Here is a 57,671-nt window from a genome sequence, read left to right on the forward strand (position 1 = left end):
TAGTGAAAAAATACATTGAAGAACAAAGAATACCAACGTCAGAAAAAAATGCTAAAAAGTCCATGTCATTAAAAAAGAGCTAACTCGCCCTTAAAAGAGCGAGAATGCGCTCTTAGTTTTGTTCAAATGTTAAATCCACAGCTGGAACAGGTGGCAGCCTCACTTGGGGCTGCGCCGCTGAAAGTCTTTTTCAGTATTAGCTTACCGCTGGTGCTGCCCGGGATTCTTATGGGCAGTATTCTGGGCTTTAGCCGCAGTCTGGGTGAATTTGGCGCCACCATTACCTTTGTTGGCAATATCCCGGATGAAACCCGCACCATTCCCATCGCTATTTATACGCTCATTCAACAGCCTGATGGCGAAGCTGCTGCCATGCGTCTGGTGCTGTTATCCACCGGCTTGGCTTTTGCCGCCTTACTGGCCAATTATTTTATTCTGCACAGATATCAACGTAAATTGGGGCAAAACTGATGCTGGATTGTCAGATCGATTATCAGAATGCGCAGTTCAAATTACAGCTGCAGCTGGCCTGTGCAGAGCAGATTGTTGGCATTCTGGGGCCCTCCGGCTCTGGTAAAACCAGCTTTTTGCATCTGCTGGCTGGACTGTTACGGCCGCAACAGGGCCGGATTGTGCTGAATCACCGTTTACTGCTCGATATCCAGCAGCAGGTATTTGTGCCTGTGCATCAACGTAAAATTGCCCTGATTTTTCAGAAAGCCCTGTTATTTCCGCATTTGAATGTTGAGCAGAATTTAAGATATGCAGAAGGTTTACAGCCGCTGGCACAGCGTAAATTTGAGTTTGAGCAGATTGTTGAGCTGTTAGAACTGTCCAGGCTGATTCGACGCAAAGCGCATCAATTATCCGGCGGGGAAGCACAGCGCGTTTCGATTGGCCGGGCTTTATTATCTGCACCGCAGTTATTGCTGCTGGATGAACCCTTAAGCGGACTGGATCAGCAGTTAAAACAGCAGATACTGCCATTTTTAAAACGCATTCAGCGCGAATTGCAGCTGGGCATGATCTATGTGACCCATCATCCGGAAGAATTGCTGGAACTTCAGGCCACGGTGTATCAAATGCAAAAAGTGCAGGGCATCAGCCGTTTACAACGGGACAATGTAGTACCTTTGATTCAGCCGGTTTTTTAAAGTTGGGCAATCTGCTGTTGCAGCTGCTCCATCTGCTCGGTTAACTGTTTCATCATGATTTGCGCAATCCGGGAAAGCTGTCGTTTCGGTGCCACACACAGGGCCAGCGTCAGTGGATATAAACCTTTGTCCTGAACCGGTTTAAAGATGGCTGTTTGATGTTCCAGGAGCGGCAGTGCATCTAAATAACTCATTAGCCCCAGCCCCAAATTCTGCTTTAACAATGACATTAACATGCGAATGTCATTACATTCGATGCGGCTACGCGGACTAAACTGATGGTGCTTATACAGCGCGCTGACATATTCATGAATAATCAGTGGTGCGGCTGGCATTAAATGGGCATAAGGCAAGGTATCGGAAAAATACAGCGGTGTTTGTTCTGCCAGAGGATGCTTAACTGGAATCACAAAACCCAGCGGAATTTCTACAAAAGCCACCACCTCTAAATGCGGATGTGCTTGCGGATTCAGCAGCAGACCAAAATCCAGCTCCGCGGCCTGAATCATCTGCGCGACTTTTTCACTGTCCAGCACATGCACGAGAAAATCAATCCAGGGATAATGCTGGCTCATGTGTTGCATCGACTGCAGCACAAAACTTTCGCTGAGCGCTGAAATTAAGCCAAATTCAATGCTGCCACGATGCAGGCCCTGAATTTCATCAAAACGGATGCGGGTCTGCTGAAATTCTTTGTGCCATTTTAATAGATCGGCATACAGCAACTCTCCGGCCAAAGTCAGCCGTAGCCCATGATTCAGACGTTCAAACAGCGCAATCCCAAGTTCCTGCTCGGCCAGTACAATTTGTCGATGCACGGCAGATACCGAAATAAACAGCTGTTCGGCTGCCTTACGCAAGCTGCCGGTTTGCGCCACCGCAATAAAATATTCTGAAAAACGCGAAAATGGGGTATTCACCATTTAAGACCTGGCCAGCGTGATATCGACAGGTTTTAAAAGAGCAAGATCTGCGCCAGTTCAGGTCAATTTTGACTAAAGTGTTCGAATTTTTAGAACAGATCATCAAAAACATTCTAATAGACAGAAAAAGCAGAAGCTCTTAATTTAAAACAGGAAATTAACAATAAACGACATGAGAAAACCGCGGATTTTCGTTTGTTCTTGACCCTGTATAGCTTAAAAGTGAGCCAGCCTATGAATGCGATTCCTGTAATCAACCTGTTTGCCCAACCCCATGACAGCCGCTTTGATGCCAGTGACTGGCATATTCTGGCGCAGCATTGGTATCCGGTGGCACGAATTCAGGATGTCAGCAGCCAGCCGCAACAGGTGACTTTACTGGATGTGAAAATGGCGCTGTACCGGACAGAAAGCGGTGACATCCAGCTGGTGCGGGATATTTGCCCGCATCGCGGTGTGCCTTTAAGCAAAGGCTGGGTGGAGGGTGATGAAATTGTCTGTCCTTACCATGGGTTGCACTATAACCGGGCCGGCAAATGCACCAAAATTCCGGCCCAGCCCGACCTGACCCAGATTTCGGAGCGTTTTAGCCTGACCACGTTTCCGGTGGTGCTGAAATATGGTCTGGTCTGGACCAGCCTGTTCGGGCGGGATGAACAGGCAGCCAATTTTCCGGTGCTGGATACTTGGGAAGATGCTGAGCATCAATCCATTTTACCACCCAGTGTGGATATTGCCGGTTCTAGCGGCCGTCAGTTAGAAGGTTTTATTGATGTTGCACATTTTGCCTGGGTGCATCATCAGGCCTTTGCCGATCGGAACAATCCGGTGGTACCGAAATATCATACCGAACGCACTGACTATGGTCTGAAAAGTATCTATATTTCCAATGTCAGCAATTATCCGCATGGCATGCAGCATTTAGCACCCGAAGGCTTTTTATGGACGCGTGAGTTTGAGGTTTATCCACCCTTTGCAGCGACCTTGACCATTTATTTTCCGAATGATGGCATCTTGAAAATCTTAAATGCCTGCTGTCCGGTATCGGCCAATCAAACCCGGCTATTTGTGCCTTTAACCCGGAATTTTGATACCACCGGTGACCTGCAAGCGGTTTACGATTTTAATGCGCAGATTTTTGCCGAAGATCGGGACATGGTGGAAAGCCAGAAACCGGAAGAGCTGCCGCTGGATTTAAGCATGGAAGCCCATTTTGAGGCAGATCGCGCATCGGCCTTATACCGCCGGATTCTAGCCGAATGGGGTCTAAGTAAACGCTATATCGTGTAGCAAATTTCATTGAGTTGAAAGCGAGGAATTGAAGGCGAGTTTAGGCAGGATGACTGGCCTGATTGGATTTAAAGGCTTTATCCAGCACATGCCGGTGAATAAAACGCAGCTTGTCTTTTACTGGCTCGGTCAGTTTAAACGGATAGGCATCATCCAGCCCGATACTGCGATTCAGCGCATTCAGATTAAAGGTCAGGGCAATCCAGTTTTCTAGAATATGTTCAATATCCTTGCCGCCAATCGGGCATTCGGTAAAGTACAGATTGGACAGGGTACGGCCGTTACCTTGCACCCGGATTCCGGCAAAATAGGCGGTTTCCAAGGTATCCATCATGTGCAGATAATGCGCCCAGGTTTCAGCCCAGTCTTCCCAGGGATGGGTGGTGGCATAGGTGCTGATATAGCTGTCCTGCCAGTCGGAGGGCGGGCCTTGTTCATAATGGCGTTTGAGCGCCATACCATAATCCTGACGCTCATCACCAAAATAGTAGCGGAATTCATCGACCAGTTCCGGATGGCGGTTTTGCATCACATCAAAATAATAATGGCCGCTTTCATGGCGAAAATGGCCGAGCAGGGTACGGTAGTTTTCTCCCATGGTTACGCGCGTGGTTTCCCGATAAACCACATCGGCTTCAATGGCATTGAGGGTAATCAGACCATTGGCGTGGCCGGTCAGCACCGGTTGGCCTTCCATGGGCATTAAAAATTCATAGCGCAGGCCATAGCGGTCATCTTCAGAACGTTTTGGCCGCGGCATAATATTCATGCGCTGCGCCAGATATAAAAACCGCCGTTTAGCCTGTTCCAGATAACGCCAGTACTGGATATTTTCCGGTTCATCTAAATTGGGGATGGTGTGGGTAAGCTGGCAGGATTCGCAATAGATATTTTCATCATCGACGGGAATCATCCAGTTGCAGACCTGATAGTGGCTATAATTAAAACAGGGCTTAAATTTCTGATTATGATAGCTTTCATTCAGGCTGAGCCATTCATTTTCGCTATCCTTACGAAAGGTGCCCATATCTTTTTCGGAGGCAACAAAGCCAATGGGCGCCTTGCAATATTCACAAAATGAGGCACCAAAAAAAATCTGCTGATGGCATACCGCACATTCAAAATACTTCATTCTTGATCCTCAGCCTGCAGGATACGTCCATTTATCTAAACATAGATTGAGTCAGGAGGGTATTTGAAACCCGCTATAAAATTGTAGCAGATTTACAAAGTTGCCTGATGCGATCAGTCGCTTAGCCTCATTTTGAGTCGAAAAACCAGGTGGATGCAAACCACAAGCATGTGCCTTACAGTCATCGCATTCCGGATTAAAGGGAACATAAAAGCTGCAAATAGACAGAATTGGAGATTTATTCAGCAAAGCCACGGTAAATGGATGAAAAATGGTCGAATATGCGCCATGAAAGGAGTAGATTAAACCTTATTCCCGATCATATTTTTCATACCCGCATGGCCAGTACCTGGATTCTTTTTACCCTGATGGCTGCATTTATGCAGGCCTGGCGCAATGCCTTTCAAAAACAGCTCAGCATGACGGTCGACGTTTATGGCGTCACGCTGGCACGCTTTATTTTTGCCTTGCCGTTTGCGGTCGGTTATTTGAGTTTTTTATATCTGCAGCAGCCTGCCGCAACGCCGGTTCGCTTTAGCGGGAAATTCTGGCTGTATATTGCTGTGGCGGCTTTTTGCCAGATTCTGGCCACCATTCTCATGGTGCAGCTGTTCAAGCAGAAAAACTATGCCATTGGTGTCGGACTGGCCAAAAGCGAGGCGATTCTGGCGGCTTTAATTGGCGTGGCACTACTGGGCGAATATTTAAGTCTGCTGGGCTGGGTTGGTGTCGTATTAGGCGGCGTGGCAGTCTTTTTACTCAGTAAAGGGCCGGCCAATACCAAGCTGTCTGTCAGCACGTTGGCGATTGGGGTGGGCAGTGGTCTCAGTTTTGCCATTACCTCACTGCTGGTGCGTGAAGCGAGTCTGGAACTGGAGAATTTACCCTTTTTACATCGTGCCGGCTGGGTATTATGTTTTGTGATCGGGCTGCAATGTATCAGCATGTTGTTGTATTTGGGGCTATTTAGCCGGCATACCTTACAGGCGATGTGGCAGCGACTGGGACTGACCTTTAAGGTGAGTATTTGCAGTTTTCTGGCCTCCCTTGGCTGGTTTAGTGCCATGAGTATGCAGACTGTGGCCTTGGTCAAAACTTTGGGACAGATTGAAATTCTATTTAGCTTGCTGATTTCTGCCTTTTTCTTTAAGGAAAAACTGGCCCGAACCGATCATCTGGGCTTGGTACTGGTGGTGATTGCCGCGATGCTGGTGATCTCGGCTTAAAGTTGAAGTAGATGGGCAGGGCATCTCAGTAGAATCATCAATCTTTTTAAAAATTGCCTAAAAACAAAAAAAGATAATCTGGAGATTATCTTTTTTTAAATGCTTTCAACCGAGCTGGGTTTAGCGTTGAATAAACGCCTGCACCGCCTGATTAAAGGCTTCTGGCTGTTCAATATTGGAAATATGTGAAGCATTAATTTCAAACAGTTCAGCATTGGCAATGCGTTGTTGCATAAATTCACCATCGGCTACAGTTGTTACCGGGTCTTGCTGACCAGCAACAATGAATACCGGTACCTGAATGTCTTTTAACTGTTCACGTACATCCGCTTTAGCCAAAGCTTCGCAGCAGCTTGCATAACCCTCAGGGCTGCCAGCTCCCAGGTCGTTTGAAAGAGTCGCTACAGTTGCTGCGTTACTTTGGATAAAGGGTTCGGTAAACCAACGACCGGCCGCCGTTGATGCAATAGGGGCCAAACCTTGTTCACGGACCAGTGCGGCACGCTCATTCCAAGCCTGTTCCTGACCAATTTTAGCGGCTGTATTACAGACCACAACATGGCTAAAACGTTCAGGCTTGTTAATTGCCAGCCACTGACCGGTCAAACCACCCATCGAAATCCCACAGAAGGCTGCTTTTTCAATATTTAAATGATCGAGCAGATTCACCACGTCTTGGCCGAGCTGGTCAAGCGTATATGGACCTTGTGGAGCAGAAGATGCGCCGTGACCACGGGTGTCATAGCAAATGACAAAAAAGTCCTGCTGGAAGTGGTCAATTTGCGGTTGCCACATTTTAAAGTTGGTACCTAGCGAGTTAGAAAATACCAGCGCAGGTTTTGTCGCATCACCAAAGGTTTGGTAATTAATTTCAGCATCTTGAGATGTAAATGTTGGCATTGAATCCCTCCCGACCTCCCTTTAAAAAAGGGAGGGGAAATTTAATTTGTTATCGTATCTTTAAACGCGTTCAATAATCAAAGCGATGCCTTGACCGACACCAATACACATTGAGCACAGGCCATATTTGCCGCCAGTGGCTTCCAGCTGGTTCAGGGCCGTGGTGACCAGACGCGCACCTGATGCACCGAGTGGATGACCCAGTGAAATGGCGCCACCATTCGGGTTCACTTTCGCGGCACCATCTTCCAGACCAAGGTCACGGGTACACGCCAGTGCTTGAGCAGCAAAAGCTTCGTTTAGCTCAATCACATCCATCTGCTCTAACGTCAGACCGGTTTGGGCCAACAGTTTTTTAATGGCTGGTGCTGGACCAAAGCCCATAATGCGTGGTTCTACACCGACTACTGTTGCACCAATAATTTTGGCACGTGGTTTTAAACCGTATTCCGCTACCGCTTCATCAGAGGCAATTAATAATGCTGCTGCACCATCGTTAATACCTGAGGCATTACCGGCAGTCACAGTACCATCGGCTTTGACCACAGGTTTTAGCTTGGCCAAACCTTCTAACGTGGTTGATGCACGTGGATGCTCATCGGTATCGACCACAACTGGTTCGCCTTTACGCTGTGGAATCACTACAGGTACGATTTCATTTTTAAAGAAACCTTTGGCTTGTGCGGCAGCGGTACGTTGCTGGCTTTCAAACGCAAACTTGTCCTGATCTTCACGGTTAATGTTGAACTGTTCTGCCACGTTTTCTGCAGTTTGTGGCATGGTTTCAACACCATACATTTCTTTCAGTTTCGGGTTAATGAAGCGCCAGCCCATGGTGGTGTCTTCAATTTTCTGGCTACGGCCATAGGCAGATTCAGATTTACCCATCACAAATGGTGCACGTGACATGCTTTCTACACCACCCGCCACAATCAGATGTGCTTCACCGGCTTTAATGGTACGCGCCGCCATGGCAACCGCATCCAGTGATGAACCACATAAACGGTTTAAAGTTGTTGCAGGCACCTGATGCGGTACGCCAGCTAATAGCGCAGACATACGACCCACGTTACGGTTGTCTTCGCCGGCCTGGTTGGCACAGCCGTAGATCACGTCATCTACTTTTTCCCAGTTAACACTTGGGTTACGCTCCATCAGCGCCTGAATGGGAATGGCACCCAGGTCATCTGTACGTACAGGAGCAAGTCCACCTGCGTAGCGACCGAATGGGGTGCGAATAGCATCAATGATATATGCGTTTTTCATTTTTTCTGTTTCCTAAATTCTTTTTTAATCCCCCTAAATCCCCCTTTAAAAAAGGGGGACTTTTCCTCCCTTGCTTGCGCTGAGTTTTTAAAGCCGTGCTTTAAAACTCGCTCAGGGAGGTTGGGAGGGATTACTTAACCCTGTGTCGCATCAATCAGCTTCGCACCGGTCAGGGATTGCAGCTCTTCAAATGACAGACCGTCAACTTTCTCAATCACTTTCATGCCTTCAGCAGTCACATCAATCACGCACAGGTCGGTATAAATACGATCTACACATTTCAGGCCAGTTGCTGGATAGCTCAGCTCCGCTACAATTTTCGGCTCGCCTTTTTTAGTCACGTGATCGGTAGTGATAAAGACTTTCTTGGCACCAACTGCAAGGTCCATTGCACCACCTACTGCAGGAATTGCATCTGGGGCACCAGTATGCCAGTTGGCCAGGTCACCATTTTCTGCAATCTGGAAGGCACCCAATACGGCGATGTCCAAGTGACCGCCACGCATCATCGCGAAAGAATCTCCATGATGGAAGAAACAGCCACCGGTTAGCATGGTTACATATTCTTTACCGGCATTGATCAGTTCCGGATCTTCTTCACCTGGCGCAGGTTTTGGACCAAAGGCCAATAAACCGTTTTCAGAATGCAGGAATACATCTTTATCTGCAGGCAGGTAGTTTGAAATTTTGGTTGGCAGGCCAATCCCGAGGTTGACATAGGCACCATCTGGAATGTCTTGGGCAACGCGTTCAGCAATCTGGTCACGTGTTAATTTGGTATAGCTCATCGTGTTCTCCTTCACGTATTTATGCTGATTGTTCAGGCTGTTTGGCAGCAACTGACACCACATGTTGTACAAAAATACCCGGAGTGATGATGTGCTCAGGATCAAGCTCACCCAGTTCAACCACTTCAGCGACCTGTGCAATGGTGACATCTGCCGCCATGGCCATAATCGGGCCAAAGTTACGTGCCGATTTACGGTACACCAGGTTGCCCCAACGGTCGCCTTTGTAGGCTTTAATTAAAGCAAAATCGGCTTTAATCGGGTTTTCCAGAACGAATTCTTTGCCTTCGTAATTTAAGGTCGGTTTACCTTCAGCCAGTAAAGTACCAAAGCCAGTTGGGGTGTAGATTGGGCCTAAACCCATACCTGCAGCCTGAATACGGCAAGCCAGGTTACCTTGCGGCACCAGTTCCAGCTCGATTTTGCCAGCACGATACAGTTCATCAAAAATATAAGAGTCAGACTGACGAGGGAACGAGCAGATGATTTTACGTACAGCGCCTGCTTTGAGTAATTTGGCCAAACCGTAGTCGCCATTACCGGCATTGTTATTGACGATGACCAAATCCTTGATGCCCAGTTCAATCAGGCCATCAATCAGTTCAGCAGGCTGACCTGCTGTACCGAAACCACCAATCATGATGGTTGAACCATCTTTAATTTGAGAGAGCACATCTTTTAAAGATGCTGAGCTTTTATCAATCATAGTTGTTTCCTAGTCAAACAAACTTCATTGACCCGTGCTTTTGCTTGGGCTTGAAGGTGAGGTCAGTCCTGATAAACCGGTTCTGCTTAAAATGACATGAGCCAGAATACCCAGACAAATTCCCCAAAAAACTGAGCTGAGACCTAAAAACTGCATACCCGATGCAGTTGCCAGGAAGGTAATAAGTGCTGCGTCACGCTGGTTTTCCTGATGCATAGCGGCATTTAAATTGATGCCAATGGCTCCTAGAAGTGCCAGACCGGCCAATGCTGCCACCAATTCTTTCGGGAGCAGGCTAAACAGCATCACAATGCTGCCGGCAAATAAACCGCCTAAAATGTAGAACAGGCCGTTGGCAATCCCGGCGATATAGCGCTTTTCTTTCAGTTCATGCGCGTCTTTGCCCATGCACAGCGCGGCGGTAATTGAGGCCAGGACAATAGTGATCCCGCCAACACACGCCACCGCCAGCGAAGCGATACTGGTGGTGGTAATAATGGGTTTAGCCGGCGTGTCGTAGCCACTGAGCTTTAAAATGGCCATCCCCGGTAGAAACTGACCAGACAGGCTGACTAAAATCAGCGGTAAGGCCAGGTTAAGGGTCGAGTTCCAGGTCCATTCCGGCGCAATAAACTGCGGCACTGCCAGGCTAAAACTCATTTCGACCGGATTCATGGTGCCGAGCAACAGGCTCAGGCCAATTCCGGTCAATAGTACATACAGCATGGCATAGCGCGGACTAAAACGTTTGGCCAGTAAGAACACCAGCAACATGCCAAATACAATAAACGGCATGTTGTTACTGGCGGTAAACAGACCAAAGCCAAACTGGCACAAAATGCCGGCCATCATGCCTGCTGCAACTGCTTGCGGAATTAAGGCCAGCAATTTGTCGAAATAACCGGTAATCCCAATAATGAAAATCACCACGGCTGAGGTGATGTAGGCTGCAACGGCTTCGTTCAGGGAAATATCAGGAAAGAGGGTGACCAGCAAGGCCGTTCCGGGTGCCGACCAGGCGGTGACCACCGGAACTTTGAATTTAATTGAAAGGAAGATACCGGCAACGGCTGCGCCAATAGAAATGCCCCAAATCCATGAAATCATCATGGCATTGGACACTTGAGCCTGTTGGGCTGCCTGGAAGAAGATGATTAAAGGACCTGCATAGGAAATCAGTACAGCTAAAAATCCTGCAACTGTGGCTGATAAGGACCAGTCTTTTCTTAAGGTATCTAACAGGTGACTCATTGTTTGCCTCCGTGCAAGTCTGGCAATGATCCTGTACAAAAAAGATGATCAGGTTAACCCTGATCACCACCACCTACAGGTACAACCGTACCTGTCATGTACGATGATTCATCAGAAGCAAGGAATAAAATCGCATTCACTTGTTCCTGAATGGTGCCGTAGCGCCCCAAGAAAGTACGATCAATTGTTTGATCTACCACTTCTTGCATCCACGCTTGTTCTGATTCAGAAAGCGGGTTGGCATTACGTGGTACTTTGCGTGGTGGTGCTTCAGTGCCGCCTGTGGCAATTGCATTGACGCGAATACCGTCTTTGGCGTGTTCAAAGGCAAGGGAAGCGGTTAAGCCATTCACACCACCTTTTGAAGCCGAATACGGCACACGGTTAATACCACGTGTTGCAATAGAAGATACGTTTACAATCGTACCTTTTTGATTCTTAATCATTTCTGGCAACACGGCACGGCAGCACCATAGGGTTGGGAACAATGAACGATTCACTTCCTTGATAATTTCTTCTTCAGAAAATTCTTGGAAAGGTTTCATCCAGATTGCACCACCGACGTTGTTGATGAGTACATCTACACGGCCATAGGTATCGAGTGCTTTTGCAACGACAGATTCTGCACCTGCAAAAGTTTCAAGATTGGCTTTTACAGTAACAGCATCGCCACCAAGCTCTTCAATTTCAGCCAACACTTCTTCTACATAAGGAGAAAGGTCAGCCATGACTACTTGTGCGCCTTCGCTAGCCACTTGTAAAGCCACACCGCGACCAATGCCTTGAGCGGCACCAGTCACGATTACAACTTTGTTTTCAAATCTTTTTGAGCGATTCATTGTATTCTCCGACTATGTTTCTAGACTGTCTAACAAACTTAGTTGGCAGAGAATTTTTCAAATAGGAAGCTTGCAGGTTTAACACCTTCTGCATCTAACCAGCCACGTACCGCTTCTACCATTGGCACTGGACCACATAGGTAGATGTCTACATCACCACCGTTGAGCCATTCGTTTTCGATATGGCCAGTCACGTAACCTTTACGCTCGTGTGCAGATTCTGGATTTGCCACAACAGTGCGGTACTCGAACCAAGAGAATTTTTCTTGTAGTTCGTTTAATTTTTCAATTGCAACCAAGTCAAAGTCATTGGTCACACCAAAGACTAAACGTACAGGGTGCTCAGAACCTTTTTCTTCAAGCACTTGCAGCATAGACATAAATGGTGCAATACCCGTACCACCCGCTAACATCACCACAGGGCGTGCTACATTACGTAAGTAGAAGCTACCAAATGGACCCGTAAAGGTCATTTTGTCGCCAGCTTTAGCGTTTTGGCTTAAGAATTCGCTCATTTTGCCGTTTGGTACGTTACGTACCACAAAGCCAGTTAAGCGGTTGCCAGGCTTAGAGCTGAAAGAATACGAACGAGTTTCTGTTGTGCCTGGAATACCCACATTCACATATTGACCTGCAAGGAAGTGAATATCTGGTTGACCTTCATCTAACTGAATATCAAAGGTAATAGTCGAGTCAGATAAGTTTTCAACACGTGCCAATGTACCTTCAAATGCATGAATTTCAGTTTTACATACATCAGAAGTGGCTTGAATTTGGAATACTGCGTCTGAAGTTGGTTTACATTGGCATGCAAGAATATAGCCTTGTTCAGCTTCTTCTGGTGTCAATGCATCTTCAATATAAGTTTCTTCAGGCATGTCATACGAACCTGATTCACAAAACGCACGGCACGTTCCACATGCACCATCACGGCAGTCCAAAGGAATATTGATCTTTTGACGGTAAGCTGCGTCTGACAGTGTTTCCCCATCTGTAACAGAAATAAAACGTGTAACGCCATCTTCAAATTGAAGTGCAACATTGTGGTTTGACATGGCTGAATATCCTATAGAAATCTTTAAAACTTGACCTTTCAGCCAAAATTCCATCTAGCTGAAAGGTTTTTACCTAGCTGTAAATCAATACAGTCTTAGAGGTGATAAATGTCGATTACTTGGTTGATGTAGTCGTTCTTCAGAACCACATACTTGTTCACGATTTTTGGTTCTTCGCCAGAGAAATCGATCACATAACGTGACATGCCGAAGTAGCTGTAGTTGGTTTTGTAACGGAAACTTAAAGTGTTCCAGTTAAAACGCACTGTGACTAAATCACCGTTTTGCTCAACCACTTCAATATTGCTGATGTTGTGGCTGGTACGGGTATCCGGCATGGTGGCAGAAGAGCGTTCAGTTTTAATACGGAACACACGGTCTTCCAAACCTTGACGATCCGGGTAGTAGATCAGTGAAATTTCAGACTGTGGATCTTCAGTCAGTTTGTCATCGTCATCCCAGGCTGGCATCCAGAATTCTGCATTTGGCGCATAGCACTGTAACCAGTCGTCCCATTGCTCATCGTCTAAAAAACGTGCTTCACGGTAGAGGAATTGAGCAATATTTTCTAAAGTAATCGCGCTCATGCGTTTTCTCCTTCAGTTGCAGCAAGCTCTTTCTCGTCAGCAATCGCTTTTTTCATAAGTTTGAGCCAGAATTCGTGTTGAGCAAGGTATAAACCTTCATCTTCAGTTTTAATGCCTGAAAGTTTTGGTTTTAAACCAATTTCGTTAGCCGCATCATCCGGACCTTGGATCCAGTGTTTGGCACCACGGCTCATGTCGTTCCATTCCAGGGCAATACCGGCATAACCCGCTTGACATGCACGGAACTCTTCCAAGTCATCTGGAGTTGCCATACCTGAAGCGTTGAAGAAGTCTTCATACTGACGGATACGACGTGCACGTGCATCAGCGTCTTCACCGACAGGAGCGATACAGTAAATGGTCACTTCAGTTTTGGTTGGAGACAGTGGACGAAGTACACGAATCTGTGAACCGAACTGGTCCATGAAGTAGACGTTTGGATAGATACACAGGTTACGGGAACGCTCGATCATCCATTTCGCCATTGGCGCACCGAATTTCTCGGTATATTCATCTTTTTTGGCAAAGTTTGGACGGTCTTCCGGGTTGGCCCATTGTGTCCAAAGTAGCATGTGACCATTTTCAAAGCCGTAAGAACCACCGCCTTGTTTGCCCCATGAACCTGCACTCATAGCACGAATATTGTCGCCAGCTTCTTTTTCTTTACGTTGTTGAGTGGTTGCAGCATAGTTCCAGTGTACTGCAGACACGTGGTAACCATCGGCACCGTTTTCAGCAGTCAGCTTCCAGTTACCTTCATAGGTATAGGTTGATGAGCCGCGTAATACTTCCAGACCCTGGTCAGACTGACCCACGATCATGTCAATAATTTTGGTGGCTTCGCCAAGATATTCTTCTAGTGGTGGAACATCCGGGTTTAAGCTACCGAACAAGAAACCTTTGTAGTTTTCAAAACGGGCAACTTTTTTCAGGTCGTGTGAACCGTCTTGGTTGAAGCAGTCTGAATAACCCGCATCGGCAGGGTCTTTCACTTTTAACAACTTACCAGAGTTGTTGAAAGTCCAGCCGTGGAAAGGGCAGGTATAAGTCGCTTTGTTACCGCGTTTGTAACGGCAAAGCTGTGCACCACGGTGTGAACAGGCATTGATCATGGCATTCAGTTCACCGTTACGGTTACGTGCAATGATGATCGGCTGGCGGCCCATGTGAGTGGTGTAATAATCGTTGTTATTTGGAATTTGGCTTTCATGTGCCAAGTACACCCAGTTTCCCTCGAAAATATATTTCATTTCAAGGTCAAAAATGGCCTGGTCTGTAAATACTGAACGATGTAGCTTAAATTCACCTGTTTCATAGTTTTCAACAAGTAATTCGTCAATACGATCTAAATGGCTGGTGTTAATTACTGGAATACGAGGCATGTCCGTTCTCCGACTTTCCAAATTTGGGTAAGTCACCGAAATGTCTGGGAGTAGACATTTCGGTTCCCTGTATGATTAAGCGCTTGCGCGGCGGCGTTCAACTTCAGTAGAAGGAGCACCTTCTTTATCTTTCTGAAGAACTACATCAAAACGGATGTATTTGAACGGACCTTTCAAGCCACGACGCGCGATTTCAGCTTCATCAGTCACATCTTCAGCAACGGCTACCAGACCTTCACGTGTACCGAATGCGAAGTCGTCCCATAAGTATTTGTCACCCTCAATGTTGAATTGAGTTGTCAATTTACGGTGACCCGGTGCAGAGATGAAGTAGTGCACGTGAGCTGGACGTTGACCGTGACGAGAGATTTGGTTCAATACACCTTGAAGTGGACCTTCAGGGTTTAAGCCATAACCTACAGGCATAGTTGTTTGAGCAACATATTGACCTTTTTCGTCAGCTAAGATTGAGCGACGTAGGTTGAAGTGGCTTTGTGACTTATCAAAGAATGAATAGTTACCGTGGCTGTTTGCATGCCATACTTCAACTTTAGCACCAGGAATGATGTTGCCGTCAGTGTCAGTTACTGTACCTTCAATGATTAAAGTCGGGATTTTGCCTTCTTCAGAACCATCGTCCATACGAGCAAAACCAGTAGATTCAGGCGCACCTGCAACATACAATGGACCTTCAATTGTACGTGGCGTACCACCAGTCAAGCCTGCTTTCGCGTCAGCTTCGTCAGCACGTAAGTCTAGGAAGTGTTCAAGACCTACAGCAGAACCCATCAATGCAAACTCATCAGCTTTTGCAATATCAATGATAGTTTCAATACCTTTCCAAACTTCTGATTGGCTTAAATCTAAGTCTTCAATCGCTTGGAATAAATCTGTAACTAAACGAACAAGTACCTGTTGTACACGTGCATTTACTGGACCTTCTGAAGTGTCCACGTTACAAGCTTTAACTACATTTTCAATGGTTTGACGATCCATACAATTACTCCTTGAATGTATGTATATAGTTGTCGTGGCTGCCTGAATGCTTGTTTGGCTGGCTGATCTGGCTGGCCACAATCCTTGTTTATTTACCCTTTGGACTTCTAAAGTCGCTACCCCGATAGCGGCTTTAAATTCTTAAAATACCGATATGAACTGTGAATCAGGTGTCATCATCACGGACAGAAGATGGGTGGCGGTTAAGCGCCATCACTTCAATATTCATGTATGGATACAACGGCAGACCTTGCAGCAGGTTGTGCAGTTCTTCGTTGCTTTCAACATCAAAAATACTGATGTTTGAATACTGGCCTGTAATGCGCCAGATATGACGCCATTTACCTTGGCGCTGTAATTCCTGCGAATATGCCTTTTCAACGGCTTTAATTTCATTAGCGCGTTCAGCTGGCATATCGAGTGGAATATTGACATCCATGCGTACGTGAAAAAGCATGTCTAGCTCCTTTATTGACGACGTAAGCGGTCAAGCTTGTCTTCATCCAGTTCAATACCTAAACCGGCAGTGGTTGGTAACACCAATTCAAAGTTTTGATATTGCAATGGTGTTTTTAAAATTTCTTCCGTCAGTAGCAATGGACCAAACAGTTCGGTGCCGTAAGCCAGGCTTTCAAAAGTCGAGAACACATGCGCTGAAGCAATGGTTCCCACCGGGCCTTCCAGCATGGTGCCGCCGTACAGGTCGATATTGGCCAGCTTGGCAATTTTGCCAACCTCACATCCTTCGATTAGACCACCAGATTGTGCAACTTTCACTGCGAAAACTGATGCGCCATTGTTACGGGCAATCTGGTAAGCGCTGTTTGGACCCATTAACGATTCGTCTGCCATAATGGCAATATCGAAACGGCGGGTGAGGCGACGCATCGCATCGAGGTTTTCAATGTCGCATGGTTGTTCAATCAGGTCAACACCGCCATCTTGCAGCAGCTGAATACCTTTAATGGCTTCAAGCTCTGACCAGGCACGGTTGACGTCAACACGAATAGAAACGTCTTTGCCTAATGCTTTTTTGATTGCCAGCACGTGTTCAACATCTTCTTCAACCGGACGAGAGCCGATTTTCAGCTTGAACACATTGTGACGTTTGATTTCAATCATCTTCTGCGCTTCAGCGATGTCTTTTTCAGTATTGCCTGAAGCCAATACCCAAAGCACAGGAACGCTGTCACGTAAACGGCCACCAAGAATTTCACTCAGTGGTAAACCGAGGCGCTGTGCCTGAATGTCCAGTAAAGCAGTCTGGATGGCACATTTGGCAAAACGGTTGCCGTTAATATTCTTTTTCAGGGCGCGCATGGTTTGTGCAAAGTTCAAACCTGCCAATGTTTTTAGTAAAGGTGCGAAGTAAGTATCAATATTGGTTTTTACGCTTTCTGGGCTTTCTTCACCGTAGCCTAATCCACCAATTGTGGTTGCTTCGCCCCAGCCCACAAAACCATCGTCTGTGGAGATCTTTACCAATACCAGGGTTTGCGTCTGCATTGTCGCCACCGCCATTTTGTGTGGACGAATGGTCGGAATCTCGACAAGCATGGTTTCAATGGATTTATACATCACTTTACTCTTCGCAATCTTGCGTTGTGCATCTGATGTGATATACCTTAAAAGAATAGAAACGCACTGTCGAAGATCATTTTGGCATTTTATTATATTCTAAAGGTATGGAAAGGGTATGGAACTTAGACATCTCAGATACTTTGTTGCTGTGGTAGAAGAACAGAGTTTTACCAAAGCAGCTGAAAAACTGTTTATTGCGCAACCACCTTTAAGCCGTCAGATCCAAAATCTGGAAAGTGAGCTTGGAATTCAGCTATTTGAGCGCGGTAGCCGCCCATTACAGACCACTCCGGCAGGCCAATTTTTCTATCAGCATGCCGTAAAACTTTTGTCTAATGCGGAAGAGATCAAAACCATGACCAAGCGGGTGGGAATGGTCGAGAAAACCGTGACCATTGGTTTTGTGGGCTCTTTACTTTATGGTTTACTCCCCAGAATAGTCTATTTATTCCGCCAACAACATCCTAATTTAAAGATAGAACTGGTTGAAATGACCACCACCAACCAGATTCAGGCCTTAAAGGAAGGTCGTATAGATGTCGGATTTGGTCGTTTACGCATTTCCGATCCGGCCATTCGACGTATTTTATTACGTGAAGAACCGCTCATGGTGGCAGTGCATGACAGTCATCTATTTGCAACAAAGCGGCAGGGTATATACCTTTCAGATATTGTCGAAGAAAATATTTTTCTCTATCCAAACCATCCCAAACCGAATTTTTCGACCCAGGTGCGCGGACTGTTTTCCGAATACAGTCTGGAGCCACGCAGTTTAAAAGAAGTGCGTGAAATTCAGCTGGCTTTGGGGCTGGTGGCTGCTGGTGAAGGCATGTGCATAGTCCCGGAAAGCGCGCGTACCATACAGTTGCCGCATTTGAACTATATTCCTTTACTCGATGATGCTGCTAAAAGCCCGATTTTCCTGGCGATTCGCAGTATGGATGAAAGCGAAGATATCCGCTCGCTGTTTGACAGTATTTATCAGGTCTATGATCTGGAAGCGATTAAATATGATCGTACTGTAATTTAAGGGCGTTGAAGTTTAGCTCTTTCCATCCTTTATAAAGATAAAGTTGCAACAGGTCTGAACGGCGCGCTTTTGTTCAGACCTTTTTTTATGTTTCACAGTTTACAAATAAACTTTAATTTATATTTCCTACATAAAGATAGATTGTTTAAAACATAAACAATTGTTTATCAAACTAATTTTTTCGCCTAACTTTTTAGGTATGAATATATATGCAATCGGTTTTGGACAAAAATAACGCATTGGGTCATTGTTTACAAAAATTTGGACGGTTTCACAAGCAGGAGGCTTATCGTGAATACAACAGATTCAGTAAACATCAATACGGTAGTTGATAACGCGAAATTTACGCCATTTCACTGGGGCGTACTTTTATGGTGTTTATTAATTATTATCTTCGACGGCTATGACCTGGTTATTTACGGGGTGGCTTTACCACTATTGATGCAGGAATGGTCACTTGGTGCGGTAGAGGCAGGGCTATTGGCCAGTACTGCACTATTCGGGATGATGTTCGGTGCCATGAGTTTCGGAACGCTCTCCGATAAACTGGGCCGGAAAAAGACCATTATGATCTGTGTGGCCATTTTCAGTGGCTTTACCTTCCTCGGTGCTTTTGCCAGTAACCCGATTGAGTTTGGTATTTTACGTTTCCTTGCCGGTTTAGGCATTGGCGGTGTGATGCCAAACGTGGTGGCACTGATGACCGAATACGCACCAAAACGGATTCGGAGTACTCTGGTTGCCGTGATGTTCAGTGGCTATGCCATTGGCGGGATGACCTCTGCCTTGTTAGGTGCATGGCTGGTGGCAGATTATGGCTGGAAAATCATGTTCTTCCTAGCCGGTATACCATTATTGCTGTTACCGCTGCTGTGGAAATTCTTGCCAGAATCCCTGATGTTCCTCACCAAAAAAGGTGAAACAGAACAGGTCCGCACCTTTGTACAGAAAATTGCTCCAGAACAGAATATTGCGCCAAATACCCAGTTTGTGCTGAATGAAGTGATGGCCGGTGATGAAGCCCCATTACGTGCACTGTTCCAGCAAGGTCGTACCTTCAGTACCTTAATGTTCTGGGTTGCGTTCTTCATGTGTCTGTTAATGGTCTATGCATTGGGCAGCTGGTTACCAAAACTGATGATTCAGGCCGGTTATTCACTCGGTGCAAGTATGCTGTTCCTGTTCGCGCTGAATATTGGCGGTATGGTCGGTGCAATTGGTGGCGGTGCCTTGTCAGATCGTTTCCATCTGAAACCGGTATTGACCATTATGTTCACCGTGGGGGCAATTGCGCTAATCCTGCTTGGCTTTAACAGTCCACAGCCAGTGCTGTATACCTTAATTGCCATTGCCGGTGCAGCCACCATTGGATCACAAATTTTACTATATACTTTCGTCGCACAGTTTTACCCGACTACAGTACGTTCAACCGGTATGGGTTGGGCCTCTGGAATTGGCCGGATCGGCGCGATTGTCGGGCCTGTGCTGACTGGTGCACTGCTGACTTTAAACCTGCCACACCAGATGAATTTCATGATGATTGCCATCCCTGGTCTAATTGCAGCCGTAGCGATCTTTATGGTAAATCTGAAAGTCTCGGTAGATGGTGCCAAAGCCAAGCAGGAAAGCTTCGCCAACAGCAATGTCAAAGCAGTCAAAAGCTCTGCACATTAATCTCTGAGCAAACCGCTAGCTTGAGTTCTTCAGGCTAGCCAAACTTTAAAACAATGAAACTTTGTCAGGAACGACAAAAACGGATAGTCACAGGATAAGTGTGCCCATGAAAACAATGATGATCAAACCTTTAGTAATTGCTGTCGGTTTAACAATGAGTGTAATGGCCAATGCGCAAAGCAGCCAGGAAGTTGAGCAGCTTCGTCAGGAAGTGCAACAACTGAAAGCACTTGTTCATCAATATGCTCAACAAAATCAAACGGTTCAAGCGAATTTAAACCAACTTGCCAATACTGCGGTACAACCACCTGTTGCACAAAAAGCCAGCACTGAAAAGCGCGGCTTGGGTATGACGCTGGGTAATGCTGAATTTAACCTGTATGGAAACGTCCGTATGGATGGTTCTTATCAGGTTGAGGGCAGTAGCCGAGATTTGCCATATAACCATATTAATGCCGTAGCGTTAGAAGGCAATAATGAAAGTAGTGATCGTTTAAGATCAACACTTTCTGCTACCCGTTTAGGCATGGACTTTAAAGCACCGGTTGGTGCTGGTGACAAAGCCCTGAGCGGTAAAATTGAGGTAGATTTCCTTGGTGGTGATAAATTTGATAATTTACGTATCCGTCATGCTTATATGAGCTATGCCAACTGGTTAATTGGTCAAACCTGGTCAAACTTTGCAGTGCCGGATTATATGCCGGAAACAGTCGATGCTTTGGCCTATGCCGGTGGCGCAGTTAAACGTTTCCCGCAAGTGCGTTATACCGCGAAATTCAGCCCGCAAACCAATCTGGTGGTGGCTGCTGAAGACCCAAAAGATAACAGCATCACCCAGCGTTTACCGGCTTTAACTGCGCGCTTAAATCATCAGTTCGCCGATAACATGAGCGTGAGCGCACGTGCCATGGGCCATGAAAAACGCATCAATTCTGATGAAGAAATGGCGTGGGGTGTGGGCTTGGGCGCTAAATATGATGTGACCCCAAGCACGACTTTAAAAGCAGACTACTACCATGTGAAGGGTGATAGCAGCTTTGTGTCTTTTGCCAATACCGGCACCATCCAGGGTGCAAACGGTCTGGAGCAAAGCGAGTTTGATTCGATTACGGTCGGTCTGACCCAGAAGTTTAATGAAAAACTGCGCGGCACAGTGGGTTATGGCTATATGAGCTTTGATAATGATCAGAACTATAAAAATGCCTTGATTGCTTCAACACCGGCAACAGAGACACAGTCTAATGCAACTAGAGCCAACAAAGACTTATGGCAGGCATGGGCCAACGTGTTTTATAGTCCGATCAAGCCGGTTAGCTTAGGTCTGGAATATGTCTATGGTGAACGTACAGCTTTAGAAGCAGCAACGAATGGCAGTAATAAAGGTGAAGATAACCGTATTAATATGGTGGCCATCTATAACTTCTAATTACACGCTATAGATTAAAAAAGCCAGAAGGACACTTCTGGCTTTTTTGGTTTTAGACTTTTTTGGACTTAAGTCTAATGTGGGGGCAATTACAGCAAAAATATCAGGCATTTTCACCGAGTCTGACAAAAGCATACGACATTTTCATGAAAAATCCTGCGCCTGCACAAAAGCAAATCAGAACAATAAAACTTCTCCCATCGAAGTCGGGACCGAAAAAGTGCAGAATCTTGTCAGACAAAACCAGCTAAAACATAAGGAAAAGACAAGTTTTGTCCTGCATTCACATGGAATCGAGATCATGAATCTATATAGTGGGCATGAACATTAAAAAAAGAACATCCGTTCACTGAAAAAATCATGAGGCCGCTATGAGCACTTCTGTAGAGTATAAACCCGAGTGGATTCGAGAAGATTTTATTGATTTTATTGCAGAAAAAATAAATCCAGTCTGGGCATTGAAAAAAGTCAAAGCCTGCGTTGTTGAAATTCAGGCATTAAGTCCAGACTTTTATAAAATTCATTTACGTCCCAACCAGAATTTTCAGGCACAGCGTTTTCAGGCCGGACAAAGTATTCTGATCACGCTGGCGATGAATGGGGTCCGCCAGCAGCGCAGCTATTCCATTGTCACTTTGCTCGATAACGGCGATGTGATTCTGGCCATCAAACGACAAGGTAAAATGTCCAATGCTTTGACCCGGTTACCGGCAGGGGCTGTGGTGGAGCTGTCCCAGCCGCAGGGCAATTTTGTACTGCCGGCACAAGTTCCATCTTTATGTTTTATTGCATCGGGCAGTGGGATTACCGCCATTTATTCCTTATTACAAAAAGCCGTGGTCAGCTCGACCCAGCCGATAGACCTGCTGTATTTCACCCGGGATGATGCCTTCCATGCCGAAATTAAAACCCTGGCGCTGATGTATCCGCATTTTAAATATCATCATTTTAATACTGTAGAACAGCATCAGCATCTGTCTTTGAGCTTACTGCAAAACACGGTCGAGCAACTGGGTGAGCGACATATTTATGCTTGTGGTTCAGCCTCGATGATGCAGGCCGCCCAGCAGATTTGTCAGCAGCTGGATTTAAGCGAGCAGTTTCATTCCGAGTATTTTCAAATGACCGCAGATGAAACTCTGGAGGCGCAGCCGGTGCAGTTCTTGCGCTCGCAGCAGGATTTTCAGGCCAACAGCAATTTGCTGGACAGTGCCGAAGCCGCCGGGTTAAGACCGGCCCATGGCTGTCGCATGGGTATTTGCAATACCTGTTCCTGTACCAAAGTCAGCGGCAGCGTGCGTAATCTGCTGACCGGTGAAATTGACCATAACCATAATACCCAAATCAAACTTTGTGTGACGCAGGCAATCAGTCCTGTCGTGATTAACTTATAATCTGGAGGGAACATCACATGAATATGCCTGCCGCGTTACATCCGAACAGCAAGTCAAAATATTTAACCGAGGCTCAGATTCAGGAATTTGGTGCCAAAGTGGAAGCCATCCGCCGTGAAGTCATGGACGATCTGGGCGAGAAAGATGCCCAGTATATTTATAAAATCCGTAATTTTGTCCGCTATAGTGAAATTGCCTCACGTGGGATGCTGATGTTTGGCGGCTGGATTCCGCCAGTATGGTTATTGGGGACTGGTTTACTAGGATTATCCAAAATTGTTGAAAATATGGAGCTGGGTCATAACGTCATGCATGGCCAGTTTGACTGGATGAATGATCCGACCCTGAACGGTGCCAGTTATGACTGGGACACCATTGCCACCGGAGACGACTGGAAATATACCCATAACTATATTCATCACACCTATACCAATATTGTCGACAAAGACCACGATGTCGGCTATGGCTTGCTACGGGTTAGCGAAGCACAAAAATGGGAACCGCGTTTTTTGATGAATATTCCGCTGGCCATTCAGCTGATGGTATTTTTTGAATGGTATGTGGGGCTGCAACGTCTGCATTTAGAAGATGTACTGGTTTATAAAACCAAAACCTGGAAACAGGTCTGGGATGAAGCGGCCGGTTTAAGAAAGAAAATGCGCCGTCAGGTGGTCAAAGATTATGTCTTTTTCCCGCTGCTTGCCGGGCCAAATGCCATTCCGGTTTTTGCCGGCAATGCTGTCGCCAATGTGATTCGCAGCCTGTGGGCATCCGCGGTGATCTTTAACGGCCATTTCACTGAAGATGCGGAAAATTTTGAAGCCGACAACACCGAAAATGAAAGCCGGGCTGAATGGTATATCCGCCAGATTCGCGGTTCGAGTAATTTTAGTGGCACCCAGTGGCTGCATATTTTAAGTGGAAATTTAAGCCATCAGATTGAGCACCATTTATTTCCGGATATGCCGGCCAACCGTTATGCCAAAGTAGCGCCAAAAATTAAAGCGCTGTGTGCAGAATATGGTATTCATTATAATGAAGCCAATTTTATCCAGCAGTTTTCCAGTGTCTGGGTGCGTCTGGCCAAGTGTTCGGTGCCAAATCACTGGCAGGACAAAATCGGGCAGGGCGGTCACCTGATTCGTACCTGTCTGGCCCAGCTGAAAGCCAAATTCCAGTAACAGCAGATTTTAGCCAGCTTTTATAAGACCAGAAGATAAGATGCCTTATGGTCTTTTTTATTTTGCACAACTGCTGCATTTTTTACTCAAGACTCAAACTTGAGTGCAACAGCGCTACAGGAGGATGAGCTATTTTTACAGAAAAAATGCCCGGACTTGCCGATTATGTAACTGAATTATCTTTATAAATTTCTGATATCTCTGCGCTTTATTTTTGAGCAGCTGGCAAGTTAACGTGGTTTAACAAAACTGAACTATGGTGATTTTGGCGAATCTCCTAAGCTGGTTTGAGTGAAAAATAATGGAAAATAACAAGATGTCAGTTGTCTCTCAGAACAGTTATCGCCCCTTAAAACTCGAACGACAAAAAAGCTATCGGGAGCTGTTTCATTTCTTTCTGGATGAAAGCACGCCAGCACCAGAAAAAGAAAAGCTTTCGGCCCAGCTTTTACAGCGCGAGCTTCACCAGATAGATCCCCCATCTATTCCTTTACCCGATGAGCCAGTCCAGATCAAAGACTGGCTTTTTCAGCAGAATATGCAGAATTGTGAACGCTATCAGCAGTATTTAAGCCGGCGTCAGGCTGGTGGTCAGCGTGAATACTTTCAGCATGTAGCAGCAGCCTATGACTTTCTGGTGAAAGTCGCGCCAGTAAAATATGTTGATGGTTCCTGGCTGTATAGCACCTTAAAACATTGGCCTGATCCAAATTTTCAGCATCTGATCATGATTTATCTGGAAGAGCTGGGCCTCGGTTCAGCCAAAGCCAATCACGTGTCGATGTATCAGCAATTGCTCAGCAGTCTGAATCTGCAAGATCTGGTCGAAGGACTGGAAGATGAATACTATTATCAGCCCGTGGTGCAACTGGCACTGGCCTATGCGCCGCAGCAATATCTGCCGGAAGTGATTGGTTTTAATTTAGGCTATGAACAGTTGCCGCTGCATTTGCTGATCAGTAATTATGAACTGGCCGAGCTGGGGCTGGATCATCAGTATTTTAATGTGCACATTACCATTGATAACCTGGACAATGGTCACGCGCATCGTTCAGTCGCTGCGCTGGAATATGCCTATAGTCAGGCCGCCAATAAAACAGAGTTTATTGAAAAACTGAAACGTGGCTATGCCCTGAATGATGTTGGCCTAGGCTCGACTGAAATTATTAAAAACAGTGATTTAACCCCGCTGATTGAAAAGATTTTCAAGAAAAAAGCTGTGGTCGGCAAGTTGATTCATAATAACCGTTGCCGCTTTGCCCAGGCATCGGTGAATGAATGGCTCAGCAATGACCAGAAAGTGGTTGAGTTCCTTCAGGTGTTACAGGATAAACAGTGGATTAAACGCGGCCAGCATCCGAGTGAAAGCCGCTTCTGGCAGCTGATTCACAATGAAGAAGGTAAAATGTTTGGGGTGTTTTCAGTCGCTGAACAGCAGATTATTTATGACTGGATTGCCCAAGCCTATACCGAACGCCGTGCGCCGTTTAAGGCAGTAACCCCGGTGCAGCAGGTCGATGATTATATTGTCGATTATTTCAATTCAAGCGAACAGCAGGCCTTGCAGCAGCAATTAAAACTGGCGCGTAGCGCGGAAGAAAAAATCAATCTGCTATTGCCTTACTTGGCGCCGCATCAGCATCATAATCCCACTGGTTTATGGGCCACGCGTCAACTGACCCAGTTTTTATTCCCGCAAGCACTGCAGCAGATTCAATAAAATTTGATGACTACTTGTCATCACCTAACAAAATGCCAATCCTAAGGATTGGCATTTTTATAGAAGTTTAAAAGGGTTCCAGCAGAACAGAAGGGCATTTAGTGGGATTTCTTTTTACCGCCGCCATCCTGTTTATTGACGGTAGACCAGCCAATGCGTTCTGCTTCTTCTTCGGAATGGCCTCGCTCTTTTTCCGATTCAATAATATGGCGGGCCTGACGTTTCTGCTTGTCGGTATAGGCCGACTTATCACCTCTAGACATCAGTTTCACTCCTGTATAGATCTGCATGTTTCAATAAAACTCAAAATGTTATCTACATTGCTTGTGTGCCTTTAAATGCCGTTAACCATTGACAATAGTACCGCCATTAACATGAATCACCTGACCGGAAATATAGCTGGCTTCATCGGAGGCTAAAAACAGATAAGCCGGCGCAACTTCACTTGGCTGACCCATGCGGCCCATGGGGGTATCTTCACCAAAACCTTTTAGCTGTTCTTCATCAAAACTGCTTGGAATTAACGGCGTCCAGATTGGGCCGGGTGCGACACCATTCACCCGAATCCCGGTTTTATTTTTTAGCAGGTTGGTCGACAGGCTACGGGTAAAAGCGGTAATTGCCCCTTTGGTGCTGGCATAATCAATCAGCTCATTATGGCCCTGATAGCTGGTGATACTGGTGGTATTGATAATACTGTCACCGGCCTGCATTTGAGGAATCAGCAGCTGGGTCACATAAAACAGCGGGTAGAGGTTGGTTTCAAAGGTTTTATGCAGCTGTTCGGGATTAATATCTTCAATGGTTTTTTGTGGATATTGCACAGCAGCATTATTGACCAGAATATTAATATGCGGAAACTGCTGCAAAGCCAGATCGACCATCTGCTGCACTGCCGCATGTTGGCGCAGGTCACACTGAATCAGCAGACATTGACGACCTTCCTGCTCAACCAGTCGCTTGGTGTCTTGCGCATCCTGATCTTCTTCTAAATATGGAATAATAATATTGGCACCTTCGCGGGCAAACAGCACTGCCACGGAGCGGCCGATGCCGCTATCACCGCCGGTAATTAAGGCCACCTTGTCTTTGAGTTTTTGACTGCCCTGATAATTGCTTTTAATAATTTCAGGTTCGGGCGTCATTTTATATTGCACACCGGGCTGATGCTCCTGTTTCTCTTGCGGAGATGGGCTGTCAGGATAATGATTCATGGAGTTCTCCAAATTTTTGGGTCGATTTATTGTTTTGCTCAATCAGATGCAATTTTTAGCGATAAAAAAAGCACGAGTCTGGGCAAATCGTGCTTTTTAGAAGTTATACCGCTTCCCACTGACGGGTGACTTCTTCAGAATTCTTGTTCAGGATAATCTGGTTGCCACGAATTTCTTCCACCCAAGAGATCGGAATGTAATGGTGCATCCCATCGCCAGAATCCTGCTTGGTCAGTTTGATTTTATCGCTGCCTTCCAGATGATCGACCGTACCGACATGGGTGCCGCAGGAGGCAATAACTTCGCTATGTTTCTGAATGTTATTTAAATTAATATCAGCCATTTTTATTACTCCAATTCAGATGAAATAAATATCTCTATTTAATTTAAACGCCTCAAAGAGATAAAAATAGCTTTATTTAAAATCGAAACAACTCCGCCATAGAGTATAACAATTCACTACATGCAGATATATATTACACATTATGAAATATCTAAATGATTGAGGCTAAATTTAAATAATTAAAGCTATTTTTATATTGAAATAGATGAGTTGAGATAATCAAAAATCATATATTTATAAATCTCATTTTATTATTTTTAAATAAAAATTATAAACTACAGAAGATCTCTAGCTACTTATTGGTTTAAACGCTTAATCCTGCATCAGCTAGATGGTTGAGCGGTCGAAATAATCAAAACTGAAAGGGCAGGGCTGTGTATCTGTATGTAAGCCAATTTTCAGGCAATCACTAAAACTCATTAAACTGATTGAATAAAACAATCAACTTATTAAGCATTTGTTTTTAAATGATTATATAAAAATATTGCAGCTGGAATTTTTCAAAAAAATGAGAAAAATGAAGTACTTTTTGTCATTACAAAATTGTTTGTAAAATAGACAAAAAAGGGCTGTACAGTGCTGTGAATTGTGTATAATTCCGCCAACAAAAGCCCCTGCAAGTTTATAGATTTTCCTATAAGTGTGCAGGGGTTTTTCTATGGACAATTTTTTGGAATGGGATGCCCTGTTTTTAGAAGGTGGCACATACATGTTGTTTTCCAAAACCACAGTCGTCGATGCATCTGCCCAGCTCAATGCACAAGGTCTGGCAACCAAACTCAGCTTTTTTGGTCTGGGTTTAAGTACGGCATCTTGGGCACCGCTCATTCCATTTGCACAACAACGTCTTTCTTTAAACCATGCAGACTTTGGCCTGTTGCTACTCTGTATGGGGATTGGATCGATGCTGGCCATGCCTGCGGCCGGTCTGTTAATCCAGCGTATTGGCTGCCGTATTTTAATCGGGATTGCGCTGGTTGCAGCGATGATCATTTTGCCGTTACTGACGGTATTTGGTACTGCCTTAAGCATGGCAATTGTGCTGTTTATCTTTGGGACCGCGGTGGGTGCATTTGGGGTGGCCATTAATTTACAGGCGGTGATTGTTGAAAAGAACAGCCTGAAAAATATGATGTCCAGCTTCCATGGTATGTGCAGTCTGGGCGGTTTACTTGGTGTGCTGACTGTGACTGTGCTGCTGTCATTGGGTGTTTCACCGCTAATGAGCGCTTTAATCATGAGCGCGGTGCTGGCCTTTATTGCCATTCTGGCCGTTCCCAACAGCCTGTCTGAACTTGAGAAAAAATCAGACACAGCCCCAGAAGACACCGCACCATCAGCGAAGCAGAAATTTCGCCCAAGCCCGATGATTCTGTTAATTGGTTTGGTCTGTTTTATTGCCTTTTTATCAGAAGGCTCAGCAATGGATTGGAGCGGAATTTATCTGGTTAGCAACTTTGGGATGGACGCTTCTTTTGCCGGTCTGGCCTATACTTTCTTTGCCATTACCATGACCATCGGCCGTTTTTCCGGACGTCGTTTATTAAGAATGTGGGGCGAGAAAAACATCATCACCTATAGCGCGCTGTGTGCGGCCTTGGGTCTAGGCATTATTGTGATGGCGCCGCACTGGGCAGTAGTCCTGTTGGGCTATGCCTTACTCGGTTTTGGCTGTTCCAATATTGTGCCGGTGATGTTCTCCCGTGTCGGACGTCAGAATATTATGCCTAAAGCGGCTGCTTTATCGCTGGTATCGACCATTGCCTATAGCGGTTCATTAAGTGGCCCGGCGCTGGTCGGTTTCCTAAGTGAAGCCATTGGCCTGAGCACCGTCTTTGCGCTGGTGGCCTTATTGCTGCTGTCGATTGCTGTCTTAAACCGCTTTACCCAGGTCGACTAAATCGGACATTCACTTACTTATCTGTGTCTTCCTTTTCGCCAGTCAGCGCTCACTGACTGGCTTTTTTTATATTTAAGCCGCAATTCATAAGACAATGAAAGTGAAATCAAGGGACTAAAGAATATATTTAAAAATTATGGACTCTATTTAAATATTTTTTATTATTAAGAAAATAAACCACTTCATCTTAACGCGTCTATTATTTCATTTTTTAAATAAAAACAGCTGAAATATAAAGATGGTAAAAAATTAAAAAAGATATTTAAAAGAATAAAATTTTACTATTTTAAATACAGCCTGTTAATTTTTTAAAATAAAAAAGACCTGCTACATTCCAATGATCTGAAACAAAGCGCGGCTGTTTATCTTAATTTTCACTCTTATCTTAAAAGAGTCGCAACATAGACAATCAAAATAAATAACAGGAAGGGTGAATCATGGCCAATACACGTAATGAGGGTACTTCAAATCGTGGATTTGCGAGTATGGATCCAGATGAACAAAGAGAAATTGCCAGTCGTGGTGGGCGCGCAGCCCATGCCAGCGGCAATGCGCATGAGTTTACGTCAGAAGAAGCACGCCGTGCCGGCGCCAGAAGTCATATAAACGATGACAATCGCCGTGGTCGCAACCGCGATGACGATGATGACGACGACGATCGCCGTGGCCGCAGCTCATCTTCCAGCACGCGTAAACGCGACCGTTATGGACGCTTTACCTCGGACTAGTACAGCTTGCTAAAAAACATAGGCTTAATCTGACCGGATAAAACAGCAATCGTTTTTGTCCGGGAAGATTAAGCCTATTTTTATGGGGGAATGAATGTGGTTTTGATCTTTACTTGATCATCTTTATGAATAAGGTAAGCGCAGATTTTTGTGATTGCTTAGAGTTTTAAGCTCAACACAAACTCATCTTAATAGGATTTATAGGGCAAAAATTTCCCGGATAGCACCACATTTACCCGGTCGCCATTTTCATGGCTTTCCCGTTGAATATCCATACTAAAATCAATTGCGCTCATAATCCCGTCGCCAAATTCTTCATGAATCAGCTCTTTAATGGTAGAACCATAGACATTTACCACTTCATACCAGCGGTAAATTAAAGGATCGGTCGGAACGCTGGTCGGCAGGGAGCCTTTATACGGCACAATCTGTAGCCAGGCCACGGCTTCATCACTCAGGTTAAATATCTGACCAATTTTTTCGGCCTGTTCCTTATTCAAGGCCATTTGCCCCAAACAGGCTGCCGTCACCCATTCTTTGGATAAACCAATTTCCTGCGCCACACTGGACCACTGAATATTGTTCAGTACCTTGGCAGATAAAATCATGTCTGTCACTTGTTGGCGGTGGCTAATCATATCTATTTCCTCAACTGCTTATGGCTAAAACACTGAGAAGGGAAAAGCACAATGTATGCCAGCTTAAAATCAGCTCAGATCTTGAATCTGACCATGGCGTAAATTTATCTTTCACCCAAAGTTGGTACGTTCCTTGCTGTATCTCCACTGAACTGATGGCAATGACGCCATAAATTTTTAAAACATGTTAGATGATTCAGGCAATGGCGCCTAAGACGTGAAAGTCGTCTTGGGCGCTTTTTATTTGCAAATCATCTCACCGCTAAATTTCAATCGTTGAGGGGTACTCGCAATGGCTTATCTTGCACCTTCCGAATTTGCAACCAAAGTTGTGGATGCCGGTGAATCGAAACTACATATGGCAAACCGTGATGTGCTGATCCGCGCCACCATGGCCGGGGCTATTCTGGCGCTGGCAGCGGTTTTTGCAGTCACCATTGCAGTGCAAACCGGCGTGCCTTTAATTGGTGCATTATTATTCCCGGTCGGCTTTTGTATGCTGTATCTGCTGGGCTATGACCTGCTGACCGGGGTATTTGTCCTGACACCATTGGCCTGGCTGGATAAACGTCCGGGCGTGACTTGGGCCAGAATCCTGAAAAACTGGGGTGTGGTGTTTGTCGGCAACTTCACTGGTGCGCTGATTGTGGCGGTGATGATGGCAGCGGTCTATACCTACGGCTTTTCGACCGAACCAAACAAGGTCGGTCTGGCGATTGCACATATTGGTGAAGACCGGACGCTGGGCTACAAAGAATATGGCGTAGCTGGCTGGATCACAATTTTCATTCGCGGCATGCTCTGTAACTGGATGGTGTCGCTTGGCGTGATTGGCGCGATGATGTCGACCACCGTTAGTGGCAAGTTTATTGCGATGTGGATGCCGATCATGCTGTTCTTTGCCATGGGCTTTGAACACTCGGTGGTGAATATGTTCCTGTTCCCGTTCGCGATGATGATGGGCGGCGATTTCTCGGTGATGGACTACTTTATCTGGAATGAGTTACCGGTAGCGCTGGGTAATTTGGTGGGGGGTTTGGCTTTAACTGGTCTTGCACTCTACACCACGCATGTCCGCACTGCACCAAAACGTGAGTTCTAAGTTTTAAGCCCACAGGATGAGTTCAGGAATTAGGGAAGATTCCAGCCAGTTGAGATCAGCGCATGTCCACTTTGCCATCTTCACACCAGACTTCACTTCAAATTCGGCTTGGGCAATATAGTGCTGCCGGCCGCAAAGAGAGCAATCAGGATTTTCACGGCGCGGCCGTTCCGGAGGGCTATCTGGCACAGCAAAAGGGCATTGCCTGTGCCATTGCCGATGGTATCAGCAGCAGCAATGTCAGTCATATCGCCAGTGAAACCACAGTGTCCAGTTTTCTGGCCGATTACTTTTCGACGCCCGATTCCTGGTGTGTCAAAACTTCGGTCGATCGGGTGATTCGTGCCACCAATTCCTGGCTCTATGCCCAGACCCAGCAAAGTCAGGGCCGTGTCGATAAAGACCGCGGCTATGTCTGCACTTTTAGCGCGCTGGTATTCAAACATGAGACCGCACATCTGTTTCATATTGGTGATGCCCGTATTTACCGCTTGCGTGAGCAGCAGCTGGAACAGCTCAGTGTTGACCATCGGGTCTGGTTATCTTCCCGGGAAAGCTATTTAAGCCGGGCTTTGGGCGTGGCGCAGAAAGTAGAGGTGGATTATTTAAGTCTGCCGTTGGCACAGGATGATATTTTCCTGTTGATGACCGATGGTGTATATGAATATCTGTCGGACAGCCAAATTATCGAGGCACTTCACAGCCCCGAAACTTTAGATCTTGACCAGGTAGCAGAAATGCTGGTCCATCTGGCCGATGCGCAGGGCAGTCCTGACAATTTAACCCTGCAAATTGTACAGGTACAGCAGCTGCCACAACAGGCCCAGTCACAATTTCAGCCAAGTCACAACCAGCTAAGTCTGGCCCCGGATTTAAGCATAGGTCAGCAGTTTGAAGGCTACCGGATTCAAAATGTACTGCACCAGAACCATCGTAGCCGTTTATATCTGGCTTGGGATGAGACGTGGCAGCAGCAACTGGTCATTAAAATTCCGTCACTGGATTTAACCCAGGATGCGCAGGCACTGGAGCGTTTTTTGCTGGAAGAGTGGGTGGCGAAACGGATTCAGCATCCACAAGTTTTAGCGGCCTATCCGCATCAGCGCAGTAAATCTTATTATTTTCAAACCTATGAATATTTATCTGGCCAGACCTTAAATACCTGGCTGCATCAGCAGTGCCAGCCGATTGCGCTTGAAACCGCCATCCAGATTACGGAACAGATCATTAAAGGTTTGCAGGCTTTTCACCGGCTGGACATGCTGCATCAGGATATTCGCCCTGAAAATATCATGCTGAATGCACAGTTAGAGCTAAAACTGATTGATTTTGGTGCAACCCTGGTCAAGGGGATTTCCGAATCACAGCCGCAACATGCCGCGGCTTTGGGCACCTTGGCCTTTATGGCGCCGGAATATTTTTGCTCGCGGCCGGTTTCCACCCGTTCAGACCAGTTTTCACTGGCCGTGGTACTGTATTATGTACTTAGCAAACAGTTACCCTATGGCACCGAACTGGCGCGTTGTCAGACGCTTAAACAGCTAAAAACGGTGCGTTATCATTCAATTTTAGAATATCGGCCAGATATTCCGGTGTGGATTGATGGAGCCTTGCATAAGGCCTTGGCCCTGATGCCAAATGAACGCTATGAGGTATTGTCGGAATTTCTGTATGATCTTAAGCATCCTAACCGGTATTTTTTAAAGCCGGTTCAGTCTTCCTTGCTGGATAAAAATCCTGTTAGATTCTGGCAGGCGGTTTCAGCTATGTTATTTTTATGCTTGCTGTTGTCTTTGGCGTTGATGTTTAGTGTTTAAATTAAATCAGTGATTTTTAAATGCTGGACTGATTATAAAATCAGAGCCACTTGGCTCAGCGATTGTCGTTTCAATACAGCCCCATTTTGATGATGAAATCCGCGCTTAAAATGTATTAATCCCAGCTCCCGAAGGAACTGGGATTACCTACAAAATTAAAGTGAAGAGTTATTCATAACGTCTTCAGGATTGGGTAAATGAGCCAGAAGCTTCGTTCTGACTCATCGGAATTACCTTACATATTCGGGTAATTCGGACCACCACCACCTTCCGGTGTTACCCAGGTGATGTTCTGTGATGGATCCTTAATGTCGCAAGTCTTACAGTGTACGCAGTTGGCTGCGTTAATCTGGAAGCGCTTGGAACCATCATCATTTTCCATAATTTCATACACACCCGCAGGGCAGTAACGCTGTGCCGGCTCATCCCATTTAGGCAAGTTCACATCGACCGGAATCGAGGCATTGGTTAGTTTCAGGTGCGCTGGCTGGTTTTCTTCGTGTACGGTATTGGATACAAACACCGAAGATAAACGGTCAAAGGTCAGCTTGCCATCCGGTTTTGGATAGTTCGGCTTAAAGCTTACCGCATCTACGGTTTTCAGTGCGCTGAAGTCAGGCACTAAATCATGCAGGGTAAATGGCACTTTAAAGATGTTCTGGTCGATAAAGTTAAACGCACCACCAAACCATTGACCAAACTTGTGCATTGCCGGGCCAAAGTTACGCGCGTTGTAGAGCTCTTCTTTCAGCCAGCTGTTGTTGAACTTCTTGGTATAAGACGTTAATTCTTTTGTAAAGAAATCTTCACCCTCAGTCACGCGGGCAATGGCCAAGTCACCACCTTTTTCGACACCGGCAGCAATCGCTTCAAAGACTGCTTCACCACAAAGCATGCCGGATTTCATTGCGGTATGAGAGCCTTTGATTTTGGCAAAGTTCAGGAAGCCGGCATCATCACCAATTAAGGAACCACCCGGGAAAGTGAATTTTGGTAGCGAGTTAAAACCACCTTTGGTTACGGCACGCGCACCATAAGAAATACGCTTACCACCTTCCAGATACTGTTTGATTAATGGATGAGTCTTCCAGCGCTGCATTTCCATAAATGGATACATGTGCGGGTTTTCATAAGACAGATCAACGATCATCCCCAGTGTGACCTGGTTGTTTTCAGCGTGGTAGAGCCACCAGCCGCCTGAAGAACCGGTTTCAGACAATGGCCAGCCGGCACCGTGCATCACCAGACCTGGTTTGTGTTTGGCCGGATCAATTTCCCACAGTTCTTTAATGCCGATGCCGTAGTGCTGTGGATCGGCATCTTTGTCCAAGTTAAATTTCTGGATCAGACGTTTACCTAAGTGACCACGACAGCCTTCAGCAAACAAAGTATATTTGGCATGCAGTTCATAACCTGGGGCAAAGTTATGCGTTGGTTCGCCATCTTTACCAATGCCCATGTCACCGGTTTGAATGCCTTTTACGGTGCCATCTTCATGGTACAGAATTTCAGATGCCGCAAAGCCCGGGAAAATTGACACTTCCAGCTCTTCGGCTTTCAGGCCTAACCAGCGCACCACGTTACCCAGTGAGATGACATAGTTGCCCTCATTGTGCATGGTTTTTGGCACCATCCAGTGTGGTGCTTCTTTCGAAGTGGTTTCAGACAGCAGGAAGAAAGTTTTGTCTTCTGTCACCGGTACATTTAAAGGTGCACCTTCTTCTTTCCAGTTCGGGAACAGCTCATTGATGGCACGTGGTTCCAGCACCGCACCTGACAAGATGTGCGCACCGACTTCGGAGCCTTTTTCTACGACACAAACGGACAGATCATTCAGGTTATTTTCAATTGCAAGTTGACGGATTTTAATCGCCGCAGACAGGCCCGCAGGGCCAGCACCTACGATAACGACATCAAACTCCATGGCTTCTCGGTTAATATCTTCCATAATAAGAAATCCTATTTCGCTATACGATATTTATATCATTATATAAATCGGTTTTGAAGTTTATTTTTTAACTTTTTATTTGAAATAGGACTGTATTCAACGTTTAGATTTGTGAGCTTTGTTGCGCAGGAGAAAAGCTGCTTTGCATGGGAAGGGCGGTGTTGGAATTAGGTTATATCGAACGAAATAAAAAGAGCGACCTGTGTCGCCCTGATTATGATGTGCTTAGATATTATTGAGATTCATCGCAATATTGTTGACCATATGAATCAGACGCGGGCCAATCTCGTTTTCCAGTTTTTCCTGATTTAACAAATAACTAGGCGCGCCGCAGTTAAAGGTCAAAATACCATGTTTAGGATGAATCAATGGCACCGCCACAGAGTTGACATCTTTGGCCCAGTCACCTAAAGACAGACAGTAGCCATAATCCTGATAGTCGCGGATCGCACGTTCCAGATTACGTTTAATGGTCGTCCATTGCTCTTCGTGTCTTTTCTTGATCGCGTCAAACAGATATTCACGTTCTTTCACGTCCATAGCCGCCAGGCAGGCACGTCCCATGGCACTGGAATGAATCGGTAATGTTGAACCGACCGAACGGCGCATGGTCAGGGTCGTGTCAGTATGGACTACTTCCAGATAAATCATATTCAGACGGTCACGGGTGGCCATGGCGACCGGCGCCTGGGCATAGCGTGACATTTCTTCCATGAAAGGATGAGCCTGCGTTCGCGCAGAAATATTGCTTAATGCCGAATAACCCAATGCCAGTACGCCTACATCAAGTAGATATTTGGTCGTATTTGGCAACTGTTTTAAATAGCCCAGAGAAACCAGGGTGCTGGTAATACGCGCCACGGTCGGTTTGGGCAAATTGGTCATTTGCGCAATTTCCTGATTACCTAACAACTGATTGGTCGCCGAGAAGCATCTTAAAATCTCAAGTCCACGTGCAATAGAGGCAATGAACTGCGGATTATTTTCGCGGTGAATATGCGAAATCGGATCCAAGCGAATTTCATCAAAGTTAGGGATTTCACCTGTTTTATTTTTTGTCATGTTCAGCATAAATAGAGTAAATTAATGAATATGATAGCAACTTAGTTTCACGATACAAAATAAAACACATAAATTATTGATAAATTGCACAAAAAATAAATGATTTTTATTCTGTATCGAGGCCAAACAGGTTGCGATAAATTTTTATAACACGATAAAAGTAACGTTTGTACTTTTAGAGTAAAACCTCCAATAAAGCAATGAATTTTATTGTTTAGTGCCTAATTTTATGGTCCCTTAATCATTTCTGATTAATATTCATCCTTAAATTTAAATTTTTAAAGAAATAATTTCGTATTATGAAATTTTATTCTATATTAATTAAAACAGAAATTCAGTAAAAATTTGCTTATTTATAGAAAAAATAAATTTTTTCATAAAATTTCTTGCTGAAATCTTAATTTTGTGATTATTTATTTCGTATTGCGAAATGAAAATAAGGGTGAAGGAATTTACCCAAACCAGATAAAACGGAGATTCCTATGATTCGTGATCCAGAAATGCTTGATCAACTTCTATCAACGATTCGCGATTTTGTGAAAAACGAGCTCGTTCCACTCGAGCATGAAGTAGAAGAAAATAATGCCATTCCTGAACACATTGTTGATCAGATGAAAGAACTGGGGCTGTTCGGTCTGACCATTCCTGAAGAATACGGCGGTTTAGGCATCACCATGGAAGAAGAAATTCTGGTGGCGATGGAGCTGGGCCGGACTTCTGCTGCTTTCCGCTCTTTAATTGGTACCAACAATGGTATTGGTTCAAGCGGTATCGTAATTGATGGTACAGAAGAGCAAAAGCAAAAGTATTTACCACGTTATGCAACGGGTGAAATCATTGGCTCGTTCTGTTTGACTGAGCCAGATTCTGGTTCAGATGCAGCATCTTTAAAAACCAGTGCGGTAAAAGATGGTGATTACTACGTTTTAAATGGAACCAAACGTTTTATTACCAATGCACCACGTGCCACCACTTTCACGGTCATGGCGCGTACCAATCCGGAAATTAAAGGCGCCAGCGGTATTTCAGCTTTCTTGGTTGAAGCAGGTACGCCAGGTTTAAGTCTGGGCAAAATTGATAAAAAAATGGGTCAGCATGGTTCATATACCTGTGACGTAATTTTTGATAATTGCCGCGTTCATAAAGATCAGCTGATTGGTGGAGTTGAAGGCGTTGGCTTTAAGACAGCCATGCGTGTACTCGACAAAGGTCGTTTGCATATTGCCGGCTATAGCGTCGGTATGGCAGAACGTATGCTGGAAGATGCCTTAAATTATGCGGTGGAACGTAAACAGTTTGGTCAGCCAATTGCAAATTTCCAGCTGATTCAGGGTATGTTAGCCGACTCAAAAGCTGAAATTTATGCAGCCAAATGTATGGTGCTAGATGCAGCACGTAAGCGTGATGCCGGTCAGAATGTCACGGTTGAAGCCTCATGTGCCAAAATGTTTGCCACTGAAATGTGTGGCCGCGTTGCTGACCGCTGCTTGCAGATTCATGGTGGTGCCGGCTATATCAGCGAATATTCAATTGAACGTTTCTATCGTGATGTGCGTTTATTCCGTTTATATGAAGGAACGACCCAGATTCAGCAAATTATCATTGCACGTGAAATGATTAAACAAGCGACTGCTTAATCGAAATAAGAAAGGATGATAGACATGACAAAAATTAGATTTGACTGGCAAGACCCATTCCTGCTGGAGCAGCAGCTGACTGCAGAAGAACGCATGATCCGTGATACTGCTGCGGCCTATTGTCAAGACAAGCTGATGCCACGTGTATTAGAACAGTTCCGTCATGAAAAAACCGATCCGACCATTTTCCGTGAAATGGGCGAGCTAGGCCTACTAGGCCCGACCATTCCTGAGCAATACGGCGGTGCCGGTTTAAATTATGTCAGCTATGGTCTGATTGCCCGTGAAGTTGAGCGTGTTGATTCAGGCTACCGTTCTATGGCCAGTGTACAAAGTTCGCTGGTGATGGTACCGATTAATGAATTTGGCTCGGAAGAACAAAAACAGAAGTATTTACCAAAATTAGCTACGGGTGAATATATTGGCTGCTTTGGTCTGACCGAACCGGATCATGGTTCTGACCCGGGCAGCATGATTACCCGTGCCAAAAAAGTCGATGGCGGTTATCGTTTAACAGGCGCAAAAATGTGGATTACCAACAGCCCAATTGCCGATGTATTTGTGGTCTGGGCCAAAGAAGTTTCACCTGAAGGCAATGTCGGTGACATTCGCGGCTTTATTCTGGAAAAAGGCTGGGAAGGGCTGTCTGCGCCTGCGATTCACGGTAAGGTCGGTTTACGTGCTTCCATCACCGGTGAAATTGTGATGGATAACGTGTTTGTCCCAGAAGAAAATGCTTTCCCGGAAGTCCGTGGCTTAAAAGGTCCATTTACCTGTCTGAACAGTGCCCGTTACGGCATTGCCTGGGGTGCGATGGGCGCGGCAGAGTTCTGCTGGCATACCGCACATCAGTACACCATGGACCGTAAACAGTTTGGTCGTCCTTTGGCTGCCAATCAGTTAATCCAGAAAAAACTGGCCGATATGCAAACTGAAATTGCTTTAGGTTTACAGGCCGCATTACGTTTTGGCCGCATGAAAGATGATGGTATTGCCTCGATTGAAGGAACATCTTTAATCAAGCGCAATAACTGTGGCAAGGCGCTGGATATTGCCCGTTTGGCTCGTGACATGATGGGCGGTAACGGCATTTCGGATGAGTTTGGTGTAGCGCGTCATCTGGTGAATCTGGAAGTGGTGAATACCTATGAAGGGACGCATGACGTACATGCCTTAATTCTGGGCCGTGCACAGACCGGAATCGCTGCGTTTGTTAACTAAAAAATTGATCCTCTCTAGCCGGCATTTGCTGGCTAGAACTCCTGCTGTTTTATGGACTTTGACCATGATTTAACTTCATCTGGCAAGAGTAAATACCAAAAAATGAAGTCGGAAAATGGAAATAAAAACTGGATGTTTTTAATTATTTTCCAAGCCAGAATCAGGGTTTGAATAACAGTCATCATCTCATCACAGGATGATAAGTTATCTCAAAAGTTCTGCAGGCACAGGAATGCTAAAGAAATATTAAGGACGCTATGAACACAATCAGTTCCCAACAACACCAGCTGGAAGGTGAAAACAGACCAAAGAAAAAAGTCTGGATTTTAGCCTTTATTTTCTCGTTTTTAGCATTATTGGTGGATGGGGCAGATATCGCCTTATTGGCCTATAGTCTGACCAGTCTTAAACAGGAATTCTCATTAACGAATATGCAGGCGGGTGCCTTAGGTAGCTGGACACTTGCTGGAATGGCCATTGGTGGCTTTTTTGGTGGTTGGGCTTGTGACCGCTTTGGGCGGGTTCGCGTGATTGTGATTGCTATTGCGCTCTTTTCAACCTTAACCTGCTGGTTAGGATTCGCAGAAAGCTATGATCAATTCAAGTGGTTACGTTTTACTTCTGCAATTGGTTTAGGGGCTTTATATATTGCCTGTAACACGCTCATGGCAGAATACGTGCCAACCAAGCATCGCTCGACGGTACTGGCGGCTTTAATGACCGGCTGGACCTTAGGTTCGGTGGTGGCCACGGCGCTAGCAGGCTGGTTATTGCCAGAATATGGCTGGCGTTATCTGTATTACATCGCCATTATTCCAATTGTATTGGCTGTAGTGATGCACTTTTTGGTGCCAGAACCACAGGCTTGGCTCGATGCGCGTAAAGCACGCCAAGAAGCAAAAGCTAGCGGTATTGTTCAGGAAAAGCCAAAAAATACCTTCAAAATGGTGTTTGAAGATGCCTTAAGCCGTCGCATGTTCATTCTCTGGTCATTCAGTACCGCATTTTTACAGTTTGGTTATTACGGTGTAAGTAACTGGCTGCCGGCTTATTTAGAATCTGATCTGGGCATCAAGTTTAAAGAAATGACCATGTACATGATTGGCACATTCCTGATCATGATGTGTACCAAAGTCATTGCCGGTTATATTGCTGACCGTATTGGCCGTCGTGCTGTATTTGCCTTCGGGACCATGGGCACCGCGATCTTTATTCCAGTTATTGTATTTGGCAATACCCCAGACAATATCCTTTGGTTGATGCTGTTCTTCGGTTTCCTGTATGGCATCCCATACGGTATTAACGCGACCTATATGACAGAAAGTTTCTCGACCAAAGTCCGTGGGACCGCGGTGGGTGGTGCCTACAACGTGGGCCGTTTAGGTGCAGTTTTCGCGCCATTAACCATTGGCTACTTTGCTCAAGGTGGATCAATTGGTACCGGTTTATTGATTATGGGCGTTGCCTATTTTCTTTGTGGTCTGATTCCCGCGCTCTTTATTAAAGACCGTTTATTTGACCCACAAAAAGCAGATTAATCTGTATATCGCAACATAGAAAAGATGCTAGGAAGCAAGATGATGAATAAAATCACACAGGATATCGAGGCAATACTGAAACAGATTCCTGATGGTGCGCACATTATGACCAGTGGTTTTGGTCTGGCAGGGCAACCGATTGAACTGATTGAAGCATTAATTGATCTTGGTCCGAAAGAATTAACCATTATCAATAATAATGCAGCGTCTGGCGATCGTGGACTGACCAATTTGCTGTTGTCTGGACTGGTCAAGAAAATGATCTGTTCTTTCCCGCGCGCCAATAATTCCACTGTATTTGAAGATTTGTATAAAGCCGGAAAAGTTGAACTGGAACTGGTACCACAAGGAAATCTGGCTTGTCGTATTCAGGCCGCCGGTGCAGGACTAGGCGCCATTTTCACACCAACCGGCTTTGGGACCAAAATCGCAGAAGGCAAAGAAACCCGCCACATTAACGGTAAAGACTATGTGCTGGAATATCCGATTCATGCCGATTATGCCTTGATCTATGCCAATCAGGCTGATCGCTGGGGTAATTTAACCTACCGCAAGGCCGCACGTAACTTTGGTCCGATTATGGCCAAGGCGGCCAAAACGACCATTGCCCAGGTGCATGAAATTGTCGAACTGGGTGAGCTGGACCCTGAAATTATTGTAACGCCGGGCATTTTTGTACAGCATGTGGTTCAGGTTGGAGATATTAAATAATGAATATTCAAAAACGTACACGTGAACAGATCGTACAACGCGTCGCACAAGACATTCCAACCGGCTCTTTTGTCAATTTAGGAATTGGTTTGCCAACACGCGTGGCAGGCTATTTAAAACCGGAGCAGGAAGTCATTTTACATTCTGAAAATGGTGTCTTGGGTTTTACCGCCTTGGGTGCAGATGAACAGCCAGACAATGACCTGATTAATGCAGGAAAAGAGCTGGTCAGTATGCTTGAGGGTGGTAGCTTTATGAATTCTGCTGATTCCTTCGATATTATGCGCGGCGGGCATTTAGACATCTGTATTATGGGTGCATTTCAGGTGGCAATTAATGGAGATCTGGCCAACTGGCATACTGGTGCTTCCGATGCGGTACCAGCCGTCGGTGGTGCCATGGATCTGGCGGTCGGTGCACGCTGCGTCTATGTCTGTATGGAGCATGTCACCAAAAATGGCGAAGCGAAAATCGTAGATGAACTGACTTATCCAATTACCGGTAAACACTGTGTTAACCGTATTTATACCGATTTATGTGTGATTGAACTGAAAGACAATCAGGCTTTTGTACTTGAAATGGTGGATGGGCTGAGCTTTGACGAACTGCAGCAACAGACTGGTTGTCCGTTAATTGATGCCCGTCAGGTGGCTTAAAATCATCTCATTTCTTCTTGAAGTGATTAAAAAATCGCAGCTTCGGCTGCGATTTTTTATATTGAAATTATTAAATCTCTTTGATCAATCACAAAATATTCGTTTTATTCATATTTAAAAGAAGATTAAAAACGCCATCTCTTGCCCCAGTTCTGGCTCAGGAAGAAGATGGATCACACCTTCTTTCTTGGTCGCAGCACTGCTCATTTCCGACCAAGGGAGAGAAATTTTTTGTTTTATTCTCTACATTGCATTTCTTATTTTAGTATTGCGAGCAGAAATCAAAGCTAGGACAAAAGGACTCTTGCTGGGCTCAAGTTTTAAAAGATTAACCATAAAAATCCTAAAACCAGTGCCATGAGTTTTAAAACCTAAAGATATGATTCCAGATCATCTCGTTTCCGCGGGTGAAATGAGGCGGTGAAAGCGCTAAGAGGTGAAGCTTTTATTTAGGAATCGACTTTAAAGTAGTTCAGACTTCGGTCTTGCTAAGCGCAAAACAGCAGTCTGAAAAGATCAGTCCTAAAGCCGATGTATAAAGGATAGAATGACTAGACGGTCTGGATTAGGGTTGTGGCTGAATATTAATTAAATTCTTTTCCCGGCTTAAATCATAGCGGTTTACCGCAAAAATCAGGAGGGCGAAGGCACATCCCAACAGCACACAAGCCGACCAGCCATACATCTTCCATAAATTTAAAGATAAAAATGCGCCCAAGCCAGCACCGGAAAAATAGCAGGTCATATAAATGGCATTAATACGCGAACGCGCTTGAACTGAAAGGCGATACACCAGATTCTGGTTTAATACGTGTAAAGATGAAATACCAAAATAGGCAATAATCAAGCCTAAAATATACAGCTCTAAACGGTCTTGGGCAAAAAACAGGGGAATCCAGGCTAAAATTAGCCCGCTGGTTGCCAGCTGCGCCAGCCATTTTTCCCGGTGGCGGCCAATCATCTTCCCGGTCCATTGAGATGACCAGATTCCGACCACGCCCACAATCCCCATCAACCCAATCTCAAAATCATTAAAATGGTAGGGGGCTTCCGCCAGAATAAAGGTCATGGTGGTAAAAATAATACTGAGCATCCCAAAAGCCAAACCACCAATTAAGCTGCGGCGCATCAACATCGGTTCAGTCTTGGCAAAGGTAAATAATGAACGATAAATCTGCAAGATGCTCATCTGTAACTGACTTTTCGCTTTAGGTAACTGATACCACATAGCGATACTCAATAAGAGAATAGAACAGCCACTCAATAGGTAAACGGCATGCCAGGACCATAAGGTAGAAATCAGTCCTGATACAGTTCGGGCAAATAGAATACCGACTAGAACACCACTCATCAGCAGACCGACCACTTCAGCACTTTTTTCTCGTTGAGACAGGTTAGCGGCAAAAGGAATCAGAATCTGGGTGGTAATCGAACAGAAAGAGGCGAGCAGGGTAAAACCATACAGCATATGCAGATTAGTACTGGCAGAAAGCCCGATCAATGCCAGACCGGTACATAGCATGAGGCTACAAATGTAGAGACGTTTTTCAAATAAATCGCCTAGAGGCACAAACAAAAATAACCCGGTGGCATAGCCAATCTGGGTTAAAACCACAGTCCAGCCAGACTGAGCTACACTGATTTGCAGATCCTCTGCGATAGAATAAATCAAGGGCTGGTTAAAATAGTTACAACCTGCGCAGAGTGCGCAGGTCATTGCCATCATGAACATGAAACGGCGTGAAATTTGCCCTTGGGCTGACATCCTTGTCTCCTGAAGCTTTAAAAACTATAGTTGGCAGAGAGGTTGATACGTGAAACATCCGCTTCTCTATTATCAAAAGTTTCACGTTTACCGTGATGGTACTCTGCACCGAGATTAATCTTTGGAACAGGAGAGTAGATCACGTTTGCTACATAGTCAGTTAAACGTTTATTGGTCTTAGGATTCGCGCGTGCATAGTCGCTGGAATCATCAAAATCAACAACGCTGGCATTGATGCTACTACGTAGTTTCGGCGTGAATTTATGCGTAAAGCCGATACTTAAACTATTAAACTCATTGAGCAAAAGTTCATTATTGATTGGATCAACTGAGTAATCTCCACCCCAGGCAGCACCGTCGGTGGTTGAACCTTGAGTCAAGAAAGCTGCAATACGCTGGTCGCCGACCATATGGAAATAGTTACCTTGGATCGAGTTCTGATCATTAAAACGGTAACGTCCACCAAGGCCTACACCCCAACCAACTTTTTCAATATCACCTGTATCAGTTTGTGCCTGCTTTTGATTGACAAAGCCTTGAGCCAATAAATGCAGCGGACCTGATTGATGAACATATTTAGTGGTTAAAGCAGGCAAGGCAGAAGAGCGATCGCCACCGGCCATATACTCCAGACCTACATTCCAGGTATTTTCCGGATCAAGTTTGAAAGCATAGCTGACTTGAGGCGTACGTAGGACTGATCCACCCAGCAATAAACTGTAGTCGACAGCTTCAGTACTAATTTCCGGTGTCGACATCAATGACCAGGCCTGACCAAAAGTCCAGTTATAGTATTTTAAATGTGCATGACGAATACGTAGTCCACCATCGCCTTTACCATTATTGGTCCAGAAGTCAGCTTCTAAACGTGCAGAAACATTCGGGTTTCCACCCAAGTCTTTCGCCAGGAAACCAATTCGGCTGGCAGCTGCAGTAAAATCTGAACGGGTAGAGTCAGGTTCAGTGAAAGGCACTTTATTAATCTGGTTAATGGTACGGCCACGAGCTTCAGTGGTACTTTTGAAATCGACTGCGCCATCAAAGCGGATCAAGCCATAAACATCGACATTATCCACCATCGAACTCAAAGTTTTAGAGTCTTGCGCTTTGGCTTCTTCCTGCTGGTTCTTTAACGCAAGTTGTGCAGCCTTTTGCTGTTCCAGTTCAGCCTGGATTTGCTTTAACTGTGATTCTAAAAACTGCATCCGGTCTTCAGACGCTTCTGCTGAAAATGCCTGTGCTGAAGCAATACCACATAATGTCGCTAAAACTAATTTTTTCATTTCTTAATCCCTAAAGAAATTTTCTGATATCTAAAAAGGAAAATCTTTCCTTGTCATTGCTCTCATTGCTAAATGCAGAGATGCTGACTTTTGAATGATGAATACGATTCTCGTTCAACCAAGAAACATCCTGTTCAGGTCAAAGGGTATGTATTCGATATTTAAAGTCATAAAAATATGGATGAAGGAGGGCAGTAAATTTACCACCCTCTTGAGTTAAAAGTTATTCAGCTTTTTGTGGATCGTATAAACGGTCCTTAATAAACAGGGCAGGAATCAAACCGCATAGGAAGTAAGCTGCACCCATCACCAATAGACCCGTACCGATCGAACCATTCATCGCAAGATAACCAATGGTAATTGGAGCGAAGATTGCACCGATACGACCAATATTGAACGCACCGCCAACTGCTGTACCACGAACTCCAGTTGGGAAACTTTCAGTTAGATAGGTTGCATTAATCGCATATGGAATACCGTACAGGAAGCCGAAGATCAGCATCAGTACACCAATGTTATCAGCATTGTGCATATACACCACGACAGGAATAAACAGTGCTGTTCCCATGGTGCCGAAAGCAAACACAATACGGCGACCAATTTTATCAGCCACATAACCTGCAATGATTTTGGCAAACATCATGGTAATAAAGGTACCTACCATGTATAACGCCATTTCCTTGAATTTAATGCCCAATTCAGCTTCAAGATAACTTGGTAACCAGTTACTTACACCGAAATAACCGAATAGCAGGAAACAAGAGCTGAAAGACCATAAGATGAACATCTTGCCATGGGTCTTATCTTTAAGAATGGTGATATATGGATTGCCTTTTTTGGCATCATTATCCACGATCTGACCAGTTCTTTTCATTTCACGGACACGTTTCCATGACTCTGGCTCTGGTACCATGAAGTGCATCAAAATACCCAAAGCTAATGGGGCAATTGTCACCCAGTACAGCATACGCCAGCCGAATTCAGGAATAATCCAGCCAGACAGCATGGTGATAACCAGTGAACCCAGGGTAAAACCAGTCATCAGGGTAGCCAGTACCGTAGTACGGTATTTGGTTGGAACATACTCTGACATCAAGGTATTACAGGCAATATATAAACAGCCCAAACCTAAACATGAGAGGGTACGTAAAATTGCAAATTCAGTATAAGACTGTGCAAAACCTGAATAAGCCGAAAGAATGGAGAAGGAAATTGTTGCTACAACAATTACCCGGACACGGCCAAAGCGGTCACAGGCCCAGCCGCCAATAAATCCGCCAATCCCCATACCAAATAACGACCAGCTCCCCAAAGCACCGGCCTGCATTGAGGTTAATCCCCATTCTGCTTTCAGACTGGTGAGACTGAAGGCCAAAATACCAATATCGGCACCGTCACAAAGCAAGATCAGGAACGCAAAGATAAAGGCTGTAACCCACAGACGTTTGGGTGCCTGCTTGATTGGTTCCTCAGCAGAGATGGGTTGCCTATTCTCTCTGGTTTCGATTGTTTCGGTTGTCATTGTTATATCCTCTACTTTATAAAGCAGCACTCCTGTGCTACCGCCTAACAAAGTCATGTATGCATGACTTCTGATTTATTCGGGCTTGAGAACACGTTCTTTTAACAGCACCGCTCAAACATCCTGATTGAGCCTGTTGTGTCTGCTATCGCGTCATTTAAATAACAACTATGTCATTTGTGATACATACTTATTATTCAAATGAACTAATATTTCGTTTCTCAACACTTACTTCTACATGAATGGTTCAATTCACTTGTAAAATTCCATCCAGCTTATAACCTCAATGCTCTGTTTATCTTGATCTGGTTTCAGGATATAAAAACTAAATCAATATAAAACAATGTCTTATTTATAAATAAGCCAATTGAAAGCTAAGCCAGCTACAAGCTGAAATTTACAAGAAAAATTAAATAATCTCGTGTAATTTCGTTATACGAAATCAATTAATCATAAAACACAGTTTATAACAAGATATTTTGTCTATTTTTTAATAAAAATATCTTTTTTACGCTTTATCCGCAAAAAAACTTGCATTCCGGGGGAATAAACCTTAATTTTTATACAAAATAAATTTTCGCTATACAAAATAAATGGAGATTTACATGGAACAGGTCGTTCAAGTAGAACAAATCAATGCTCATGTCGCACTGGTGAAAATCCATCGACCTGAAGCAAAAAACGCCTTAAATACTGAAGTACGCCAGAAACTGGCTGAAGCTTTTCGTCAACTGAATGATGATGCCAATATTCGCGCCATTGTACTGACCGGCGGAGAGCAGGATTTTGCTGCAGGTGCCGACCTGAAAGAGCTGGCCAATGCAGAAACCATTCAAATGATGCAGCGTCGTACTGAGCGTTACTGGCAGGCGATTGCACAATGCGCCAAACCGGTCATTGCCGCGGTTAATGGTTATGCCTTAGGTGGTGGCTGTGAACTGGCCATGCACGCCGATATTATTATTGCCGGCAAGAGCGCGACCTTTGGTCAGCCTGAAGTCAAAGTTGGGGTCATGCCAGGCGCCGGTGGTACACAGCGCCTGTTCCGTGCCGTGGGGAAATTCCATGCCATGCGCATCATCATGACCGGCTGTCTGGTGCCGGCACCAGAAGCCTATCAAATTGGTCTGGTCTCTCAAGTGACGGAAGACAGCGAAACCATTACCACGGCCATCAAGATGGCTGAAGGTCTGGCAAAACTGCCACCAATTGCCCTGGAACAGATTAAAGAAGTGGCCTTACTGGCAGAAGATGTACCGTTGAATGCGGGGCTAAGCCTGGAACGCAAATCATTCCAGATGCTGTTTGCTTCTGAAGACCAGAAAGAAGGCATGCAGGCCTTTATTGAAAAACGTAAACCAAATTATCAGGGACGATAAGCATGACTGTACATATTCAGAAAATCGGGATTATTGGTGTCGGTACCATGGGTGCCGGAATTGCCCAAATTGCCATTCAGTCTGGCCATGATGTGGTCCTGTTTGATGCCAAAGCTGGCGCTGCAGAGCAGGCTCAGGAAAAACTGGCCAAAACCCTGAATACCCTGGCAGATAAAGGCAAATTCAGTCATGAAAAAGCCGCTGAAGATCTTGCCCGTCTTTCAATTGCCGAGCAACTGGAAGATTTAAAAGATTGTGATCTGGTGGTAGAGGCCATTATTGAAAATCTGGAAATCAAACAGAAGCTGATGCAACAACTGGAAGCGATTGTCAAACCGGAAGCAATTCTGGCGTCGAATACGTCTTCATTGTCGATCAGTGCCATTGCAGCCAACTGCAGTCAACCAGAACGTATTGCAGGCTATCATTTCTTTAATCCGGTACCGCTAATGAAAGTGGTGGAAGTGATTGAAGGCTTTAATACCCGTGCCGATATTCTGGATGCCTTGACTCAACTCTCGATCAAGATGGGCCATCGTCCAGTGAAAGCCAAAGATACTCCAGGATTTATTATTAACCATGCCGGCCGTGCCTTTGGCAGTGAAGCCTATGCTATCCTGAATGAAAATGTCACGCCATTTTATGACATTGACCGGATTTACCGTGATGGGATCGGTTTTAAGATGGGACCATTCGAGCTGGGCGATCTAACCGGCATGGATGTATCGCATCCGGTCAGTGAGTCGATTTATCATCAGTATTATGAAGAAGCACGTTACCGTCCAAGCGTAATTACCCGTCAGCGTTTTATTGCCAAGCAACTGGGCCGTAAAACCGGTAAAGGTTTTTATGACTACACTTCTGGCAGCAAACAGGGTGATGTTGCACCAGTACTGGCTGAAAAACTGGCGCAATATCCATCGGTCTGGTTAGGCACCGAATATAGCGACGACCGTCAGGCGCTGGAGCAATATCTGCAACAGTTCAATATTCTGGTGGAGCAGTCTGAACAGCCATCTCAAGATGCACTGGTGCTCATTGCCACCTATGGTGAAGATGCCACTTCGGCGGCTGTACGTTATGGCGTTGCCCCACAGCAGGTGGTGTGTATTGATCTGCTCTATGGCCTGAATAAACACCGCACTTTAATGCCGACTTTTGTGACCAAAGCTGAACTGACCCAGGCGGCGCAATCTATTTTTAATCTGGATGGTGTGACAGCCAGCGTTATTCAGGAAAGTGTCGGTTTTGTGGCGCAGCGTGCGTTGGCCATGATTGTAAACCTGGGCTGTGATATTGCCCAGCAAGGTGTTGCCACAGTTGAAGATATTAATATCGCCGTGAAACTGGGTCTGGGTTATCCGCATGGTCCAATTGAATGGGGCGATGTTTTAGGCGCGGAAAAAATTCTGAAAATTCTGGATCGCATGACCGATATTACCCGCGATCAGCGTTATCGTCCAAGCCCATGGTTACGCCGTCGCGTCCAGTTGGGTCTGCCACTTGTTCATAGTTCTAATTAATCTAAAGTTAAGGGAATAACACTCATGTTAAATGCATATATTTATGATGGTTTACGTTCACCAATCGGTCGTCATGCCGGCAGTTTGTCAAGTGTGCGTCCAGATGATCTGGCTGCAACCGTGATTAAAAACCTGCTGGAAAAAACCGGTATTCCAGCTGCCGATGTCGAAGATGTGATTTTCGGTAGCACCAACCAGGCCGGTGAAGACAGCCGTAACGTAGCACGTTTTGCCGCACTTTTAGCCGGTATGCCAGTGACTGTACCGGGCCAGACCGTAAACCGTTTATGTGCATCTGGTTTAGGTGCCGTGATTGATTCGGCACGTGCCATCACCGCAGGTGAAGGCGATGTCTATATTGCTGGTGGCGTAGAAAGCATGTCACGTGCACCTTTTGTATTGGCGAAAGCAGAAACAGCCTTTTCGCGTGATGCAAAAATGTATGACACCACCATCGGAACCCGTTTCCCGAACCGTAAATTTACCGCTCAATTTGGCGCACACAGCATGCCAGAAACCGGTGACAATGTAGCGGAAGAATTTGGCATTAGCCGTGAACAGGCCGATACCTTTGCCGCTGCATCACAGGCAAAATATCAGGCAGCCAAAGAAGCAGGATTCTTTGAAGGTGAAATTACTCCAATTGAAGTTTCACAAGGGCGTAAATTACCGCCTAAACAGATCACTGAAGATGAACATCCGCGTGCATCTTCAACATTTGAAGCATTAACCAAGCTGAAACCCCTATTTGAAGGTGGTGTGGTCACAGCAGGGAATGCATCAGGTATCAATGACGGCGCTGCAGCACTGATTATCGGCAGTGAAAAAGTTCAGGAACAGTATGGGTTAAAACCTTTGGCGCGTATCCTGTCTTCTGCAGCAGCCGGCATTGAGCCACGCATCATGGGTGCGGGGCCAATTGAAGCGATCAAAAAAGCAGTACAACGCGCGGGTTTAACCCTAGATGATATGGATATTATCGAGATTAACGAAGCGTTTGCCAGCCAGGTATTGTCCTGCTTAAAAGGTCTGGATGTGGCCTTTGATGATCCGCGGGTCAATCCAAATGGTGGTGCGATTGCGATTGGCCATCCACTGGGTTGTTCTGGTGCACGTTTAGCCTTGACCGTTGCACGTCAATTACAGCGCACAGGTAAAAAATATGCCGTGATCAGCCTGTGTATTGGCTTGGGTCAAGGTCTTGCAATGGTCATTGAAAACCCTGAAGCAGCCTAAACTGGTTTAAGTCGAAATTAAATGCCATGCATATCTAATATGCATGGCATTTTTTTGTTAAATATTTAGCCATAAAAAATCCCCGCAGATGCAGGGATAGGCTAGTTCTGGTCGGAATCAAGCGCGCTTGGTCACCAGTAAAGTGGCCGAACCAAAGGCATAGACTTTACCATCTTGATCGACAATACGACCTTCTGAAGTCAGTACGTTACGGCCGACGCGAATCACTTCACCAATGGCGGTATAGGTTTCGCCACTTTGCATGGCTTTGAGCATTTTTACGTTTAAATCAATCGTTGAAAAACTGACCCCGGCATCGACAGTGGTGTGTACAGCAGCACCCGTAGTACTGTCCAGCACGGTGGCACAAAAACCGCCATGAATACCGCCTTGTAAATTGAAATGGCGATGATCTGGTCGTACCTCATATTCCACATAATTTTCACGTACGACGGTCAGACGCATGGGAATAATTTCACTCATGGGTGAGCTGGCAATTTCACCATTCTTGATAGCGGTTAAATACGCGAGTCCATTCATTTGTGATGTCGACATACAGGCTCCTTCTTATTTATTATTTCGCTATATGAAATAATATTCTGTTTTATTAAAAGTATGATATAACATGAAAGTGAACATAATGCTATATATTCCAGGATGGAACGATGACAATAAAAAACCTTGTCACAGCTGCCGAATGGCAAGCCCGATGTGAGCTGGCGGCACTGTATCGCATCATTGCGCATTACAAAATGACCGATTTAATTGACACCCATATCAGTTTACGGCTGCCCGATCAGCCCGACTGTTTTTTGATTAACCAGTATGGTGTGGCCTTTGAAAAAATGCAGGCCTCCACCCTGGTCAAGATTAATCATGCCGGAGCAGTGGTAGAAAGCTATGAACAGGAAAAACCGGTCAATATGGCGGGTTTTGTAATTCATTCTGCAATTCATGCAGCGCATCCGCATCTGAATTGTGTCATTCATACCCATACCGCAGATGGAATTGCCGTGTCAGCCCAGAAACACGGTTTATTGCCTATTTCGCAGCATGCCTTGAAGTTCTATCAGTATTTGGCTTATCACGAGTATGAAGGCGTGGCATTGTCTACCGATGAGCAGGAACGCTTGATTGCAGATTTGGCCGGACATCGTGCCATGATTTTACGCAACCATGGTCTGCTGGTGGCTGGCGAATCGATTGCACGCGCTTTTCATGAAATTTATTTTCTGGAGCGGGCTTGTCAGGCGCAAATCAAGGCGCTGAGTGGCGGTGCAGAATTGCATTATCCAAGTGAAGAGGTTTGTGTTAAAACCGCCAAACAGTTTGCCAGTCCACTGGTTGAGCCGATTTTACAGCGTGCCTGGCTGGCGGCCTTGTCGCTGATTGAGCATCAACAGGCGGAGTACAGCGCATGATTGTCATTTCCAGTACGCTTCCCGATATCCAGAAGATTCTGGTTAAAGTATTTGAAAAATACGCTCCTCCAAACAGTTTTTGTGTTGCACAAAGTCCTGAAGCCAAAGAGGCCACCACAGCCGCATGCTGGTTTCCCGATATGCCATACTTGCAAACTCTGCCCAAATTGCAAGTGATTCATTCGATTGCGGCCGGGGTTGAACATCTGAACTTGAATGAAGTGAGTGCAGAGCAATTCGTATGCCGGGTCTTAGATGAGCATCATCAAAAAGGTATGTTCGATTATTTGCTTTGGGGTGTGCTGTATTATCAGCGTTATTTCGACCGGATGTTGCAGCAGCAACAGCAGCAGATCTGGAAACAGCATCGTCAGAGTTATAGCCATCATATCCAGATTGGGATTATGGGGCTGGGACACATGGGCGGCTATGTGGCAGAGCGCTTTGCTGCCATGGGTTATCAGGTTTCTGGCTGGTCCAATTCGGTCAAAGATTTAGCCCAGGTAAAAAGCTATGTCGGGACCGAGCAACTGGCAGAGTTTTTAGCTCAGAGTCAGATTCTGATTAATTTAATGCCCTTAACCGCAGACAATACCGCTATTTTATCGGAAGCCTTGTTTCAGCAGTTACCAGAGCAGGCCGTCTTGATTCAGGTCGGCCGTGGTCAGCATCTGGTCGAGCAGGACCTGCTCAAAGCGCTGGATTCTGGGCATTTACGCGGTGCAATTGTCGATGTATTTGATGAAGAACCGTTGGCCGCAGATCATCCATTCTGGCAGCATGACAAGATTGTGGTCACACCACACATTGCCTCGCATGCTCCGATGTCGGTGGTAGTCGAGCAGATTCTGGAAAATGACCGCCGCATACAGGCCAATTTGCCGTTATGTAATCAGGTCGATCTGACCAAAGGTTATTAGGATAAAACCAGAAGAATAAAAAAGGATATTAAAGATGTTCACAACCATTCAAACCGAATTGAGCCAGGGCGTGGCGATACTGAGGTTCAATCGTCCAGACTGTTTAAACAGTTTTAATGTGACAATGCATCAGGAAGTTCAACATGCGCTCAAAGACTGGAGCCAAGATGCAGCAGTCCGGGTCATTGTCATTCGTGGCAATGGCCGAGCTTTCTCTGCCGGGCAGGATTTAAAAGAACGCTCCGGACAACTGGCACACATTCCTTTACCCTCAGAAGGCTCACTGGCCAAATATTATAATCCTTTGGTTGAGCTGATCCGGCATAGTCCAAAACCGGTGATTGCAGCAGTGAATGGGGTGGCTGCTGGTGCAGGCGCTAATATCGCTTTAGCCTGTGATCTGGTGATTGCCAAAGAAAGTGCCCAATTTATTCAGGCTTTTTGCAAAATTGGCTTAATTCCAGATGCCGGTGGGACCTGGATGTTACCACGCCTGATTGGTCATGCACGCGCGGCTGCATTAATGCTCTTGGGTGAGCCGGTATCTGCTGTTGAAGCGGCTATTATGGGCATGATCTGGAAAGCCGTACCCGATCAGGAATTTGACGATTATATTGTTGAAGTCGCCCAGCAACTGGCCAAGCAGCCGACCTATGCACTGGCATTAATTAAACAGTCCTTGCAACGCAGTGCTGAGCATAGCCTGAGCCAGCAGCTGGAACTGGAGCAAAACCTGCAATATCTGGCCTTAAACAGTCAGGACTATAAAGAAGGCGTACGGGCCTTTGTGGAAAAACGCCCGGCACAATTTATTGGCCGCTAAGGAGAGTATTCATGAGCATTCAAACCCGTGTAACCCAGATGCTGGGCATCCGCCACCCGATTATTCAGGGCGGTATGATGTGGGTCGGTACCGCAGAAATGGCCAGTGCCGTTTCCAATGCCGGCGGATTGGGCACCCTGACTGCCTTGACCCAGCCAAGCCCTGAAGCCTTGGCCCAAGAAATTGCCCGGTGCCGGGAAATGACCGATCAGCCTTTTGCCGTCAACCTAACCTTGCTGCCCGCAGTCAATCCGCCGCCGTATGCGGAATATCGGCAGGCAATTATTGACAGTGGCATCAAGATTGTCGAAACTGCAGGCAATAAGCCACATGAGCACATTGAAGTGTTCAAGCAACACGGTATTACCGTCATTCATAAATGTACCTCGGTACGCCATGCCTTATCAGCACAGAAAATTGGTGCCGATATTATTTCCATTGATGGTTTTGAATGTGCCGGACATCCGGGTGAAGACGATATTCCAGGATTAATCCTGATTCCGGCCGCGGCTGATCAGCTCACGGTGCCAATTATTGCCAGCGGTGGCTTTGGCGATGGTCGCGGTTTAGTGGCCGCACTGGCGCTTGGAGCAGAAGGCATTAATATGGGCACCCGTTTTTGTGCCACGCAGGAAGCGCCGATTCATGACAACATCAAACAGTTTTATTTAAACAATGATGAACGGGCAACGAATTTACTCTATCGGCAATTTAGAAATACCGCACGGGTCGCGAAAAACTCGGTTTCTGACCTGGTGGTACAGATGAGTCAGGACCCGAATCTGGAGTTTGAACACATCCGCCCTTATGTCAGTGGTTTAAAAGGCAAGCTGGCCTTGGAAACAGGTGATGTGGATGCCGGCCTGATTACCGCCGGGCAGGTTTTAGGACTGATTCATGATATTCCAAGTTGTGATGACTTGATTCAGCGGATGATTCAGGATGCCGAACAGATTATTCAGCAGCGTCTGGCAGGGCTGATTCAGGTTTAAATCTGCAATAGGGTACGCTAGAAATGAAGATGCCATTCAGCAGTGAATGGCATTTTTTTATGGGCAAAATTAAATTAAAAATCGAATTTTTGTGTCATGACTAGATTTTAGCTTTCAAATTATATTATAGTGGATTTAAAACATAGTTTCGTATTATGAAATATTAACTCATAAATACCATAAACAGGACTCATACAAGGGAATTACGATGAGAAATTATATTGCACCATTAAAAGATATGAAGTTTGTGCTGAAAGATTTGCTGGATGTTGAACAAAAATATCAGGGGTATGCAAAATTTGAAGACAAAGTCTCTATGGATATTATGGAGCAATATTTAGAAGTTGCTGCTGATTTCTGCCAGAACGAGCTTTTACCTATTAATGCCACAGGCGACCAGCAAGGCTGTCGTTTAGAAAATGGTGTCGTGACCACACCAGATGGCTTTAAAGAAGCCTATAATAAATATGTTGAACTGGGCTTTACCTCATTAACCGGTGATGAAAACTACGGTGGTCAAGGTTTCCCGACACTGTACCGGATTGCTATTTCTGAAATTATTACGGCCACCAACTGGTCATGGGGCATGTATCCGGGCCTGTCACATGGTGCAATGCGTACCTTGGAACATCATGGCAATGACGAACAAAAACAGAAATTCCTGGTGCCACTGATTGCAGGGCGCTGGACCGGTACCATGTGTCTGACCGAATCACATGCTGGTTCAGATTTGGGCCTGATTCGTACCAAAGCGGTTCCAAATGCCGATGGCAGCTATAGCATCAGCGGTGAAAAAATCTTTATTTCGGCAGGTGAACATGACCTGGCTGAAAATATTGTGCATATCGTTTTGGCACGCTTACCGGATGCACCGGCGGGCACCAAAGGCATTTCACTCTTTATCGTACCTAAATTTAATTTAGATGAAGACGGCAATGTCGCAGAACGTAATGGCGTAGTGTGTAGTTCTATCGAACATAAAATGGGTATTCATGGCAATGCCACCTGTGTCCTTAACTTTGAAAATGCCAAAGGTTTCCTGATTGGTCCTGAAAACCGTGGCCTAAACTGCATGTTCACCTTTATGAACTCTGCACGTATTGGTACCGCCATTCAAGGTCTGGCGGCAGCTGAATCTTCTTATCAGGGTGCCTTGGCCTATGCCAAAGACCGTCTGGCCATGCGTTCACTGGAAGGTGCAAAAGCGCCAAACCTGCCAGCAGATCCAATTATCGTGCATCCGGCAGTACGTAATATGCTGCTGACGCAGAAAGTCTTTGCTGAAGGTTCGCGTGCATTGGCTTACTACTTAGCCACTTATGCAGATATTGCTGAAGCGACTGAAGATGCAGCCGAGAAAAAAGCCGCAGATGACCGTCTGGCTTTATTAACTCCAATTGCCAAGGCTTTAATGACAGAAACCGGACTGGAAGCCGCCAAACATGGTATGCAGGTCTTTGGTGGTCATGGTTATATTGCCGAGCATGGCATGGAGCAAATTGCCCGTGATGCGCGTATTGCCTGTTTATATGAAGGCACCACGGAAATCCAGTCGATTGACCTGTTGGCGCGTAAGGTTCTAGGTTCAAAACTCAGCTTATTAACAGCATTAACTGATGAAATTCAGGCCTATATTAAAGAGCAACAGGCCCATCCTCAATTTGCAGGCTATGCACAGCAGGTAGGTGAGCTGACCCAGCAATGGCTGGAGCTGACTCAACTGATCCAGACGCAGGCACAACAATCTGCCAATGAAATTGGTGCAGCCTCTGTTGATTATTTATATTTCTCAGGCTATGTGGTGTTTGCGTATCTCTGGCTCAAGATGGCGGTTGTGGCACAACAACGCGTCGATGAAGGACAAAGCGATCCGTACTATGCAGCTAAAGTAAAAACGGCTCAATTCTACTTTGAACGTATTTTGCCAAGAACCTGTACGCATCGCGCCAATATTCAGGCCGGTGGAGCAAGCCTGTTCCTGCTGACGCCAGAAGAATTTAAATTTGATTAATCCGCTTTTGCACCCACAGAGAGAGCCTACTGTGGGTGTATTTTTTTAAGCCTGTTCTCTATAGCAAAAATAGTTCAGGTTTCATTGCTTGAAGAGCATCACAAGTAGAATTTTACCAGATCAATTGCAGATAAAATAACAAGATCAGGAGTCTATATGGAATTAGACGCACGTTCACAACAGTTTCCCTATGCGAGTACCCAGCTGACCTATCATGAAGTCGGCCAGTCCTCCGTACATCCAACCATCATTCTGATTCATGGTACGGGTGGTAATACCCAAAAACATTTTAATTATATTTTCCCGATGCTGGGCATTCATCAGCGCGTGCTCTCGATTGACCTTTATACACCAGAGAAAGCGGATTTAAAGCTGACAGATTTTAGCGAGCAGGTAGAGGCCTTAATTCAGCATGCGGTGGCGGAGAATGAACCGATTACCGTGGTCGGTTATTCTTTGGGTGCTGTGATTGCCGCCCAGGTCGCGGCCAAGTTACAACAACGAATTTCACAGCTGATTTTATTGGCAGGATGGGTCAAAACCAGTTCGGTGCAGCAACTGCGCAATACCATCTGGCAGCAGTTATTTAACGAACAGTCCAAGGCATTGCCACATTTTGTAAATTACTGTTTATACAGTGATCACTACCTGTCTTTACGCACTGAACAGCAGGTTCTGGAGCTGGCACGCTTTGTTACGCCCTCTGCTGATGCAGCCAGACAGCGTGAAATGAACTATCACCTCGATATCAGCAATATTCTGGCTGATATTACCGCAGAT

Annotated in this window: 50 protein-coding genes and 2 pseudogenes (1 of these 52 running past the window's edge); 28 read left to right on the forward strand and 24 right to left on the reverse strand. The window is 45.5% G+C overall.

Going from position 1 to position 57,671, the window contains the following annotated elements; genetic code table 11:
* Nucleotides 1-108: 108 nt before the first annotated feature.
* Both FTT68_RS10750 and FTT68_RS10755 read left to right on the forward strand, forming a co-directional pair.
* A pseudogene (locus FTT68_RS10750) lies at nucleotides 109-471 on the forward strand (ABC transporter permease subunit); the annotation flags it as partial.
* Nucleotides 471-1,154, forward strand: coding sequence for an ATP-binding cassette domain-containing protein (locus tag FTT68_RS10755; RefSeq protein ID WP_180057652.1), 684 nt, complete (start codon nucleotides 471-473; stop codon nucleotides 1,152-1,154). The pseudogene FTT68_RS10750 and the gene FTT68_RS10755, both read left to right, overlap by 1 nt.
* Here FTT68_RS10755 and FTT68_RS10760 read toward each other — a convergent pair.
* Nucleotides 1,151-2,074 (reverse strand): LysR family transcriptional regulator, encoded by a 924-nt coding sequence (locus tag FTT68_RS10760; RefSeq protein ID WP_180057654.1) that lies wholly within the window; start codon nucleotides 2,072-2,074, stop codon nucleotides 1,151-1,153. The genes FTT68_RS10755 and FTT68_RS10760 overlap by 4 nt on opposite strands.
* A 237-nt stretch (nucleotides 2,075-2,311) precedes the next feature.
* On the opposite strand from FTT68_RS10760, the gene FTT68_RS10765 reads away from it, so the two are divergent.
* Nucleotides 2,312-3,367 (forward strand): aromatic ring-hydroxylating dioxygenase subunit alpha, encoded by a 1,056-nt coding sequence (locus tag FTT68_RS10765; protein ID WP_180057656.1) that lies wholly within the window; start codon nucleotides 2,312-2,314, stop codon nucleotides 3,365-3,367.
* A 40-nt stretch (nucleotides 3,368-3,407) separates the two neighbouring features.
* Here FTT68_RS10765 and FTT68_RS10770 read toward each other — a convergent pair whose 3' ends face one another.
* Nucleotides 3,408-4,499: a putative zinc-binding metallopeptidase gene (locus tag FTT68_RS10770; RefSeq protein ID WP_180057659.1), complete on the reverse strand. Its 1,092-nt coding sequence runs from the start codon at nucleotides 4,497-4,499 to the stop codon at nucleotides 3,408-3,410.
* Between the two features lie 338 nt (nucleotides 4,500-4,837).
* On the opposite strand from FTT68_RS10770, the gene FTT68_RS10775 reads away from it, so the two are divergent.
* The gene (locus tag FTT68_RS10775) at nucleotides 4,838-5,725 is read left to right on the forward strand and encodes a DMT family transporter (protein ID WP_180057662.1); all 888 of its coding nucleotides are present in this window, start codon (nucleotides 4,838-4,840) and stop codon (nucleotides 5,723-5,725) included.
* A 120-nt stretch (nucleotides 5,726-5,845) separates the two neighbouring features.
* Here the strand turns inward: FTT68_RS10775 and pcaD are convergent, their stop codons facing one another.
* The 12 genes from pcaD to FTT68_RS10835 all read right to left on the reverse strand — a co-directional run bounded on the left by pcaD (nucleotide 5,846) and on the right by FTT68_RS10835 (nucleotide 17,073).
* Nucleotides 5,846-6,625 (reverse strand): 3-oxoadipate enol-lactonase, encoded by a 780-nt coding sequence (pcaD, locus tag FTT68_RS10780; protein ID WP_005178103.1) that lies wholly within the window; start codon nucleotides 6,623-6,625, stop codon nucleotides 5,846-5,848.
* Between the two features lie 60 nt (nucleotides 6,626-6,685).
* The gene (pcaF, locus tag FTT68_RS10785) at nucleotides 6,686-7,891 is read right to left on the reverse strand and encodes a 3-oxoadipyl-CoA thiolase (protein WP_163145792.1); all 1,206 of its coding nucleotides are present in this window, start codon (nucleotides 7,889-7,891) and stop codon (nucleotides 6,686-6,688) included.
* Between the two features lie 134 nt (nucleotides 7,892-8,025).
* A complete protein-coding gene (locus tag FTT68_RS10790) occupies nucleotides 8,026-8,679 on the reverse strand; it encodes a 3-oxoacid CoA-transferase subunit B (RefSeq protein WP_016658115.1) in 654 nt (217 codons plus the stop codon).
* Nucleotides 8,680-8,698: 19 nt separating this feature from the next.
* Nucleotides 8,699-9,385, reverse strand: a complete 687-nt coding sequence (locus tag FTT68_RS10795; protein WP_016658116.1) for a 3-oxoacid CoA-transferase subunit A — start codon at nucleotides 9,383-9,385, stop codon at nucleotides 8,699-8,701.
* A gap of 24 nt (nucleotides 9,386-9,409) precedes the next feature.
* Nucleotides 9,410-10,636, reverse strand: coding sequence for a benzoate/H(+) symporter BenE (gene benE / locus FTT68_RS10800; RefSeq protein WP_087662389.1), 1,227 nt, complete (start codon nucleotides 10,634-10,636; stop codon nucleotides 9,410-9,412).
* A 53-nt stretch (nucleotides 10,637-10,689) separates the two neighbouring features.
* Nucleotides 10,690-11,475, reverse strand: a complete 786-nt coding sequence (benD, locus tag FTT68_RS10805; protein WP_160241299.1) for a benzoate diol dehydrogenase BenD — start codon at nucleotides 11,473-11,475, stop codon at nucleotides 10,690-10,692.
* Between the two features lie 38 nt (nucleotides 11,476-11,513).
* The gene (gene benC / locus FTT68_RS10810; RefSeq protein WP_019837573.1) at nucleotides 11,514-12,530 is read right to left on the reverse strand and encodes a benzoate 1,2-dioxygenase electron transfer component BenC; all 1,017 of its coding nucleotides are present in this window, start codon (nucleotides 12,528-12,530) and stop codon (nucleotides 11,514-11,516) included.
* 95 nt (nucleotides 12,531-12,625) lie between these two features.
* Nucleotides 12,626-13,117 (reverse strand): benzoate 1,2-dioxygenase small subunit, encoded by a 492-nt coding sequence (gene benB / locus FTT68_RS10815; RefSeq protein WP_005178081.1) that lies wholly within the window; start codon nucleotides 13,115-13,117, stop codon nucleotides 12,626-12,628.
* The gene (gene benA, locus FTT68_RS10820; protein ID WP_180057665.1) at nucleotides 13,114-14,499 is read right to left on the reverse strand and encodes a benzoate 1,2-dioxygenase large subunit; all 1,386 of its coding nucleotides are present in this window, start codon (nucleotides 14,497-14,499) and stop codon (nucleotides 13,114-13,116) included. Before benA ends, benB begins: the two co-directional genes overlap by 4 nt.
* 75 nt (nucleotides 14,500-14,574) lie before the next feature.
* Nucleotides 14,575-15,495 carry a catechol 1,2-dioxygenase gene (gene catA / locus FTT68_RS10825; RefSeq protein ID WP_180057668.1) on the reverse strand — a complete coding sequence of 307 codons (921 nt, stop codon included), beginning with the start codon at nucleotides 15,493-15,495 and terminating at the stop codon, nucleotides 14,575-14,577.
* 166 nt (nucleotides 15,496-15,661) lie between these two features.
* Nucleotides 15,662-15,952, reverse strand: a complete 291-nt coding sequence (gene catC / locus FTT68_RS10830; RefSeq protein ID WP_005178078.1) for a muconolactone Delta-isomerase — start codon at nucleotides 15,950-15,952, stop codon at nucleotides 15,662-15,664.
* Between the two features lie 11 nt (nucleotides 15,953-15,963).
* A complete protein-coding gene (locus FTT68_RS10835) occupies nucleotides 15,964-17,073 on the reverse strand; it encodes a muconate/chloromuconate family cycloisomerase (protein ID WP_180057671.1) in 1,110 nt (369 codons plus the stop codon).
* Between the two features lie 118 nt (nucleotides 17,074-17,191).
* On the opposite strand from FTT68_RS10835, the gene FTT68_RS10840 reads away from it, so the two are divergent.
* The 6 genes from FTT68_RS10840 (at nucleotide 17,192) to FTT68_RS10865 (ending at nucleotide 25,501) form a co-directional block, all read left to right on the forward strand.
* Nucleotides 17,192-18,106, forward strand: coding sequence for a LysR family transcriptional regulator (locus tag FTT68_RS10840; RefSeq protein WP_005178075.1), 915 nt, complete (start codon nucleotides 17,192-17,194; stop codon nucleotides 18,104-18,106).
* A gap of 291 nt (nucleotides 18,107-18,397) precedes the next feature.
* Entirely contained in the window at nucleotides 18,398-19,780 is a 1,383-nt protein-coding gene (locus tag FTT68_RS10845; RefSeq protein WP_160243162.1) for an aromatic acid/H+ symport family MFS transporter, read from the forward strand.
* A 106-nt stretch (nucleotides 19,781-19,886) separates the two neighbouring features.
* On the forward strand, nucleotides 19,887-21,206 hold the full coding sequence (locus tag FTT68_RS10850) for a DcaP family trimeric outer membrane transporter (protein ID WP_180057674.1): 1,320 nt from the start codon (nucleotides 19,887-19,889) through the stop codon (nucleotides 21,204-21,206).
* A 371-nt stretch (nucleotides 21,207-21,577) separates the two neighbouring features.
* Nucleotides 21,578-22,600: a ferredoxin reductase gene (locus FTT68_RS10855; RefSeq protein WP_180057677.1), complete on the forward strand. Its 1,023-nt coding sequence runs from the start codon at nucleotides 21,578-21,580 to the stop codon at nucleotides 22,598-22,600.
* Between the two features lie 17 nt (nucleotides 22,601-22,617).
* Nucleotides 22,618-23,781: a fatty acid desaturase gene (locus FTT68_RS10860; RefSeq protein ID WP_373685560.1), complete on the forward strand. Its 1,164-nt coding sequence runs from the start codon at nucleotides 22,618-22,620 to the stop codon at nucleotides 23,779-23,781.
* Nucleotides 23,782-24,097: 316 nt separating this feature from the next.
* Nucleotides 24,098-25,501 carry an iron-containing redox enzyme family protein gene (locus tag FTT68_RS10865; protein ID WP_228289510.1) on the forward strand — a complete coding sequence of 468 codons (1,404 nt, stop codon included), beginning with the start codon at nucleotides 24,098-24,100 and terminating at the stop codon, nucleotides 25,499-25,501.
* 98 nt (nucleotides 25,502-25,599) lie between these two features.
* Here the strand turns inward: FTT68_RS10865 and FTT68_RS10870 are convergent, their stop codons facing one another.
* The 3 genes from FTT68_RS10870 to FTT68_RS10880 all read right to left on the reverse strand — a co-directional run bounded on the left by FTT68_RS10870 (nucleotide 25,600) and on the right by FTT68_RS10880 (nucleotide 27,058).
* The gene (locus tag FTT68_RS10870; protein ID WP_016658124.1) at nucleotides 25,600-25,764 is read right to left on the reverse strand and encodes a hypothetical protein; all 165 of its coding nucleotides are present in this window, start codon (nucleotides 25,762-25,764) and stop codon (nucleotides 25,600-25,602) included.
* Nucleotides 25,765-25,845: 81 nt separating this feature from the next.
* The gene (locus FTT68_RS10875) at nucleotides 25,846-26,727 is read right to left on the reverse strand and encodes an SDR family oxidoreductase (protein WP_228127888.1); all 882 of its coding nucleotides are present in this window, start codon (nucleotides 26,725-26,727) and stop codon (nucleotides 25,846-25,848) included.
* A gap of 91 nt (nucleotides 26,728-26,818) precedes the next feature.
* Nucleotides 26,819-27,058, reverse strand: a complete 240-nt coding sequence (locus tag FTT68_RS10880; RefSeq protein WP_104471337.1) for a DUF2171 domain-containing protein — start codon at nucleotides 27,056-27,058, stop codon at nucleotides 26,819-26,821.
* 658 nt (nucleotides 27,059-27,716) lie between these two features.
* Between FTT68_RS10880 and FTT68_RS10885 the strand changes: the two genes are divergently transcribed.
* Both FTT68_RS10885 and FTT68_RS10890 read left to right on the forward strand, forming a co-directional pair.
* Complete coding sequence (locus FTT68_RS10885) at nucleotides 27,717-28,958, forward strand: MFS transporter (RefSeq protein ID WP_180057682.1); 1,242 nt, start codon at nucleotides 27,717-27,719, stop codon at nucleotides 28,956-28,958.
* A gap of 437 nt (nucleotides 28,959-29,395) precedes the next feature.
* A pseudogene (locus FTT68_RS10890) lies at nucleotides 29,396-29,665 on the forward strand (KGG domain-containing protein); the annotation flags it as partial.
* Between the two features lie 209 nt (nucleotides 29,666-29,874).
* On the opposite strand, the gene cynS reads toward FTT68_RS10890, so the two are convergent.
* Complete coding sequence (cynS, locus tag FTT68_RS10895; protein ID WP_005178047.1) at nucleotides 29,875-30,324, reverse strand: cyanase; 450 nt, start codon at nucleotides 30,322-30,324, stop codon at nucleotides 29,875-29,877.
* 292 nt (nucleotides 30,325-30,616) lie between these two features.
* Here cynS and FTT68_RS10900 point away from each other — a divergent pair, with 292 nt between their 5' ends.
* Entirely contained in the window at nucleotides 30,617-31,426 is an 810-nt protein-coding gene (locus tag FTT68_RS10900; RefSeq protein WP_005178046.1) for a formate/nitrite transporter family protein, read from the forward strand.
* 62 nt (nucleotides 31,427-31,488) lie between these two features.
* On the forward strand, nucleotides 31,489-33,243 hold the full coding sequence (locus FTT68_RS10905; RefSeq protein ID WP_180057627.1) for a bifunctional protein-serine/threonine kinase/phosphatase: 1,755 nt from the start codon (nucleotides 31,489-31,491) through the stop codon (nucleotides 33,241-33,243).
* A 235-nt stretch (nucleotides 33,244-33,478) separates the two neighbouring features.
* On the opposite strand, the gene FTT68_RS10910 is transcribed toward FTT68_RS10905, so the two are convergent.
* Both FTT68_RS10910 and FTT68_RS10915 read right to left on the reverse strand, forming a co-directional pair.
* Nucleotides 33,479-35,191, reverse strand: coding sequence for an electron transfer flavoprotein-ubiquinone oxidoreductase (locus tag FTT68_RS10910; RefSeq protein WP_180057630.1), 1,713 nt, complete (start codon nucleotides 35,189-35,191; stop codon nucleotides 33,479-33,481).
* Between the two features lie 225 nt (nucleotides 35,192-35,416).
* The gene (locus FTT68_RS10915) at nucleotides 35,417-36,253 is read right to left on the reverse strand and encodes an IclR family transcriptional regulator (protein ID WP_034597686.1); all 837 of its coding nucleotides are present in this window, start codon (nucleotides 36,251-36,253) and stop codon (nucleotides 35,417-35,419) included.
* 482 nt (nucleotides 36,254-36,735) lie between these two features.
* Here FTT68_RS10915 and FTT68_RS10920 point away from each other — a divergent pair, with 482 nt between their 5' ends.
* From FTT68_RS10920 to FTT68_RS10940, 5 genes are all read left to right on the forward strand, one after another.
* Nucleotides 36,736-37,890: an acyl-CoA dehydrogenase family protein gene (locus FTT68_RS10920; protein WP_005178038.1), complete on the forward strand. Its 1,155-nt coding sequence runs from the start codon at nucleotides 36,736-36,738 to the stop codon at nucleotides 37,888-37,890.
* A 15-nt stretch (nucleotides 37,891-37,905) separates the two neighbouring features.
* Nucleotides 37,906-39,111, forward strand: a complete 1,206-nt coding sequence (locus tag FTT68_RS10925; protein ID WP_034597549.1) for an acyl-CoA dehydrogenase — start codon at nucleotides 37,906-37,908, stop codon at nucleotides 39,109-39,111.
* A 257-nt stretch (nucleotides 39,112-39,368) separates the two neighbouring features.
* Entirely contained in the window at nucleotides 39,369-40,649 is a 1,281-nt protein-coding gene (locus FTT68_RS10930) for an MFS transporter (protein WP_168406543.1), read from the forward strand.
* A 39-nt stretch (nucleotides 40,650-40,688) separates the two neighbouring features.
* Nucleotides 40,689-41,360, forward strand: a complete 672-nt coding sequence (locus FTT68_RS10935; RefSeq protein ID WP_005178033.1) for a 3-oxoacid CoA-transferase subunit A — start codon at nucleotides 40,689-40,691, stop codon at nucleotides 41,358-41,360.
* Nucleotides 41,360-42,016, forward strand: a complete 657-nt coding sequence (locus FTT68_RS10940; protein ID WP_104473207.1) for a 3-oxoacid CoA-transferase subunit B — start codon at nucleotides 41,360-41,362, stop codon at nucleotides 42,014-42,016. The genes FTT68_RS10935 and FTT68_RS10940 overlap by 1 nt, the downstream gene beginning before the upstream one ends.
* 565 nt (nucleotides 42,017-42,581) lie before the next feature.
* Here the strand turns inward: FTT68_RS10940 and FTT68_RS10945 are convergent.
* The 3 genes from FTT68_RS10945 to FTT68_RS10955 all read right to left on the reverse strand — a co-directional run bounded on the left by FTT68_RS10945 (nucleotide 42,582) and on the right by FTT68_RS10955 (nucleotide 46,586).
* Entirely contained in the window at nucleotides 42,582-43,781 is a 1,200-nt protein-coding gene (locus FTT68_RS10945; RefSeq protein WP_180057633.1) for an MFS transporter, read from the reverse strand.
* 17 nt (nucleotides 43,782-43,798) lie between these two features.
* Nucleotides 43,799-45,064, reverse strand: coding sequence for a DcaP family trimeric outer membrane transporter (locus FTT68_RS10950; protein ID WP_180036351.1), 1,266 nt, complete (start codon nucleotides 45,062-45,064; stop codon nucleotides 43,799-43,801).
* 223 nt (nucleotides 45,065-45,287) lie between these two features.
* Nucleotides 45,288-46,586 (reverse strand): MFS transporter, encoded by a 1,299-nt coding sequence (locus FTT68_RS10955; RefSeq protein WP_180057636.1) that lies wholly within the window; start codon nucleotides 46,584-46,586, stop codon nucleotides 45,288-45,290.
* 605 nt (nucleotides 46,587-47,191) lie between these two features.
* Here FTT68_RS10955 and FTT68_RS10960 point away from each other — a divergent pair.
* From FTT68_RS10960 to FTT68_RS10970, 3 genes are read left to right on the forward strand one after another with little or no spacing between them, the layout of a single operon-like run.
* Nucleotides 47,192-47,965, forward strand: a complete 774-nt coding sequence (locus FTT68_RS10960) for an enoyl-CoA hydratase (protein ID WP_180175346.1) — start codon at nucleotides 47,192-47,194, stop codon at nucleotides 47,963-47,965.
* A 2-nt stretch (nucleotides 47,966-47,967) separates the two neighbouring features.
* Nucleotides 47,968-49,488, forward strand: coding sequence for a 3-hydroxyacyl-CoA dehydrogenase (locus tag FTT68_RS10965; protein ID WP_104489418.1), 1,521 nt, complete (start codon nucleotides 47,968-47,970; stop codon nucleotides 49,486-49,488).
* 24 nt (nucleotides 49,489-49,512) lie between these two features.
* Entirely contained in the window at nucleotides 49,513-50,724 is a 1,212-nt protein-coding gene (locus FTT68_RS10970) for a 3-oxoadipyl-CoA thiolase (RefSeq protein WP_180036350.1), read from the forward strand.
* A gap of 117 nt (nucleotides 50,725-50,841) precedes the next feature.
* Here FTT68_RS10970 and FTT68_RS10975 read toward each other — a convergent pair whose 3' ends face one another.
* Nucleotides 50,842-51,279 (reverse strand): PaaI family thioesterase, encoded by a 438-nt coding sequence (locus tag FTT68_RS10975; protein ID WP_104473214.1) that lies wholly within the window; start codon nucleotides 51,277-51,279, stop codon nucleotides 50,842-50,844.
* A gap of 110 nt (nucleotides 51,280-51,389) precedes the next feature.
* Between FTT68_RS10975 and FTT68_RS10980 the strand changes: the two genes are divergently transcribed.
* The 6 genes from FTT68_RS10980 to FTT68_RS11005 all read left to right on the forward strand — a co-directional run.
* Nucleotides 51,390-52,145, forward strand: coding sequence for a class II aldolase/adducin family protein (locus tag FTT68_RS10980; RefSeq protein WP_104491841.1), 756 nt, complete (start codon nucleotides 51,390-51,392; stop codon nucleotides 52,143-52,145).
* The gene (locus FTT68_RS10985; RefSeq protein ID WP_005178003.1) at nucleotides 52,142-53,065 is read left to right on the forward strand and encodes a glyoxylate/hydroxypyruvate reductase A; all 924 of its coding nucleotides are present in this window, start codon (nucleotides 52,142-52,144) and stop codon (nucleotides 53,063-53,065) included. Before FTT68_RS10980 ends, FTT68_RS10985 begins: the two co-directional genes overlap by 4 nt.
* A 34-nt stretch (nucleotides 53,066-53,099) precedes the next feature.
* Complete coding sequence (locus tag FTT68_RS10990; RefSeq protein ID WP_104491837.1) at nucleotides 53,100-53,888, forward strand: enoyl-CoA hydratase-related protein; 789 nt, start codon at nucleotides 53,100-53,102, stop codon at nucleotides 53,886-53,888.
* Between the two features lie 11 nt (nucleotides 53,889-53,899).
* Nucleotides 53,900-54,880, forward strand: a complete 981-nt coding sequence (locus FTT68_RS10995) for a nitronate monooxygenase family protein (protein WP_005177998.1) — start codon at nucleotides 53,900-53,902, stop codon at nucleotides 54,878-54,880.
* A gap of 208 nt (nucleotides 54,881-55,088) precedes the next feature.
* Entirely contained in the window at nucleotides 55,089-56,891 is a 1,803-nt protein-coding gene (locus FTT68_RS11000; protein WP_104489414.1) for an acyl-CoA dehydrogenase C-terminal domain-containing protein, read from the forward strand.
* 156 nt (nucleotides 56,892-57,047) lie between these two features.
* A protein-coding gene (locus FTT68_RS11005; RefSeq protein WP_180175347.1) for an alpha/beta fold hydrolase crosses the window boundary here: on the forward strand, nucleotides 57,048-57,671 show its 5' portion. The gene runs 216 nt beyond the window's last position; 624 of the gene's 840 nt are visible here — the first part of the coding sequence; it begins with the start codon at nucleotides 57,048-57,050; its stop codon lies beyond the right edge, outside the window.

Origin of the sequence: Acinetobacter sp. Q85-2, assembly GCF_013420555.1 — a bacterium.
Taxonomy (GTDB): Bacteria; Pseudomonadota; Gammaproteobacteria; order Pseudomonadales; family Moraxellaceae; genus Acinetobacter; species Acinetobacter indicus.

Excerpts from the sequence above, each read along its gene's own strand:
- benE (WP_087662389.1), bottom strand. The coding sequence starts at position 10,636 with ATGAGTCACCTGTTAGATACCTTAAGAAAAGACTGGTCCTTATCAGCC.
- FTT68_RS10975 (WP_104473214.1), bottom strand. The coding sequence starts at position 51,279 with ATGTCGACATCACAAATGAATGGACTCGCGTATTTAACCGCTATCAAG.
- FTT68_RS10950 (WP_180036351.1), bottom strand. The coding sequence starts at position 45,064 with ATGAAAAAATTAGTTTTAGCGACATTATGTGGTATTGCTTCAGCACAG.
- FTT68_RS10885 (WP_180057682.1), top strand. The coding sequence starts at position 27,717 with ATGGACAATTTTTTGGAATGGGATGCCCTGTTTTTAGAAGGTGGCACA.
- FTT68_RS10880 (WP_104471337.1), bottom strand. The coding sequence starts at position 27,058 with ATGGCTGATATTAATTTAAATAACATTCAGAAACATAGCGAAGTTATT.
- catC (WP_005178078.1), bottom strand. The coding sequence starts at position 15,952 with ATGCTTTTTCACGTACGCATGGATGTCAATATTCCACTCGATATGCCA.
- FTT68_RS10920 (WP_005178038.1), top strand. The coding sequence starts at position 36,736 with ATGATTCGTGATCCAGAAATGCTTGATCAACTTCTATCAACGATTCGC.
- FTT68_RS10955 (WP_180057636.1), bottom strand. The coding sequence starts at position 46,586 with ATGACAACCGAAACAATCGAAACCAGAGAGAATAGGCAACCCATCTCT.
- FTT68_RS10840 (WP_005178075.1), top strand. The coding sequence starts at position 17,192 with ATGGAACTTAGACATCTCAGATACTTTGTTGCTGTGGTAGAAGAACAG.
- benC (WP_019837573.1), bottom strand. The coding sequence starts at position 12,530 with ATGTCAAACCACAATGTTGCACTTCAATTTGAAGATGGCGTTACACGT.
- FTT68_RS10850 (WP_180057674.1), top strand. The coding sequence starts at position 19,887 with ATGAAAACAATGATGATCAAACCTTTAGTAATTGCTGTCGGTTTAACA.
- FTT68_RS10945 (WP_180057633.1), bottom strand. The coding sequence starts at position 43,781 with ATGTCAGCCCAAGGGCAAATTTCACGCCGTTTCATGTTCATGATGGCA.
- FTT68_RS10985 (WP_005178003.1), top strand. The coding sequence starts at position 52,142 with ATGATTGTCATTTCCAGTACGCTTCCCGATATCCAGAAGATTCTGGTT.
- benB (WP_005178081.1), bottom strand. The coding sequence starts at position 13,117 with ATGAGCGCGATTACTTTAGAAAATATTGCTCAATTCCTCTACCGTGAA.
- FTT68_RS10795 (WP_016658116.1), bottom strand. The coding sequence starts at position 9,385 with ATGATTGATAAAAGCTCAGCATCTTTAAAAGATGTGCTCTCTCAAATT.
- FTT68_RS10775 (WP_180057662.1), top strand. The coding sequence starts at position 4,838 with ATGGCCAGTACCTGGATTCTTTTTACCCTGATGGCTGCATTTATGCAG.
- FTT68_RS10965 (WP_104489418.1), top strand. The coding sequence starts at position 47,968 with ATGACTGTACATATTCAGAAAATCGGGATTATTGGTGTCGGTACCATG.
- cynS (WP_005178047.1), bottom strand. The coding sequence starts at position 30,324 with ATGATTAGCCACCGCCAACAAGTGACAGACATGATTTTATCTGCCAAG.
- FTT68_RS10790 (WP_016658115.1), bottom strand. The coding sequence starts at position 8,679 with ATGAGCTATACCAAATTAACACGTGACCAGATTGCTGAACGCGTTGCC.
- FTT68_RS11000 (WP_104489414.1), top strand. The coding sequence starts at position 55,089 with ATGAGAAATTATATTGCACCATTAAAAGATATGAAGTTTGTGCTGAAA.
- FTT68_RS10910 (WP_180057630.1), bottom strand. The coding sequence starts at position 35,191 with ATGGAAGATATTAACCGAGAAGCCATGGAGTTTGATGTCGTTATCGTA.
- FTT68_RS10915 (WP_034597686.1), bottom strand. The coding sequence starts at position 36,253 with ATGACAAAAAATAAAACAGGTGAAATCCCTAACTTTGATGAAATTCGC.
- FTT68_RS10990 (WP_104491837.1), top strand. The coding sequence starts at position 53,100 with ATGTTCACAACCATTCAAACCGAATTGAGCCAGGGCGTGGCGATACTG.
- FTT68_RS10900 (WP_005178046.1), top strand. The coding sequence starts at position 30,617 with ATGGCTTATCTTGCACCTTCCGAATTTGCAACCAAAGTTGTGGATGCC.
- FTT68_RS10980 (WP_104491841.1), top strand. The coding sequence starts at position 51,390 with ATGACAATAAAAAACCTTGTCACAGCTGCCGAATGGCAAGCCCGATGT.
- FTT68_RS10925 (WP_034597549.1), top strand. The coding sequence starts at position 37,906 with ATGATAGACATGACAAAAATTAGATTTGACTGGCAAGACCCATTCCTG.
- benA (WP_180057665.1), bottom strand. The coding sequence starts at position 14,499 with ATGCCTCGTATTCCAGTAATTAACACCAGCCATTTAGATCGTATTGAC.
- FTT68_RS10940 (WP_104473207.1), top strand. The coding sequence starts at position 41,360 with ATGAATATTCAAAAACGTACACGTGAACAGATCGTACAACGCGTCGCA.
- FTT68_RS10855 (WP_180057677.1), top strand. The coding sequence starts at position 21,578 with ATGAGCACTTCTGTAGAGTATAAACCCGAGTGGATTCGAGAAGATTTT.
- FTT68_RS10995 (WP_005177998.1), top strand. The coding sequence starts at position 53,900 with ATGAGCATTCAAACCCGTGTAACCCAGATGCTGGGCATCCGCCACCCG.
- FTT68_RS10930 (WP_168406543.1), top strand. The coding sequence starts at position 39,369 with ATGAACACAATCAGTTCCCAACAACACCAGCTGGAAGGTGAAAACAGA.
- FTT68_RS10765 (WP_180057656.1), top strand. The coding sequence starts at position 2,312 with ATGAATGCGATTCCTGTAATCAACCTGTTTGCCCAACCCCATGACAGC.
- FTT68_RS10960 (WP_180175346.1), top strand. The coding sequence starts at position 47,192 with ATGGAACAGGTCGTTCAAGTAGAACAAATCAATGCTCATGTCGCACTG.
- FTT68_RS10865 (WP_228289510.1), top strand. The coding sequence starts at position 24,098 with ATGTCAGTTGTCTCTCAGAACAGTTATCGCCCCTTAAAACTCGAACGA.
- benD (WP_160241299.1), bottom strand. The coding sequence starts at position 11,475 with ATGAATCGCTCAAAAAGATTTGAAAACAAAGTTGTAATCGTGACTGGT.
- pcaD (WP_005178103.1), bottom strand. The coding sequence starts at position 6,625 with ATGCCAACATTTACATCTCAAGATGCTGAAATTAATTACCAAACCTTT.
- FTT68_RS10835 (WP_180057671.1), bottom strand. The coding sequence starts at position 17,073 with ATGTATAAATCCATTGAAACCATGCTTGTCGAGATTCCGACCATTCGT.
- FTT68_RS10970 (WP_180036350.1), top strand. The coding sequence starts at position 49,513 with ATGTTAAATGCATATATTTATGATGGTTTACGTTCACCAATCGGTCGT.
- FTT68_RS10935 (WP_005178033.1), top strand. The coding sequence starts at position 40,689 with ATGATGAATAAAATCACACAGGATATCGAGGCAATACTGAAACAGATT.
- FTT68_RS10770 (WP_180057659.1), bottom strand. The coding sequence starts at position 4,499 with ATGAAGTATTTTGAATGTGCGGTATGCCATCAGCAGATTTTTTTTGGT.
- FTT68_RS10860 (WP_373685560.1), top strand. The coding sequence starts at position 22,618 with ATGAATATGCCTGCCGCGTTACATCCGAACAGCAAGTCAAAATATTTA.
- FTT68_RS10905 (WP_180057627.1), top strand. The coding sequence starts at position 31,489 with ATGTCCACTTTGCCATCTTCACACCAGACTTCACTTCAAATTCGGCTT.
- FTT68_RS10870 (WP_016658124.1), bottom strand. The coding sequence starts at position 25,764 with ATGTCTAGAGGTGATAAGTCGGCCTATACCGACAAGCAGAAACGTCAG.
- FTT68_RS10755 (WP_180057652.1), top strand. The coding sequence starts at position 471 with ATGCTGGATTGTCAGATCGATTATCAGAATGCGCAGTTCAAATTACAG.
- catA (WP_180057668.1), bottom strand. The coding sequence starts at position 15,495 with ATGGATCGTCAAACCATTGAAAATGTAGTTAAAGCTTGTAACGTGGAC.
- pcaF (WP_163145792.1), bottom strand. The coding sequence starts at position 7,891 with ATGAAAAACGCATATATCATTGATGCTATTCGCACCCCATTCGGTCGC.